At 74.8% G+C, this 54158-nt stretch carries 55 protein-coding genes and 1 pseudogene (1 of these 56 running past the window's edge); 28 read left to right on the plus strand and 28 right to left on the minus strand.

The annotated features are described in order from the left end of the window. Positions 1–210 precede the first annotated feature (210 nt). Both ACIOHG_RS33390 and ACIOHG_RS33395 read left to right on the plus strand, forming a co-directional pair. Complete coding sequence (locus tag ACIOHG_RS33390; RefSeq protein ID WP_400956217.1) at positions 211–1503, plus strand: alpha/beta hydrolase; 1293 nt, start codon at positions 211–213, stop codon at positions 1501–1503. 127 nt (positions 1504–1630) lie between these two features. Continuing rightward, a complete protein-coding gene (locus ACIOHG_RS33395) occupies positions 1631–2167 on the plus strand; it encodes a gamma carbonic anhydrase family protein (protein WP_400956218.1) in 537 nt (178 codons plus the stop codon). Between the two features lie 72 nt (positions 2168–2239). Here the strand turns inward: ACIOHG_RS33395 and ACIOHG_RS33400 are convergent, their stop codons facing one another. After that, positions 2240–2854, minus strand: a complete 615-nt coding sequence (locus ACIOHG_RS33400) for a hypothetical protein (RefSeq protein ID WP_400956219.1) — start codon at positions 2852–2854, stop codon at positions 2240–2242. Positions 2855–3048: 194 nt separating this feature from the next. Then, positions 3049–3588, minus strand: a complete 540-nt coding sequence (locus ACIOHG_RS33405) for a hypothetical protein (RefSeq protein WP_400956220.1) — start codon at positions 3586–3588, stop codon at positions 3049–3051. Positions 3589–4074: 486 nt separating this feature from the next. Here ACIOHG_RS33405 and ACIOHG_RS33410 point away from each other — a divergent pair, with 486 nt between their 5' ends. The 5 genes from ACIOHG_RS33410 (at position 4075) to ACIOHG_RS33430 (ending at position 10059) form a co-directional block, all read left to right on the plus strand. Then, positions 4075–4389 (plus strand): hypothetical protein, encoded by a 315-nt coding sequence (locus ACIOHG_RS33410; protein ID WP_400956222.1) that lies wholly within the window; start codon positions 4075–4077, stop codon positions 4387–4389. 222 nt (positions 4390–4611) lie between these two features. After that, on the plus strand, positions 4612–5253 hold the full coding sequence (locus ACIOHG_RS33415) for an HNH endonuclease family protein (RefSeq protein ID WP_400956224.1): 642 nt from the start codon (positions 4612–4614) through the stop codon (positions 5251–5253). 394 nt (positions 5254–5647) lie between these two features. Then, positions 5648–6940 carry an alpha/beta fold hydrolase gene (locus ACIOHG_RS33420; protein ID WP_400956226.1) on the plus strand — a complete coding sequence of 431 codons (1293 nt, stop codon included), beginning with the start codon at positions 5648–5650 and terminating at the stop codon, positions 6938–6940. Positions 6941–7222: 282 nt separating this feature from the next. After that, complete coding sequence (locus tag ACIOHG_RS33425; RefSeq protein WP_400956348.1) at positions 7223–8827, plus strand: alkaline phosphatase D family protein; 1605 nt, start codon at positions 7223–7225, stop codon at positions 8825–8827. Positions 8828–9015: 188 nt separating this feature from the next. Continuing rightward, positions 9016–10059, plus strand: coding sequence for a hypothetical protein (locus tag ACIOHG_RS33430; protein ID WP_400956227.1), 1044 nt, complete (start codon positions 9016–9018; stop codon positions 10057–10059). 7 nt (positions 10060–10066) lie between these two features. Here the strand turns inward: ACIOHG_RS33430 and ACIOHG_RS33435 are convergent, their stop codons facing one another. After that, positions 10067–10636 carry a hypothetical protein gene (locus tag ACIOHG_RS33435; protein ID WP_400956228.1) on the minus strand — a complete coding sequence of 190 codons (570 nt, stop codon included), beginning with the start codon at positions 10634–10636 and terminating at the stop codon, positions 10067–10069. Positions 10637–10779: 143 nt separating this feature from the next. Between ACIOHG_RS33435 and ACIOHG_RS33440 the strand changes: the two genes are divergently transcribed. From ACIOHG_RS33440 to ACIOHG_RS33455, 4 genes are all read left to right on the plus strand, one after another. Then, on the plus strand, positions 10780–11655 hold the full coding sequence (locus ACIOHG_RS33440; protein ID WP_400956230.1) for a tetratricopeptide repeat protein: 876 nt from the start codon (positions 10780–10782) through the stop codon (positions 11653–11655). Between the two features lie 144 nt (positions 11656–11799). Continuing rightward, positions 11800–12489 (plus strand): Type 1 glutamine amidotransferase-like domain-containing protein, encoded by a 690-nt coding sequence (locus ACIOHG_RS33445; RefSeq protein WP_400956232.1) that lies wholly within the window; start codon positions 11800–11802, stop codon positions 12487–12489. Positions 12490–12605: 116 nt separating this feature from the next. Next, positions 12606–13628: a hypothetical protein gene (locus ACIOHG_RS33450; RefSeq protein WP_400956234.1), complete on the plus strand. Its 1023-nt coding sequence runs from the start codon at positions 12606–12608 to the stop codon at positions 13626–13628. Continuing rightward, positions 13625–14383, plus strand: coding sequence for a hypothetical protein (locus ACIOHG_RS33455; protein ID WP_400956235.1), 759 nt, complete (start codon positions 13625–13627; stop codon positions 14381–14383). The genes ACIOHG_RS33450 and ACIOHG_RS33455 overlap by 4 nt, the downstream gene beginning before the upstream one ends. Here ACIOHG_RS33455 and ACIOHG_RS33460 read toward each other — a convergent pair. After that, complete coding sequence (locus tag ACIOHG_RS33460) at positions 14362–14688, minus strand: cupin domain-containing protein (RefSeq protein WP_400956237.1); 327 nt, start codon at positions 14686–14688, stop codon at positions 14362–14364. The genes ACIOHG_RS33455 and ACIOHG_RS33460 overlap by 22 nt on opposite strands. 97 nt (positions 14689–14785) lie before the next feature. On the opposite strand from ACIOHG_RS33460, the gene ACIOHG_RS33465 reads away from it, so the two are divergent. Next, the gene (locus ACIOHG_RS33465; RefSeq protein ID WP_400956238.1) at positions 14786–15433 is read left to right on the plus strand and encodes a GNAT family N-acetyltransferase; all 648 of its coding nucleotides are present in this window, start codon (positions 14786–14788) and stop codon (positions 15431–15433) included. A gap of 39 nt (positions 15434–15472) precedes the next feature. Here ACIOHG_RS33465 and lepB read toward each other — a convergent pair whose 3' ends face one another. Continuing rightward, on the minus strand, positions 15473–16210 hold the full coding sequence (gene lepB, locus ACIOHG_RS33470) for a signal peptidase I (RefSeq protein WP_400956240.1): 738 nt from the start codon (positions 16208–16210) through the stop codon (positions 15473–15475). Positions 16211–16418: 208 nt separating this feature from the next. Beyond that, the gene (locus ACIOHG_RS33475; RefSeq protein WP_400956242.1) at positions 16419–19613 is read right to left on the minus strand and encodes a M28 family peptidase; all 3195 of its coding nucleotides are present in this window, start codon (positions 19611–19613) and stop codon (positions 16419–16421) included. 319 nt (positions 19614–19932) lie between these two features. On the opposite strand from ACIOHG_RS33475, the gene ACIOHG_RS33480 reads away from it, so the two are divergent. From ACIOHG_RS33480 to ACIOHG_RS33495, 4 genes are all read left to right on the plus strand, one after another. Then, positions 19933–21435 (plus strand): helix-turn-helix domain-containing protein, encoded by a 1503-nt coding sequence (locus ACIOHG_RS33480; RefSeq protein ID WP_400956244.1) that lies wholly within the window; start codon positions 19933–19935, stop codon positions 21433–21435. Between the two features lie 202 nt (positions 21436–21637). After that, positions 21638–21883: a hypothetical protein gene (locus ACIOHG_RS33485; protein ID WP_400956246.1), complete on the plus strand. Its 246-nt coding sequence runs from the start codon at positions 21638–21640 to the stop codon at positions 21881–21883. Positions 21884–22016: 133 nt separating this feature from the next. Continuing rightward, a complete protein-coding gene (locus ACIOHG_RS33490; RefSeq protein WP_400956247.1) occupies positions 22017–22406 on the plus strand; it encodes a hypothetical protein in 390 nt (129 codons plus the stop codon). Positions 22407–22523: 117 nt separating this feature from the next. Continuing rightward, entirely contained in the window at positions 22524–23303 is a 780-nt protein-coding gene (locus ACIOHG_RS33495; RefSeq protein ID WP_400956249.1) for a class I SAM-dependent methyltransferase, read from the plus strand. 24 nt (positions 23304–23327) lie between these two features. Here the strand turns inward: ACIOHG_RS33495 and ACIOHG_RS33500 are convergent, their stop codons facing one another. The 4 genes from ACIOHG_RS33500 to ACIOHG_RS33515 all read right to left on the minus strand — a co-directional run bounded on the left by ACIOHG_RS33500 (position 23328) and on the right by ACIOHG_RS33515 (position 26363). Next, positions 23328–24617, minus strand: coding sequence for a DUF6348 family protein (locus ACIOHG_RS33500; protein ID WP_400956250.1), 1290 nt, complete (start codon positions 24615–24617; stop codon positions 23328–23330). Positions 24618–24721: 104 nt separating this feature from the next. Next, positions 24722–24940 (minus strand): hypothetical protein, encoded by a 219-nt coding sequence (locus tag ACIOHG_RS33505; protein ID WP_400956252.1) that lies wholly within the window; start codon positions 24938–24940, stop codon positions 24722–24724. Next, a complete protein-coding gene (locus tag ACIOHG_RS33510) occupies positions 24937–25866 on the minus strand; it encodes an RNA polymerase sigma-70 factor (protein ID WP_400956254.1) in 930 nt (309 codons plus the stop codon). Before ACIOHG_RS33510 ends, ACIOHG_RS33505 begins: the two co-directional genes overlap by 4 nt. A 62-nt stretch (positions 25867–25928) precedes the next feature. Beyond that, positions 25929–26363: a MarR family winged helix-turn-helix transcriptional regulator gene (locus ACIOHG_RS33515; protein WP_400956255.1), complete on the minus strand. Its 435-nt coding sequence runs from the start codon at positions 26361–26363 to the stop codon at positions 25929–25931. Between the two features lie 71 nt (positions 26364–26434). On the opposite strand from ACIOHG_RS33515, the gene ACIOHG_RS33520 reads away from it, so the two are divergent. Genes ACIOHG_RS33520 through ACIOHG_RS33535 form a run of 4 tightly spaced genes read left to right on the plus strand, consistent with a single transcriptional unit; the run spans position 26435 to position 30375 of the window. Continuing rightward, entirely contained in the window at positions 26435–27400 is a 966-nt protein-coding gene (locus ACIOHG_RS33520) for an SDR family oxidoreductase (protein ID WP_400956257.1), read from the plus strand. Then, positions 27397–28311, plus strand: coding sequence for an amidohydrolase family protein (locus ACIOHG_RS33525; protein WP_400956259.1), 915 nt, complete (start codon positions 27397–27399; stop codon positions 28309–28311). The genes ACIOHG_RS33520 and ACIOHG_RS33525 overlap by 4 nt, the downstream gene beginning before the upstream one ends. 9 nt (positions 28312–28320) lie before the next feature. Beyond that, complete coding sequence (locus ACIOHG_RS33530) at positions 28321–29868, plus strand: long-chain fatty acid--CoA ligase (protein ID WP_400956261.1); 1548 nt, start codon at positions 28321–28323, stop codon at positions 29866–29868. A gap of 51 nt (positions 29869–29919) precedes the next feature. Next, the gene (locus ACIOHG_RS33535; protein WP_400956263.1) at positions 29920–30375 is read left to right on the plus strand and encodes a MaoC family dehydratase; all 456 of its coding nucleotides are present in this window, start codon (positions 29920–29922) and stop codon (positions 30373–30375) included. 77 nt (positions 30376–30452) lie between these two features. On the opposite strand, the gene ACIOHG_RS33540 is transcribed toward ACIOHG_RS33535, so the two are convergent. The 13 genes from ACIOHG_RS33540 to ACIOHG_RS33600 form a co-directional block, all read right to left on the minus strand. Then, a complete protein-coding gene (locus ACIOHG_RS33540) occupies positions 30453–31232 on the minus strand; it encodes a class I SAM-dependent methyltransferase (RefSeq protein ID WP_400956349.1) in 780 nt (259 codons plus the stop codon). Positions 31233–31390: 158 nt separating this feature from the next. Continuing rightward, entirely contained in the window at positions 31391–32431 is a 1041-nt protein-coding gene (locus tag ACIOHG_RS33545) for an NAD(P)-dependent alcohol dehydrogenase (RefSeq protein ID WP_400956264.1), read from the minus strand. Between the two features lie 180 nt (positions 32432–32611). Then, positions 32612–33076, minus strand: a complete 465-nt coding sequence (locus ACIOHG_RS33550) for a hypothetical protein (RefSeq protein ID WP_400956266.1) — start codon at positions 33074–33076, stop codon at positions 32612–32614. A gap of 202 nt (positions 33077–33278) precedes the next feature. Continuing rightward, a complete protein-coding gene (locus tag ACIOHG_RS33555; RefSeq protein WP_400956267.1) occupies positions 33279–33824 on the minus strand; it encodes a hypothetical protein in 546 nt (181 codons plus the stop codon). A gap of 39 nt (positions 33825–33863) precedes the next feature. Then, positions 33864–34226, minus strand: coding sequence for a MauE/DoxX family redox-associated membrane protein (locus tag ACIOHG_RS33560; protein WP_400956269.1), 363 nt, complete (start codon positions 34224–34226; stop codon positions 33864–33866). Between the two features lie 132 nt (positions 34227–34358). Continuing rightward, complete coding sequence (locus ACIOHG_RS33565; RefSeq protein ID WP_400956271.1) at positions 34359–35384, minus strand: aldo/keto reductase; 1026 nt, start codon at positions 35382–35384, stop codon at positions 34359–34361. Then, positions 35381–36355 (minus strand): Gfo/Idh/MocA family oxidoreductase, encoded by a 975-nt coding sequence (locus tag ACIOHG_RS33570; RefSeq protein WP_400956273.1) that lies wholly within the window; start codon positions 36353–36355, stop codon positions 35381–35383. The genes ACIOHG_RS33565 and ACIOHG_RS33570 overlap by 4 nt, the downstream gene beginning before the upstream one ends. 1 nt (position 36356) lies before the next feature. After that, entirely contained in the window at positions 36357–37667 is a 1311-nt protein-coding gene (ligA, locus tag ACIOHG_RS33575; RefSeq protein ID WP_400956275.1) for a protocatechuate 4,5-dioxygenase subunit alpha, read from the minus strand. Positions 37668–37671: 4 nt separating this feature from the next. Beyond that, on the minus strand, positions 37672–38592 hold the full coding sequence (locus tag ACIOHG_RS33580) for an amidohydrolase family protein (RefSeq protein ID WP_400956277.1): 921 nt from the start codon (positions 38590–38592) through the stop codon (positions 37672–37674). Between the two features lie 5 nt (positions 38593–38597). Further along, complete coding sequence (ligK, locus tag ACIOHG_RS33585) at positions 38598–39284, minus strand: 4-carboxy-4-hydroxy-2-oxoadipate aldolase/oxaloacetate decarboxylase (protein WP_400956279.1); 687 nt, start codon at positions 39282–39284, stop codon at positions 38598–38600. A gap of 40 nt (positions 39285–39324) precedes the next feature. Next, positions 39325–40350 (minus strand): amidohydrolase family protein, encoded by a 1026-nt coding sequence (locus ACIOHG_RS33590; protein WP_400956281.1) that lies wholly within the window; start codon positions 40348–40350, stop codon positions 39325–39327. 445 nt (positions 40351–40795) lie between these two features. Next, on the minus strand, positions 40796–41998 hold the full coding sequence (locus tag ACIOHG_RS33595) for a 4-hydroxybenzoate 3-monooxygenase (protein ID WP_400956283.1): 1203 nt from the start codon (positions 41996–41998) through the stop codon (positions 40796–40798). A gap of 160 nt (positions 41999–42158) precedes the next feature. Then, complete coding sequence (locus ACIOHG_RS33600) at positions 42159–42959, minus strand: IclR family transcriptional regulator (protein WP_400956285.1); 801 nt, start codon at positions 42957–42959, stop codon at positions 42159–42161. A gap of 48 nt (positions 42960–43007) precedes the next feature. Between ACIOHG_RS33600 and ACIOHG_RS33605 the strand changes: the two genes are divergently transcribed. The 4 genes and pseudogenes from ACIOHG_RS33605 (at position 43008) to ACIOHG_RS33620 (ending at position 47603) form a co-directional block, all read left to right on the plus strand. Continuing rightward, entirely contained in the window at positions 43008–43691 is a 684-nt protein-coding gene (locus ACIOHG_RS33605; RefSeq protein WP_400956287.1) for a molybdate ABC transporter substrate-binding protein, read from the plus strand. A 286-nt stretch (positions 43692–43977) separates the two neighbouring features. Further along, positions 43978–45324: a discoidin domain-containing protein gene (locus ACIOHG_RS33610; protein ID WP_400956289.1), complete on the plus strand. Its 1347-nt coding sequence runs from the start codon at positions 43978–43980 to the stop codon at positions 45322–45324. Between the two features lie 2 nt (positions 45325–45326). Then, positions 45327–46587 (plus strand): annotated as a pseudogene (locus tag ACIOHG_RS33615) (MFS transporter). Beyond that, complete coding sequence (locus ACIOHG_RS33620; protein ID WP_400956290.1) at positions 46584–47603, plus strand: hypothetical protein; 1020 nt, start codon at positions 46584–46586, stop codon at positions 47601–47603. The pseudogene ACIOHG_RS33615 and the gene ACIOHG_RS33620 overlap by 4 nt, the downstream one beginning before the upstream one ends. A gap of 10 nt (positions 47604–47613) precedes the next feature. Here the strand turns inward: ACIOHG_RS33620 and ACIOHG_RS33625 are convergent, their stop codons facing one another. Then, positions 47614–49203: a multicopper oxidase family protein gene (locus ACIOHG_RS33625; protein WP_400956292.1), complete on the minus strand. Its 1590-nt coding sequence runs from the start codon at positions 49201–49203 to the stop codon at positions 47614–47616. A 125-nt stretch (positions 49204–49328) separates the two neighbouring features. Here ACIOHG_RS33625 and ACIOHG_RS33630 point away from each other — a divergent pair, with 125 nt between their 5' ends. The 3 genes from ACIOHG_RS33630 to glsA all read left to right on the plus strand — a co-directional run bounded on the left by ACIOHG_RS33630 (position 49329) and on the right by glsA (position 51756). Then, the gene (locus tag ACIOHG_RS33630) at positions 49329–49466 is read left to right on the plus strand and encodes a hypothetical protein (RefSeq protein WP_400956293.1); all 138 of its coding nucleotides are present in this window, start codon (positions 49329–49331) and stop codon (positions 49464–49466) included. 32 nt (positions 49467–49498) lie between these two features. Next, positions 49499–50554: a PhlD gene (locus tag ACIOHG_RS33635; RefSeq protein ID WP_400956294.1), complete on the plus strand. Its 1056-nt coding sequence runs from the start codon at positions 49499–49501 to the stop codon at positions 50552–50554. An 89-nt stretch (positions 50555–50643) separates the two neighbouring features. Further along, positions 50644–51756 (plus strand): glutaminase A, encoded by a 1113-nt coding sequence (gene glsA / locus ACIOHG_RS33640; RefSeq protein ID WP_400956296.1) that lies wholly within the window; start codon positions 50644–50646, stop codon positions 51754–51756. A 54-nt stretch (positions 51757–51810) separates the two neighbouring features. Here glsA and ACIOHG_RS33645 read toward each other — a convergent pair whose 3' ends face one another. Together ACIOHG_RS33645 and ACIOHG_RS33650 are read right to left on the minus strand one after the other, a co-directional pair. Then, entirely contained in the window at positions 51811–52335 is a 525-nt protein-coding gene (locus ACIOHG_RS33645; RefSeq protein ID WP_400956298.1) for a hypothetical protein, read from the minus strand. 36 nt (positions 52336–52371) lie between these two features. Continuing rightward, positions 52372–52698, minus strand: coding sequence for an ArsR/SmtB family transcription factor (locus tag ACIOHG_RS33650; protein ID WP_400956300.1), 327 nt, complete (start codon positions 52696–52698; stop codon positions 52372–52374). Between the two features lie 89 nt (positions 52699–52787). On the opposite strand from ACIOHG_RS33650, the gene ACIOHG_RS33655 reads away from it, so the two are divergent. Further along, complete coding sequence (locus tag ACIOHG_RS33655; protein ID WP_400956301.1) at positions 52788–53159, plus strand: hypothetical protein; 372 nt, start codon at positions 52788–52790, stop codon at positions 53157–53159. Between the two features lie 225 nt (positions 53160–53384). On the opposite strand, the gene ACIOHG_RS33660 is transcribed toward ACIOHG_RS33655, so the two are convergent. Both ACIOHG_RS33660 and ACIOHG_RS33665 read right to left on the minus strand, forming a co-directional pair. Next, positions 53385–53711, minus strand: a complete 327-nt coding sequence (locus tag ACIOHG_RS33660; RefSeq protein WP_400956303.1) for a hypothetical protein — start codon at positions 53709–53711, stop codon at positions 53385–53387. A 176-nt stretch (positions 53712–53887) separates the two neighbouring features. Beyond that, positions 53888–54158 carry the 3' portion of a hypothetical protein gene (locus ACIOHG_RS33665; RefSeq protein WP_400956304.1) on the minus strand. The gene runs 14 nt beyond the window's last position, so only the last 271 of its 285 coding nucleotides appear in the window; the start codon falls outside the window, past its right edge — the gene reads right to left on this strand; its stop codon occupies positions 53888–53890.

Below are 54158 nucleotides of genomic sequence, written 5' to 3' on the forward strand. Positions count from 1 at the left end.
AGCTACCTCGCCGGCCTCCACCTCCGGGCCTCGATGATATGGATCAAGGACCTCACCAAGCCCAATCCTTGATCACAATCAGATACACGCCCTAGCAGCCCGCAGCAGCAATTCGTAGGACCAGCTTCTTGTACCAACTTCGTCCCAGGACGCCCTTGGGCAGGTCAAGCCGGGGGAGTGGCCGGTGCGGCGGTCATTACGATCCCCGGCATGAACGTGCAGCTGCTGACGGGCTGGTTCCCGTGGACCGTGCAACTCGCGGCCGCCGCCGCGCTGCTGGCCGCGATCGGCTGGCGCGACCGCCGCTGGCGGCTGCGCCGGGCCCCGCTCGCGCTGGCGGCCGCCGCCGCGCTGACCGCCGTGCTCGGCCTGCTGGTCGTCACGCTGGGCGGCGTCACCGACCCGCTGCCGCCCGCGCTCTGGGGCTGGCTGGGCGCGGCGGTGGCGGCGCTCGCCGTGCTGGTGGCCGGGTGGCGCGGCGCGCGCTGGTGGCGCCGGGCGCTCGCCCCGCTGGCGGCGCTGCTCGCGCTGCTGGCCGGCGCCGACGCGCTCAACGCGTCCACGGGGTACTACCCGACCCTGGGCGACGCGATCGGCGAGATCGGCGGCGACCCGCTGCCGCAGCAGGTGACGCTGGACCAGCTCGGCTCGCTGACCGGCCGCACCGGCACCGGCCGGATCGTCCAGGTCGACATCCCGGACGCCAGTGGCGGGTTCACTCCCCGGCAGGAGCTGGTCTACCTGCCCCCGGCCTGGTTCCGCAGCAAGGCCCGGCCCAAGCTGCCGGTGCTGGAGATGATCGGCGGCGAGTTCTCCGCCCCCGACAACTGGGTGCGGGCCGGCAACGCGGTGCGGACCGCCGACGCGTACGCCGCCCAGCACGGCGGGTTCGCCCCGGTCCTGGTCTTCGCCGACGCCACCGGCGGCTTCCGGGTGGACACCGAATGCGTGAACGGCCCGAACGGGAAGGCCGAGGACCACCTGGTGAAGGACGTCCCGAAGTACGTGGAGAAGACCTTCGGCACCGCCACCGACCCGCACAAGTGGGGCGTGGTCGGCTGGTCGATGGGCGGCACCTGCGCGGTGGACCTGGTGGTCGAACACCCCGACGTGTTCAGCCACTTCGAGGACATCTCCGGGGACATCGGCCCCAACAGCGGCGACAAGCAGCAGACCATCGACAAGCTGTACGGCGGCGACGCCGCGGCCTGGGCGGCGCACGACCCGCTGACCGTGCTGGCGCACCACCCCGCCTACAAGAACGCCTCCGGCTGGTTCGAGATCGGCGACCAGGAGTCCCCGCACGTCGCCCAGGCCCGGCAGTTGGACGCGGCCGCCCGCAAGGCCGGCTTCAAGAGCCGGGTGGTGGTGCAACCGGGCCGGCACGTCTGGCAGTTCGCCTCCAGTGCGTTCGCCGAGGCGCTGCCCTGGCTGGCCCAGCAGCTCGGCACCCCCGGCCCCCACCAGGGCGCGGCCGCGCAGCCGCCCGCCAAGCAGGGGTAGCCGCCGCCGGCCGGGCCGGGGTGGCCGAGTCGCCGGGCCGGGGTGACCGCCGCCCGCCCACGGCCGGTGGGAGAGACTGGGGCGCGTCGTCCGGCAGTGGGCCGGGCGCGGAGCGGAGGAGCGGACTGTGCCCGAACCCTTGATCGCGGCGGTGGGCGGGCGGCACCCGCAGGTCGACCCGGACGCGTTCGTGGCCCCCGGGGCGGTGGTGGTCGGCGAGGTGCTGATCGGCCCCGGCGCGAGCGTCTGGTACGGCGCGGTGCTGCGCGGGGACGCCGAACGGATCGTGGTCGGCGCGCTGACGAACATCCAGGACAACTGCACCGTGCACGCCGACCCGTCCTTCCCCGCCGTGCTCGGCGAGCGGATCTCGGTCGGCCACAACGCCGTCCTGCACGGCTGCACCGTCGAGGACGACGTGCTGATCGGGATGAGCGCCACCGTCCTCAACGGGGCCCGGATCGGCGCGGGTTCGCTGGTCGCGGCCGGCGCGGTCGTCCCGCAGGGCATGCAGGTGCCGCCCGGCTCGCTGGTGGCCGGGGTGCCCGCCAAGGTCAAGCGCGAACTCACCGCGGAGGAGCGGGCCGGCATCCGGGCCAACGGCGAGGGCTACCAACTCCTCGCCGCGGCCCACGCCCAGGACGTGCCGGGGACCGGGCGCTGAGACGGTGCGGCGGACCCCGGCGGCGGTGCTTCAGCCGAGGACGGCCGGCGGTGCTTCAGCCGAGGACGGCGGTCAGGAGACGAAGCCGATGACGCCGAAGCCGGGGCGCTGCTCGACCTGGCGCAGCCAGCCGATCACGTCGGAGACCGCCTCGGCCACGTCGGGCTCCAACTCCGCTGCGCGGCCCTCGCGTTCGGCCTGCTCGAACTGGGCCAGCGCGGCCAGGCAGGCCCGGTTCGTCCACTCGCCGCCACCCGGGTAGTCGTGGCCCTGCGGCACGCCCTCGGGCAGGCCGAAACCGTAGCCGAACTCCGCCAGCGACACCTCGGTGACCCCCAGTGCCTTCAGCCCCTCGTCGACGGCGGCCAGCCAGGCGCCGCGGAACGGGGAGAAACTGGAGTTGTTCAGGAACCGACCGGTCAGCTCGCACAGGCGCATGTACGCGTAGCCGTACTGGAACGCGTGACTGCGGTCCGCCGCGTACGGCCCGCCGTGCACCACCGCGCGCAGCGCCTCGGCGGCGGTGGGCGCGCCGTTGCCGATCTCGTGCGAGAACCAGTCGTCCGACTCGGCCAGATCCCGGCCGAAGTGGTCGGTGAGCCGCCGGAGCAACTGCTCGTCACCGGAACCCACGAGCGCACGGGTGGCCAGGGGGTCGAGCAGGAAGACGCTGAGGGAAGAACTCATGCGCCCAGCCTAGGCGTCGGGACGGACAGCCCGGCCGACCGGACCGGCAGGGCGGACCGGATCGACAGGGTAGACCGGACCGACAGAGCCGACCGGATCGGTAGAGCCGGGGCGGGACGGCTGCGGGCCCGGACGGCTGCGGGCCCGGGCGGCGCGGTCACCGGTTCGGTGTCCTGGTGCGCTCCCGTGCCCGGTCAGGCATCCGCTCCCAGCGCGCTCCGGGCGGCCTGCTGAAACGCGGCCCCCGGCCGTCGCTTGGCAGCCACCGCCGCCATGTAGCGCTCGTCGAGGACCGGCAGGCCGCCCCGGCCCGCCGCCCGGGCGGCTTCGTGCCACGCCACCGCTGCCCGGTCCAACGCGAGCATGGAGCGCCGCAGTTCCTCGGCGGCCCGCGCCACCGACGCCGGACCCACCACCGTCACGGTGGCCACCGCCGCGCTGAACGGCGACCACGCCGCGTGCGCCTCGGCCGCCGCCGCATCCCACTGCTCCACCGTCGATCCGTCCATCCGCAGCACCGCCGCCACGCGCCACCAGCAGGCCGACACCTGCTTCGACGTACTGATGCACGCGCTGTACGCCTCCCGCCGCACCTCCTCCAACCTGCGCCGCCGGTCGAAGTCCTGCTGGCGCCCCTGCTGCCGGGCCTGACCGACCAGCACCATCCACCCGCTCGCGGCGCCACCGAGCACGCCCACGGCCGCACCGACCACCGCCGCCACCCCCGCATCCATGCCGAGTACGTGCCCCGCACCGCTGCGTCCAACCAAGCCCAGGTGGGGGGCAGCCGAGCCCGGCCCGGCCGGGGGTTCTGTGTCGGGGACGGCGCTCTCGTCCTGCACGTACCGCTTCGACCCCGGAAGGCCGTGGAGGGGTACCCAGGCGTCCCGGTACGGCTCGCGGAGCCGCTGTCCCACGAGGGACAGCCGGGCCAGCGCTGTCTTGTTGGTCCTGGACACCCGCTGTGCACGTCCTCCTGCTCGCCGGCGAAGGGCGAGCAGGTGCGGGTCGATCCGGGGGCGGAGCGGGGAAGCGGGATCGGGTTGGCGCGGTGGTGCCGGCCGACCCGCTCCCCGGGGAACGCCCGGCGTGCCCGTAGCACCGGGGGCGGCGCGCCCATAGCACCCGGGGCGGTGGGCCGGCCGGGGATGCGGGTGCGGTTCACCCGGGGGAGCGGGGCGGGGTGGAGGCGGCGCTCCGGGGTGGGCGACCGTGGTGGGGTGCGGAAGGGATTCGGGCCGAGCGGGTTCGCCGACGACGTGGTGCTGACGGCCGTCGCGTTGGTGCGGGCGCAGGCGGCCGGGGCGGACGGGGCAGCCGGACCCGGTGGCGTCGGGGGCGGGCCGGGCGGCGGGGCCGGGGCGCTGGACGGGTTCGTGGCCCGGCACGGCATCGAGGCCTGCCGGGCGCTGGTCGCGGCGCTCACCGAGCTGGTGGTGCACCAGACCGGGGACCGGACGGTGCTCGCGGAGCGCCTGGAGGAGTGCGAGTTCGAGATCCTCACCGGAACGTACTGGCGGCGCCCGCCCGGGTGACCCGCCCTCGCCCAGGTGACGCGTCCCGGCCGGGGTGACCGCCCCCGGCCGGTGCAGGCGACGAACCGTCAAGTCGTCGCCCGGCAAGGTCATGTGACGGTCATGGAATCTTCACGGCTTGGTATCTACCCGCATAGATCGAGGGCTGCCAGTCTGGCTCGCGCACCGCCACCGGACTTTCCTCCCTCCGACGCGTTTCTCCGCCGAGCCCAGGAGCGCCCCGTGCCGAATCGTTCCCTCCGCCGTTTCGCCGCCGTCGCGGCCACCTCCGTCCTCGCCCTCGGGGCCGTCACCGCGAGCACCGGCCCGGCCCGGGCCGCGCTGCCGACCCCGGTCTCCGCCGCCACCGCCCGGGGCTACCTGGCCCAGTTGACGGTCAAGGCCGAGAACCGCACCGGCTACGACCGGGCGCTGTTCCCGCACTGGATCACCGTCTCCGGCACCTGCAACACCCGTGAGACCGTGCTCAAGCGCGACGGCTCCGGCGTGGTCACCGAAGCCAACTGTGCTGCCATATCCGGAAGTTGGTTCTCCCCCTACGACGGCGCGACCTGGCACGCCGCCTCCGACCTGGACATCGACCACCTGGTCCCGCTCGCCGAGGCCTGGGACTCCGGCGCCTCCGCCTGGACCACCGCCCAGCGCCAGGCGTTCGCCAACGACCTGACCCGTCCCCAGCTGATCGCCGTCACCGACAGCGTCAACCAGGCCAAGGGCGACAAGGACCCGGCCGAGTGGCTGCCCCCGGTCACCGGCTACCGCTGCACCTACGTCCGCGCCTGGGTGCAGGTGAAGTACTCCTACAAGCTGTCGGTGGACAGCGCCGAGAAGGCCGCGCTCACCAATATCCTCAACGGCTGCTGAGCGAAAGGCCGTTCGGCCCGGACCGCCCGCACGGACCGCCCGCACGGACTGCCCGCACGGGCCCCCGAGCGGGGCTCCCGTGCGGGCGGTGGGCGGCAGGCCTGCGGCCGCCGCACCTGCGTTCGAGTCCGGGGGCGTGCTCGGGTGAAGTACGACAAGCTGTCCGCGGGGTGGTGTCGAGGGGTTGCGCTCGTTGACGCCCCAACGACCGCTGGGCGCAAGGTCGTTCGAGTCGGAGCACCCGTTCGGGGCGGCCGTGCGGGCAGTTTGGACCGTTTGAGTACATGTATGCCCGAAATGCCTGATCGGCGCGTCTTGATCCTGGCCAACGCCCTTCTGCGGCATCCTTGCTGACGGAACAGCGGACGGCTGGGCATGGGCGGAGGGCGGACGGATGGACAGGCGGAGCTTCCACTCGACGGGGGTCGCGGACCGGGCCGGGCTCTTCACGGCCACGGCGGGCGGGCGGGCCTACCAGGCCCAGGGCCACGCGGCGAACGGGCACGGGGTGAACGGCCACGCGCCGAACGGACACGCGGCGCCGGGCTACGCGGCCCAGGGCTACCCGGCCCCGGCCTACATGCTGCCCGCCTACGGAGCGCCCGCCTACGGCACCCAGGCGTACAGCGGCCAGACGTACGGCGGCCAGGCGTACGGCACCCAGCCCTACGCCGAACCGGCCTACATGCTGCCCGCCTACCCGGCCCAGGCCTACGCCCCGCCGGCGTACGTGGTCTCGCCGCGCGCGGCCTCCTACGGCGGGGTGCTCTCGGACGGCCTGGCGGTGCCGTGGACGCTGAAGCTGATCGCCGCCGGGGACTTGAACGTCTGCTACGCCGAGTGCGGCCCGTCCGACGGCCCCGTGGTGATCTGCCTGCACGGCTGGCCGTACGACATCCACAGCTTCGCCGAGGCGGCCCCGCTGCTGGCGGCGCGCGGCTACCGCGTCCTGGTGCCCTACCTGCGCGGCCACGGCCGCACCCGGTTCCGCTCCGAGCACACCCCCCGCAACGCCCAGCAGGCCGCCGTCGCCCAGGACCTGGTCGCCCTGCTGGACGCGCTCGGGATCAGCAGCGCCGTGCTGGCCGGCTTCGACTGGGGCGCCCGGACGGCCGCGATCGTCGCCGCGCTGCGCCCCGACCGGGTCAAGGCCCTGGTGGCCATCGGCGGCTACCTGATCACCGACGTCCAGGGGCAGGCCGACCCGCTGGACGCGGAGGCCGAGCACGCCCTGTGGTACCAGTACTACTTCGCCACCGAGCGCGGCCGCCGCGCGCTGCTCGACCGCCGGCTGCGCCGCGACCTGTGCCGAGTGGTCTGGCAGACGGTCTCGCCGACCTGGCAGTTCGAGGAGGAGGTCTTCGACCGCAGCGCCGCCGCCTTCGACAACCCCGACTACCCCGAGATCGTGGTGCAGCACTACCGCTGGCGGCTGGGCCTGGCCGGCGGCGAGCGCCGCTACGACGCCGACGAGCGGCGGCTGGCCGGCCGCCCCGTGATCACCGTGCCCACCGTGGTGCTCGAACCCGCCCTCGACCCGTTCACCGCGCCCGGCCGCGGTCGCGCCTACCGGGACCGCTTCGTCGGGCCGTACCTGCACCGCACCATCGACGGGATCGGCCACAACCTCCCGCAGGAGGCGCCCGGCGAGTTCGTCCGGGCGGTGCTCGACGCCGACCGGTACTGAAGCACGCCGACCGGGTACGGAAGCACGGGGTCGAAGGACGGCATGGGGCGGGGTTGGGGCCCGCTTTACCGGGTGAAGGGTTGACGAACAGTCAGGATGCCCTCTGGACAAGGCATTACCGATGGGTAAGTCTCCTGTGACGTGACCGAATCCGCGCGCACCACCGCATCCGCCGCCCCGTCCGTCACCGCCCAGGCCCCGGCCGCCGCTGCCCCGACCGGCGCGGTCCCCTCCGCCGAGGCCCCCTCCGGCGCCGTCGCCCGCCCGCCGCGCCGCCGGGTCATCCAGGCCGCCGCCCTCACCGCCGGCGCGCTCGCCCTGCCGCTGACCGGCGCGGCCGGGCGCGCCGCCGCCGCGAGCACCCCGCAGTTCCTGCACGGCGTGGCCTCCGGCGACCCGCTGCCCGACGGCATCCTGCTGTGGACCCGGGTCACCCCCGCCCCCGAGGCCGTGCCCGGCTCCGGCCTCGGCGCCGACACCGAGGTCCGGTGGCAGCTCGCCGCCGACCGCGACTTCAGCACGATCGCCGCCGGCGGCACCGTCACCACCACCGCCGCCACCGACCACACCCTGAAGGTCGACGTCCGCGGGCTGCGCCCCGACACCGCCTACTGGTACCGCTTCCTGGCCGACGGCGCCGTCTCGCCGGTCGGCCGCACCCGCACCGCCCCCGCCACCGATGCCGCCGTGGCCCGGCTCCGCCTCGGCGTCGCGTCCTGCGCCAACTGGGAGGCCGGCTACTTCGCCGCCTACCGCCACCTGGCCGCCCGCGGCGACCTGGACGCCTTCCTCTTCCTCGGCGACTACATCTACGAGTACGCCTCCGGCGCCTACGGCACCCGCGGCACCGTGGTCCGCCCGCACGCCCCTGCCCACGAGATCACCACGCTCGCCGACTACCGCACCCGGCACGGCCGCTACAAGACCGACCCGGACCTGACCGCCCTGCACGCCGCCGTCCCCACCGTCGCCATCTGGGACGACCACGAGTTCGCCAACGACGCCTGGTCCGGCGGCGCCGAGAACCACACCCCCGGCACCGAGGGCGCCTGGACGGACCGGGTCGCCGCCGCCAAGCAGGCCTACTTCGAGTGGATGCCGGTCCGCCCCTCGGTGGCCGGCACCACCTACCGGCGGCTGCGCTACGGCAAGCTCGCCGACCTGCACCTGCTCGACCTGCGCTCGTTCCGCTCCCAGCAGGCGAAGATCGGCGACGGCGCCGTCGACTCCGCCGACCGCACCCTCACCGGCCGGGCCCAACTCGACTGGCTGAAGGCCGGGTTGGCCGCCTCCGACACCACCTGGCGGCTGGTCGGCAACGAGGTGATGATCTCGCCCGTCGCCTTCCTCTCGGTGCCCGACTACCTGCTGCGCCCGCTCACCCAACTGCTCGGCCTGCCCGGCGAGGGCCTGGCCGTCAACGTCGACCAGTGGGACGGCTACACCCACGACCGGCGCGAACTGCTCGGCCACCTCAAGGACCACCGGATCACCAACACGGTCTTCCTCACCGGCGACATCCACTCCGCCTGGGCCTGCGACGTGCCCTTCGAGGCCGCCACCTACCCGGCCTCCGGCAGCGCCGCCACCGAGTTCGTGGTCACCTCGGTCACCTCCGACAACATCGACGACATCCTCAAGGTCGCCCCCGGCACCCTCTCGCTGCTCGCCGCCACCGCGATCCAGGCCGCCAACCGGCACGTCAAGTGGACCGACCTCGACTCGCACGGCTACGGCGTCCTCGACATCACCGCCGAACGCGCCCAGATGGACTACTACGTCCTCTCCGACCGCACCAGGCCCGACGCCACCACCAAGTGGGCCCGCTCCTACCGCACCAGGACCGGCACCCAGCAGGTCGAACGGGTCTGGTCCCCGGCCGGCTGACCGGGCCGGACGGTCGTTCCCCGGGCGGTCGTTCTCCGGGCGGTCGTGTCCCGTACGGCCGTGTCCTGTACGGCCGTGTCCTGTACGGCCGTGTCCCGAGCGGCCGTGTCCTGAGCGGCCGTACACGGAAAACCCTTTGCCCGTCGCCGACGGGTCGGGTGATACTCCGGCGGTTCCGAAGGAGTCGCTTGGAGATCTTCGAGTGCGCGCACTGCGCGACCGCCCTGACCCGGCCCGTCGCCCGGGCGCGCTTCCCGGCGCACGCCCACCACCAGGTGCGCGTCAACGGACGGCTGCCCGCGCTGATGGCGGCCGGCAGCTACGCCGTCGACCCCGAGCCGTCCGGGCCGCCGTGGCGCCCGTGGTCGCGGGTCGCGCCGGAGGAGGCCGAGCGGCGGGGCTACTGGGCGCCGGTGCGCGCCCTCTCCGAGGGGCTGCCCGGGCGGGTGGTCTGCGCGCCCGGCGACGTGCTCGGCACCGAGGTGGTCCCCGAGCGGGCCGCCGGGGGCTGCTGCGGCATCGGCGGCCCGAACCTGGCCTGCCGCGGCTGCCGGCGGATCGTCGGCAGCCTGGAGGACCTCTGCGACGTCTGGCACGCCGTCTGGCTGGAACCGGACGAGGTGCGGGCCCGGCCCGTCGGCCCGTCGCCGCCCCCGGCCGGTTGGGCGGAGCTGGTCCACGACCGCTCCGCGCCACCGCCGCTCGGACCGGACGGCCGCTGGAGTCCGCGCGCCGAGCAGGACGCGACCGTCGCGCTCGTCCAGCTCCTCGCCGCCGCCGACGGTGCGCTGGTGCGCTTCGAACACCGGTCCGCCGCAGCCCTGTTCGGGACCATGCCCGAGCAGCTCCGCCCCGGCGGGACCGGCCCCGCCAGGCGGTGCGCCCTGCACGGCCCCGGACTGCCGCTGTCCGACCCCCGCCCCGAGTTGGCGATCGTCCCGCTGCACCCGCAGACCGGCGAGAGCTGGCCCGTACCGCCGGGCGTCACCGCCGTCCCGCTCGACCTCGACCTCTGGCGCCACCTCGCGCACGGCCGCCACCGCCCCGCCGTCCGGGTCGGTGGCGCGCTGCGGGCCGCACTCGACCGGGACGAACCCGCCCCCGCGCCGCACCCGCCGCCCGCGTGGTTCGACGCCGGGCTGCTCGCCGACCTGCTGGCCCGTCGACCGGCCGTCCGCGGCCCCGCGCTGGGCTTCGCCCACTGTGCGGCCCGGACCCGGACGTGGTGGTGAGGCGGGGTCAGGGGGTGGGGGCGGCCAGGCCGCCCGCGAGGTCGATCTGCTTGGAGATCTCGGTCAACCAGTCCTGGAAGTGCGGGAGTTGCAGGGCGGGCGAGGCCGGGAAGTCCGGGCGCAGCGACCACGCCGGGAAGAACGCGACCCGGCAGTCCCGGCAGAGCCAGGCCGCCCGCCACACCTTGTGCACCAGCGTCCACTGCTCGTAGGACAGCGGCCAACCGCCCTGCGCGCGCCGGCGTTCGCGGGCCGCGTTCAGCACCAGGCGGCCGGCGACCGCGAAGCCGATCCCCAGCCCCAGCACGAACAGGGTGGCGATCAGCGAGAAGTTCCGCACCGTCGGGTCGGCGTCGCCGATCCCGCCCGCCACCATCAGCAGCGGCAGGAGCTGGAGCCCCGCCAGGACGAACAGCACCGTCGACCCCGGGCTGAGGCTCTTCGGCTCGCGCGGCACGTCCAGTTGGGCCCGCACCGCCGGGTCGAGCGGCGCGTCCCGGTCGAGCACCGCCACCGACACCGGCACGGTCCGGTCGCAGCTCGCGCAGGCGGGGCAGGGAATGTTGGTCGGACTCATCGGGCGGACTCCGGGGACGGGTACGGGGATGGTGCACCTCGGTGCGGCCACACTGTAGGGCTCGGCCGTACGGGTGTGCGAACCGTTCGGTGGCGGAGGGGACCGGGCCGGTCCTGTGGGTGGCCGCCGGTAGCGTGGTGCGCATGGACCCACGCGCTGCCGCTGCCACCGACCCCCGGACCGTCGACACCCTCGACAAGACCGCCGAACTCGACCGCCTCACGGCCGGAACCGACGCCGGGGCGCTCTGGGACGCCGTCGGCCGGGCCCGCACCGCCCTGGACTTCCGGGACGCCGACGCGGTGCTGGGCCTGCCGCCGGTCGACGGCCCGACGGTCCGTCAACTGGCCGACCGGGTCGAGCGGGCGGTCGCCCGGGCCGTCGAACTCCGGCTGCCCGCCGCGCTGGTCGACCGGGCCGAGACGCTCTACTTCGGCCCCGCCGCCGCCGACCCGGCCGCCGCTGCGGAGGCCGCCGCAGAAGCCTTCGCCTGTGCCGAGGCCGCGGGCGAACTGCCGCGCGCCGCCTACCTGCTGGGCCTCTTCCACGGCGCCGGGTACGGCTGCGCCGTGGACGAGGCGCGCAGCCGGGCCTGGCACGAGAGCGCGGCCCGCGCGGGCGACGCCGACGCCATGTTCGAGCTGTACGTGCTGTGCACCACCGGGGTCGGCGGCCCCGCGGACCCCGCCGCCGGCGTCGACTGGTGCCACCGCGCCGCCGAGGCCGGCAGCGTCCGGGCGATGGCCAACCTCGGCGGCTTCTACGCCACCGGCAACGGCGTGCCCGCCGACCTGCCGACCTCGCTGCGCTGGTACCGGCTCGCCGCCGAGTCCGGCCACGGCCGCGCCGCCGCCGTGCTCGGCGTCATGACGGCTGCCGGCGAGGGCGAGCAGCCCCCCGCCGAGGCGGGCCGCTGGCTCGAACTGGCCGACGAACTCGGCTTCGACTGGCGGCCGATGGCCCGGGCGTACGGGCTGGACCTGGAACCGGACCTGGACCTGGATCTGGATCGGGACTGACCGCGGCGGCCGGTGGTTGCCCGGTCAGGTGGCCCTCCGGTGCTCGGGCAGTGGTCGGTGCTCGGACAGTGGTCGGGCAGTGCTCGTCCGGTGGTCGGCGGCGCGGCCAGGGGCGTTGTCGGTGGCGGTGGCTACGGTGGTGCGATGAAACTCCTCCTCACCGACGCCGGTGTCCAGAACGAGAGCATCCGGGCCGCGCTGGTCGACCTGTTGGGCAAGCCGATCGCCGAGTCCACCGCGCTGTGCATCCCCACCGCCGGGTACGGCGGCCCGTACGCGAGCCCCGCCGGCCCCTGGCGGTTCGTCAGCGGGCAGTCGCAGAACCTGATGACCGGGCTCGGCTGGAAGTCGGTCGGCGTCCTGGAGCTGACCGCGCTGCCCAGCCTCGACCGGGAGCGCTGGGTCTCCTGGGTGCGCGAGGCGGACGTGCTGCTGGTGAACGGCGGCGACCCGATGTACCTGGCGCACTGGATGCGCGAGTCGGGGCTGGCCGAACTGTTCCCGACCCTCCCGGACACCGTCTACGTCGGGCTCAGCGCCGGCAGCATGGTCGTCACGCCCCGGGTCGGGGAGGCCTTCGTCGACTGGCGCCCGCACGGCGGCGAGCCCCGGGCGGACGACGACCTGGCGCTGGGCCTGGTCGACTTCTCGATCTTCCCGCACCTCGACCACCCGTCCTGCCCCGAGAACACCACCGCCGAGGCGCAGCGCTGGGCCGCCGGGATGCCGTACCGCGCCTACGCCACCGACGAGCACACCGCGATCAAGGTGGTCGACGGCGTGGTCGAGATCGTCTCCGAGGGGCGCTGGCTCCAGTTCGACCCGGCCGAGTAGGGGCGGCTCCGGGGGCCGGGGCGGGGCGGTCGGCCTGGAGGTGACGGGGCGTCGGAAAACCCTTTGCACTCGAACCTTGGTGCGCGTGATACTCCTGCTGCCGAAGGGAGCGCTGTTTGGAGATCCTCGTGTGCGCGCACTGCGAAGCCGCACTCACCCGGCCCGTCACCCGGGTCCGGTTCCCGCCCTACGCCCACCGGAAGATCGGGAACGGCACCCACCTGCCCGTCCTGATGGAGACCGGCACCTACGCCGTCGACCCCGAGCCCTCCGGCCCGCCCTGGCACCGCCGGGAGGACCTGGCCGAGGGCGAGGCCGAGGCCCGCGGCTACTACGGCCGGGTCTGGGCACTCTCGGACGGCCCGCCCGGCCGGGCGGTGCTCGCACCCGCCGACGCCCTCGGCACGGTACTGGCCCCCGAGCGGGTCCGGCTCGCCTGCTGCGGGATCACCGGCGAGAACCTCTCCTGCGCCGCCTGCGGGCACCCCGTCGGCGGGCAGGACGACATGTGCGAGTTCTGGCAGGCCGTCCGGCTCGACCCCCGCGCGACGCGCCCCGTCCCCGCCGGGCCCGACCTGCCGCCCGCCGACTGGGCGGAGCTGGTCCACGACCGGTCCGGGCCGCGGCCGATCGACGGCTGGGGGCGGTGGAGCGAACGCTGCGGGCAGGAGGCCACGCTCACCCTGGTCGACCTGCTGTTCGCCGCCGCCGGCTCGCCCGTCGCCTTCGAGCCCCCCGCCGCCGGTGCGCTCTTCGGCCGCGCCCTCGACCACCTGCTGTACGGACTTCCCGGCCCCGCCAAGCGCTGCGCCCTGCACGGCCCCGGCCGGCCGCTCGCCGACCCGCTCCCCGGACTCGCCCTCGTCCCCCGACACCCGCGGACCGACGCGGCGTGGCCCGTCCCGCCCGGCGTCCGGGCCGTCGAACTGGACGTCGAGATCTGGCGGGAACTGGCCTTCGCCGACGGCCGGCGCGCCCTCCGGGTGGGCGGGCGCCTGCGGGCCGAACTCGAACGGGACGACCCGCTGCCCCCGCACCACTGGAGCCCCGTGTACTTCGACGACCGGCTGATCACCGAGACCCTGGTCCGGACACCGCCCGCCCGCCGCCCCACCCTCGGCTCCCGGCGGCCCTGGTGACGGCCCGTCGGCCGACGGCCCGTCATCCCGACCGGGGCGCCGTCGCGGAACCGGCCTGCGGCACCCCGACCGGGCCGACCGGCGGTGCGGGCGGCGGCGGGGCGCATCCGCTGCTGGGGTGGTTCCTGGCCGCCGCCGAGGAGCGGTTCCCGCCTGCGGACGGGCGGGTGACGGTGCTGCCGCCGCTGCCCGGCGGGCTGGAGTGCTCGGTGGCCTTCACCGGGCACGCCGTGGTCGCCACCGCGCTCGACGGGGAACAGGTCGTGGCGGGCGGCGCCGACGGCTACGGGGGATCGCTCGACCCGCGCTTCCTGCTGCGCCTGGCCGGGCCCGGCGGCTGGATCGGCGTCACCGACGCCACCCTGACGGCCCGGGCCACCGGCGGTCCGCCCCGGCTCGGCGCCCTGCCCGGGCTCGACGACCACCCGCGGGTCCGCTTCGCCCGCGAGCTGCGCAGCGACGTCACCGTCCACGGCGACGAACGCGGCCTGGTCACCCTCGCCCGCGGCCTGGCCGGCCGCCACGAACTCGGCGTCGAACTGCACGACCCCCGCCCCGACGGCCGGGGCCACGGCCGCTCCCTGCTGCGCGACGCCCTGACCCTGCTCCCCGCCGGCACCCCGCTCTTCGCCGCCGTCGCCCCGGGCAACGCCCGCTCCCTGCGCGCCTTCCTCGCCGCCGGCTTCACCCCGATCGGCAGCGAGGCCCTGCTCCGCCCCGCCCGGGGCATCGCTCAGTCCGGGACGCCGCTGTAGGCCGGGGCGAAGAGGACCAGGGCGACCAGGTCCTCGGTGATGTCGTGGAAGCGGTGGCGCTCCAGGGCCGGGACGAAGAGGGAGGTGCCGGGGCCGACGTCCACGGTGCGGCCGCCGGAGGTGAAGCGGGCCCGGCCCCGGGTGACCACGTAGATCTCGTCCTCCCGGTGCGGGGACTGGTCGTCGGTGGAGCCCGCCGGCAGCGAGTAGGTGCCGAAGCTGAGGGCGGGCACCCGCAGGTGCTCGGCGTAGTCGGGGGAGCCGTCGGCGGCCGGGCGGAAGTGTCCGCTGTCGATGATGTCCATGGGGCGTGATCCTGACACGGCCGGCAACCGCCCGGGGAGGGGGCGGCGGTACGACCCCTGACGGTCCGTCGAGCGGCGGGGAAGATATGTTCGGGTGATGATCGACACCCCACCCCCCGACGCCCCACCCATCGGCGGTGCGTTCCCGGACGGTGCGTTCCCGGACGGTGCGCTCCCGGACGGTGCGTTCCCGGACGGTGCGCTCCCGGACGGGGCGCGCGAGACGGTGCGGGCGGCCCGCCGGGCGGACGCGGAACTGCTCGGCCCGCTGCACCTGGCCGTCTGGCTGGAGACCTACCCGAACGCGGAGGCGGGCATCGACGCGGCGTGGGTCCGGGAGCAGCGGGGCGAGGACGGGAGCGCGGCCGGGATCGACCGGTGGCGGGAGTTCATCGGGCGGACGGAGGCCGACCCCGCGCAGTGGTTCTGCCGGATCGTCAGCTCCCCGGCGGGGGACGGGGCGCGGCCGCTCGGCTTCGTCTGCGGACGGCGGGGCGCGGCGGAGGTCGTGCTCGGGCCGATGTACCTGCTGGCGGAGGCGCAGGGGCGCGGGCTGGGCGGCCGGCTGATGGCGGAGTTCCTGGCCTGGTCGGGGGCGGACCCGATCGGCCTGTGGGTGACCGAGTACAACGCCGGCGCCCTCGGCTTCTACCGCCGCCACGGGTTCCGCCCCACCGGCGAGCGGGAGCTGTGGCGCGGACGCCTGCCGAACCTGCGGATGGCCCGGCCGGGAGCCGCCGGCTGACAGCGCCGGACGACTCCCACCGGTGGCGTTGACGGGGCGTCAGCCCAGGGGGGTGAAGGCGGCGGGGACGGGCAGGGTGGTCCAGCGGGTGAGGGGCCAGGCGACGAGGCGGGCGCGGCCGATGACGTGGTCGACCGGGACGAAGCCGCCAGTGGGGTTGTGGAGCTGGTTGTAGCGGGAGTCCCGGGAGTCGTTGCGGTGGTCGCCCATCACCCAGAGGTGACCGGCCGGGACGGTCAGGGTGCCGACGGGGTAGTCGTCGCAGGGCGTCGCGCCCGGGTAGAGGTACGGCTCCGCCAGGACGGTGCCGTTGACCTTCAGGGGCCGGCCCGCGTCGCACTCCACGGTGTCGCCGCCGACCGCGATCACCCGCTTGATCAGGTCCTGTTCGCCGGCGGCCGGGGCCAGGCCGATCCGGCTCAGCACGTCCTGGACGGCGCCCCCGAAGCCCCCGGGCGGCCGCTCCTCGGGCAGCCAGCCGCCCGGGTCGCGGAAGACCACCACCTCGCCGCGGTGCGGCTGCTCACCGAACCAGGGGCTGAGCCTGTCCACCGCCACCCGGTCCCCCTGCTGCAGCGTCCCCATCATCGAGCCGGACGGGATCACGAACATCTGCACCAGGAAGGTCTTGATCAGGAAGGCCAGCAGCAGCGCGACCAGCACGACCGTGAGCAGTTCCCGGCCCCGCGAGCGTGCCCGTGAGCGGGCCCGGCGCGGGCGGCCCGCGGCCGCGCCCTCCGCGGCCCCGGCCGGCGTGGTGGTGGCTGAAGCGGACAACGGTTCCCCCCGACGGCCTGCCGGGGACGCGACCGCCCCCGGACCGGCAGTCATGGTACGGGCACCGAGCATGTGCACGGCGTAAGTTGACGGAGCACCAGGGAGAACGCCGGAGGGCGGGTGCGCGGGCGGCCTGTCCCCCAACCTGCCGCTGCGCACCCGCCCCGCGGGCTGTTCGGTCATGTGGTGCCGGTGGTGCTCCTGGCGGCTACAGGCGCTGCCAGAGGGCGGGGACCACGTCCGGCGTCCAGGTGCTCTGCGAGGTGTGGGCCTGCAGGCACTTGTAGCTGACGCCGTTGTAGGTGACCACGTCGCCGGTGTTGTAGGCGACGCCCGCGGCCCAGGTGGTGTTGCCGCCACCGCCGCCGTTCACGACCAGGCTGTAGCTGGTGGTGTGGGTGGCGGAGGCGCCGGTGCCGGTCACGGTGATGCTGTAGGTGCCGGCCGGGGTGGAGCTGGAGGTGGCGACCGTCAGGGTGGTGCTGCCGCCGCTGGTGGTGCTGGACGGGCTGAAGGAGACGGTGACGCCGGCGGGAGCGCCGCTCGCGGAGAACGAGACGGACTGCGCGCTGCCCGAGGTGGTTGCGGTGGACACCGTCGCGGTGGCCGAGTCGCCGGCCTGGACGGTGCCGGTGGCCGGGTTCACCGAGACGCTGAAGTCGTTGCTGGGAACCGTCGTGGTCACCGAGGTCTTCCAGATCGCGTACGCCACGCCGTCGGCGCTGCGGTTCAGGACCGTCGCGTCGATGTTGGAGGTGGTGTCGCACGCCGAGTGGTAGCAGGAGTCGTAGGAACGACCCGCCGTACCGCCCCACTTCGCCGCCTGGGAGGACGACTTGGTGTCACTGGCGCCCGCTGCGTAACCCGAGGTCGGGATGCCCGCCTGCTGGAAGGAGTAGTCGTCGGAACGGCCCTGGCCCTCGACGTTCTCCTCCGGCTGGAGGTTCAGCGAGTCCCAGTACGCCTTCAGCGGGGCGGAGGTGGCCGAGTTGACGTTGTTGATGAAGTAGCCGGCGTTGGTGGAGGCCACCATGTCGAAGTTGTAGTAGCCCTTGATCGCCGAGCGCTGCGCCGCGGAGAGCTGGCCCACGTAGTAGCTGGAGCCCTGCAGGCCCTGCTCCTCGCCGGCCCACCAGGCGAACCGGACGTGCCGGCTCATGGTCGGGTTCTGCTGCGCCAGGACGAGCGCGTTCTCCAGCAGGGTCGCCGAACCGGAGCCGTTGTCGTTGATGCCCGGGCCGGCCGAGACCGAGTCCAGGTGCGCGCCGAACATGGTGACCTGGTCGGCCGGGCCGCCCGGCCAGTCGGCGATCAGGTTGTTGGAGGTGTAGGTGCAGGAGGTGCAGGTCTGCTCGGAGACGGTGTAGCCCGCCGCCTGCAGCTTGCCCTTGACGTACGCCAGCGACTGGCTGTAACCGGCGGTGCCGGCCCGGCGGTTGCCGCCGTTCTGCTGGGCGATGGTGTACAGCTGGCTCAGGTGCGCCTGCACGTTGGCGACGTTGATGTCCGGGGCCGAGCCGCCCGGGTTGCCGCCGCCACCGGTCACCGTCAGCTGGTACTGCGCGGTGTGGGTGGCCGGGCCGGTGCCCGTCACGGTCAGGGTGTAGGTGCCCGCCGGGGTGTTCGCGCCGACGTTGACGTTCAGCGTGGCCGAGCCGCCGGACTGCACGCTCGACGGCGAGACCGTCGCGGTGGTGCCGGTCGGCGCGCCGCTCACGGACAGCGAGACGCTCGCCGCGGAGCCCGAGGTGACCGCGGTGGAGACGGTCGAGCTGGTCGAGCTGCCCGCCTGGACGCTGCCCGAGGACGGGCTCAGCGCCAGCGAGTAGTCGTTCGCCGGGGTGCCGGCGCAGGTCGGGTCACCGGCCTGGGCAGGCAGGCTGACCGCGTCCCAGGCCGCCTTGGTGCGGTTGAACAGGTTGCAGGTGGAGTCGAGGTTCTTGGCCGCGGTCAGGGTCGCGGTCCGGTACTTCTTGTACGTCATGCCGCTGGTCTTCAGCAGCATGCCGCCGTAGAAGATCCGGCCCGCGTCGCGGATGCCGACGCCCGTGACGGTGGAGGAGTTGCAGGTCGGGCTGGTCGGCTTGCCACCGCCCGGGTTGGAGCCCTCCGCCAGCAGGTAGAACCAGTGGTTCAGCGGGCCGGCCGCCGCGTGCACCTCGGTGCTGGGGATCGAGGAGGAGTAGCAGTTCGGGTTGCCGGACACCTGCGAGGGGTTGTACATCACCCGGATCGGACCGCTGCCGACCAGGTTGATCATCTCGCCGACGGTGTAGTCCGGGTTGTCGTACGGCGACGGCTCGTTGGCGTACGCCTCGGTCAGCGCGCCGAAGATGTCACCGGTGCCCTCGCCGAGACCCGCCTCGTTGTTGGCGCCGCCCGGGGTGTACTGGTCGATGCCGTGGCCGAACTCGTGGCCCACCACGTCGATCGAGGAGATCCACTCGTTCGCGTTGTTGTGGCCGATCGAGATGGACGAGCCGTCCCAGTACGCGTTGACGTCGCTCAGGCCGACCTTGATCGGCCAGCTGCCGCCGTTGCCGTTGTGCCCGTTGCGGCCCAGCCAGTCGCGGAGCATGTCCCATTCCTTCTGCGCCGCGAACATCGCGTCGGCGCAGCCGGTCTCCTTCGAGGACGGGCTGCCGGTACCCCAGGAGTCGGTGGACTTGGTGAAGACCTGGCCGGTCGAGTAGTCCGAACACTGCAGGCCCGGACGGGTGCTGTCGCGCAGCGAGTACGAGCCCGCCGAGCCGGAGGTGTTGATGGTCAGGCCCGCCGGGCCGTTCCACTTGCTGTTGATGGTGCCGGCCGCCACGTCGTCGTAGCTGTCGGCCACCTCGCCGGTGACCGCGTCCACGAACACGTGCAGGTGGCTCGGCGCCTTGTCGGTGGAGCCGGTCAGCACCGACTCCCAGGCCAGCCGCGAGGTGCCGTCCTTGACCCGGACCACCAGGCGCGGGGCCTCGGCCGAGTCGACCTTCGCCAGCTTCGCGCGGGCCGCCCGCTCGGCCGCCGACGCGCTCACCTTGGCCTTGGTCGGCACGCCGACCGGACCGGTCGCCGCGTTCTGCACGCCGCGCACCTTGCCCTGGCTGTCGGCGAGCACCACGGCGTCGCCGCCGACCACCGGCAGGCCCTTGTAACTGCGCTCGTAGGACACCGAGTACAGGCCGTTCAGGAAGGGCGTGACCGAGCGCCGCTCGTAGCTCTCGTCCGGTCCCTTCGCCAGCGCGTCGAGACCGGCCGAAGCGGCCAGGTCCGCGGCCGAGACCGCGGCCGCCAGGGGGGACGGTACGAGGGGGGACGGCGCGGCGGGCGCGGCGGCCGACTGGCCGGCGAAACCGCCGAGCATGCCGCCCAGCACGGCCAGGGTGGTGCCGGCGGTCAGCAATCTGCGTTTCATCAGAGCTCCTCAGCTCCTCGGATGTGGGGGTGCCCGGAACCCTCACACCGCCGCCATGGCCCGGTCAACGGAGCTGACGGCCCCCGGGGCCGAATGGCAAGTTCCGTCAAAGAGCCAGACCTCCAACGGAGTTGGCGGACCGTCAGGGAGGGGGAGAAACGGCCGGAGGAGGGGGCGGGAAGGGGTTCGGCAAGGGCCGGAGCAAGGGAGATGGCAAAGAAGAGGTACAGACCACCCCATGTACGGGGCGCACTTCGGTTGGGTACCGTCTCGATGCGGAGCGATGGACGGACCGGAGCCCCCCGGGGAGGTGTCGGCGATGCTTGGCGTGCCCGACCGGATCGCGGCCGAGGACGGCAGTTGGCAGGAGTTCGGCGCGCTGCTGCGCCGCTGGCGCCGGCACGCCGGCTGGACCCAGGCCCAACTCGGCGCCGCCGTCGGCTACGACCACACCGCCGTCAGCCGACTGGAGCACGGCGCCCGCCGCGCCACCCCCCGCCTGGTCCGCCACCTCGACGAAGTCCTCGGCACCAGCGGCGAGTTGACCCGCAGCTACGGCCGCGCCGAGAGCGCCGAGGGCGACCGCCCCGCCCTCCCCGCCCACCTGCTGCGCCCCCCGCTGCCGGCCGGCACCCGCCCCGCGCCGCCCGCCCCCGCCCCCGGCCGGGGCGCCCCCGACCGGCTGCCCGACCACGACCTGCAGTGCCCGCTGCACGCCGCCGCCGGCTGCCCGCTCCCGCCCCCCGAGGCCACCGCCGCCCTGCACGCCGCGTTCTGCGCCGACCCCGCCGCCCCGCTCGACGCCGACACCGTGCACGCCCTCGCCGCCGTCCTCGGGGCCCAACTGCACAGCGCGGAGAGCGCGGTGCGGGAGCGCGCGGGGCAGGCCGGCCACGGTCGGGCGGGGGAGAGCGGTCATGGTCGGGCGGGGGAAGGCGGTCATGGCCGGGCGGGGGAGGGCGACCGGCCCGAGCCCGGGGCCGTGCTCGAAGGGACGCTGCGCGCCGTCGTGGCCCGGCTCGCCGACGCCCCCGCCCGGCACCGCCGGGTGCTGGCCCGGCTCGCCGCCGAGTACGCGCACGCCGCCGGCAGCCTCCGCCTGCACGGCGGCCGCCCCGCGACCGCGATGGCCTGCCTGGACCGCGCCCTCGGCTGGGCCGCACTGGCCGGCGACCCCGCCACCCAGGTCGCCGCGCTCAGCGACATGGCCGTGCTCGGCCTGCTCGACGCCGACCCGGTCTCGGCCGGCGACTACGCCCGCGAGATCGCCCGGGCCGCCCCCGGCCGCCCCTGGGCCGACGCCCTCTCCCGGCTCGGCGAGGCCCGCGCCACCGGCCTGTCCGGCGACGTCCGCGCCACCGTCCGGCACATCGGCGCCGCCCGCGAGCACCTCGACCGCCCCGCGCCGCCCGCCCCCGAACGGGAGGCCGGCGTCCCCTGGCTGGCGCCCGCCGCACTGCGGCTGCGGGTCGAGTCCGGCTCCGCCGCCGCCCTGCGCGACCTCGCCGCCGCCACCGGCGACCCCCGCCTGGCCCGCCGCGCCCTGACCGCCGCCCGGGCCGCCCTCGACCTGCTCGGCGACGGCCAACTCCCGGCCGCCCGCGCCATGCTGACCGTCCGGGTGGCCGACTGCCACCTGTGCGCCGACGACCCGCAGGCCGCCCTCGCCGCCCTCGCCCCGCTGCTCGACACCGGCGGTGCCCCGCTGCCGGCCCTGGTCCGGCACGAACTGCGCGGCGTCCGCGCCCGCCTGGCCGCCGGCGCCGCCCGCTGGGGCACCCCCAGCGCCGAGGCCGCGGCCCGGCTCGGCCACGCGATCTGAGCGGACGCCCCGGTCCGGGGGAGCCGAAAGCGGGGGAATGCGGGAGATCGCGATCCGGTCTTGGTGAAGTCATTACCTTCGCATGGGTCCGGATATACGATCGTCCGGTCAACTCCACCCGCCCGTAAGATCATTGGCGGGATGTCGGTCGGGAACGGGCATCGGGTCGGGGACGACGGGGGAAGGACAGAGGGGAGCGGCCGTGGCCGCAGCACAGCACCGGGGCACCGGCACGCCCGGACCGGGCGACGGCCCGGCGGACGGCCCCGGCCCGCCGGTGGAGGTCGCCACCAACCCGCGGCAGGTCGCCGAACTCCGGCACGCCCTGCGGACCTTGGCGGCCAGCGACACCGTCGCCCCCGGCATCCGGCGGATGGCCCGGGACGTGCTCGACGGCGGGGTCGGCAGCGCCGCCGAGACCGGCGAGGAGCGCCGGGCCGCGGGCTGAAGGGGCGGCCGAGGGCTGAAGGGGGGCGGCCGAGGGGTGCGGGGTGGCCGTCCGCCGCCCTCCGTCTATGATCGCGCAAGGCGTACGGAAGTGTACGGACCGGTACCGGAACAGCGGAGCAGAGGGAGTGGCCATGGCCGCAGCGGACAACGACGATCTGGGCGGCCCCGAGATCGCCGACGAGGAACTGCTCGACGTCGCCGACAACCCCCGCCAGGCCGCGGAACTGCACAAGGCGCTGCGGACGCTGGCGAAGAACGACTCGGTCGGCCCCGAGCTCCAGCAGATGGCCCGGGACGTCCTCACCGGCCGGATCGGCATGCGCGACGTCGTCCAGTCCGACCGCTACCTGCACGCCCTCGGCGACCGGCTCGGCGAGATGCGCACCGCCGCGGAGAACCTCTCGCCCGAGGAGCGCGCCGCCTCCGACAAGCGCGCCGTCAAGCTCCGCGAGCAGACCGAGGCCGAATACGGCCCCGACGAGCCCGAGGACTGGGAGCGCCCCCGCGAGGACGGCCGCTGACCCCACGGGTGCCGGCCACCTCGCCGGTGGGGAACTGTCCCGGAGGAAACGGGAATTGATGGTGCACGACAGGTGAAAGGCAGCACGCGCAGCGGGCGGCCGGTTAGCGTTCCCGGTATGGAACAGCACGAACAGCAGCGCCACGCCTCGTCGTTCGGATCGGCCGCGGTGGCGTACGCCGAGCACCGGCCCGACTACGCGCCCGCCGCACTGGCCTGGGCACTGGAGGGGTCGCCCGGGCCGCGGGTGCTCGATCTCGGGGCCGGGACGGGCAAGTTGACGGCGGGGCTGGTTGCCGCCGGGGCGCAGGTGACAGCGGTCGAACCGGACCCGGAGATGCTGGCCGAACTGCGGCGGACCCTGCCCGGCGTGCGGGCGCTGGCGGGCAGCGCCGAGGAGATTCCGCTGCCCGACGGATCGGTCGACGCGGTGCTGGCCGGCAACGCCCTGCACTGGTTCGACCTGGACACCGCAGGCCCCGAGATCGCCCGGGTGCTCGCCCCCGGCGGCGTGCTGGCCGGACTGTGGAACACCCTGGACGACGGCGTCGACTGGGTCGCCGCGCTGGCCGCCGCCGGGGGAGACGCCGTGATCGGCCCCCGCGACACCCCCGCCCGCTGGCGCGCGGCGACCGCCACCGCCCACCTCCCGAAGCACGGCGGCCCCGCCCGCTTCGGCGAGGCCGCCCGGTCCGGCTTCCCGCACGGCCAACTCCGCACCGCCGAAACCCTGGTGGCCACCCTCGCCACCCGGGCCGGCGTCCTGGTCCTCCCGCCCGCCGAACGCGAAGCCCTGCTGGCCCGCCTCCGCGACTGCCTCGCCGCCCACCCCGCCACCGCCGAGGGCGAGTTCACCCTCCCGATGGTCACCTGCGTGCTGCGCACCCGCCGCAGCTGACCGGCCCCGAGGGCGTCGCGGAGCTCAGTGCAGCCGAGGGTCCCGGTCGCCCAACACCTCGGCGGCGGGCCAGCGTTCGGCGATCACCCGGGAGAGCAGCGGGTGCTCGGAGGCGACGATCTCGCACACGCCGACACCGCCGGGTTCCGTCGGGGGCTGTCCCGCCAGGACGGCGTGCGCGCCCAGCAGGTCCGGGCCCCAGGGCTGCGGGCCGTTGGCGAGCTCTCCCTCGAAGCGGTGCCCCGCGAGGGTGCCCGCCCGGGCCCGGTCGGAGACCTCGGCGATCACCTCGGAGGCCAGCTCGACCCAGAGCAGCTGATTCACCGTCCGGCCGTCGGCCAGCGGGATCGGCAGCCGCACCTTGAGGAAGTTGCCGATCCCGTCCGCGACCATCACCGCCCCGGTGTCGACCCGCACCCGCTCCGCCCGCTCCCCGGGCGGGAGTTCGGCGATCGGATGCGGCTCGGGCATCAGGAAGCCCGGCCGCTCGGGGTCGATCCGCCCGCCGCAGGAGCACGCCCCGCAGCAGCCGTCGCCGTCCTCCGCCGGCCCCGTACCGTCCTCCGCCAGCCCTGCCGTCCCTGCCGTTCCGGTGGTCGCGGGGAGCAGCAGGGCGAAGTACCGCACGGCCGCGAAGGCGGCGGGCTCGGGCAGGCCCAGGGCGGCCAGCGCGGCGGTGGCGGCCTCGTGGTGCTCGCCGTTGACCCGCACCTCGGCCTGCACCGCCCCGGGCCGCCCGCCGTAGAAGACCTTCACGCCGTTGAAGTACGGGGCCTCCAGGTCGGCGGCGAAGCTGTCCACGATCCGCGGCAGGACGTCCGCCGCCAGCACGGCGCGCTGCAGCCGCCGGTTCTCGGCAGGGTCGACGCCGAAGGCCACCACCCCGGAGACGATCGAGTCCCAGCCGGCCACGCCGTGCGCGTCCCCGGAGCCCGCCCGCTCGGCGAACCGGCCGTCGCCGTGGACGAGTTCGAGCAGGCAGGCGCCGCCGGTCTGCGCCCAGGAGGCCGCCGCGTCGCGGGGATCGGCGGACAGCCCCACCACGCAGTCGACGAAGCACGGCACGTCCGGCTGCAGGTGCACGTCCGGTACGGCGACCAGGTCGTAGTGCCGCCCGCCGCCGTGCTGCGGCGGCAGCACCCCGACCGCCCACCCCGCCGGGCTCATCAGCGAGTTGCCCTTCAGCCGGGCCCCCTCGGTCACACCGGGCGCGATCTCCTCCAGCGCGTCCCGCACCAGGGCGAGGAACTCCAGGTCGGGCAGCCGCCCGTCGTCCGGCGGTTTTTGGTTCGTACGGCGTCGTATCCAGGACATGCGGGGATCCTAGTGTTCCGCCCCCGCCCGCCCCGAGCGCTTTTCTCCGCTCCCGACGCTCCCGATGCTCCCGTTCTCCCCTCCCGACCCTCCCTCCCGGCCGGTCAGCCCTCCGCGGCCAAGGCGCGGTCGACCTGGGCGCGGTCGTAGCCGGTCCGGGCCAGGTCGAAGGCGGCCGGGCGGGGGCGCCGCTCGGGCGGGAGGGCGAGGTGGGCGTCGACCTGGGCGCGGTCGTAGCCGCGGCGGACCAGGTCGAAGGCCGGGGCTCCGGCGGTCGGCGCGAGGTCGGCCGGGCGGGGGCGGTGCTGCCACCAGGGGGTCATGCGGAGGTCCCCTCGGTCGGGTGCGGGTGCGGGTGCGGGTGCGGGTGCGGGTGCGGGTGTGGCTGCACGCCGCGGAGCTTGTCCGGGTTGACCTGGAAGCGGAGGTGCTGGATCAGGCCGTCGGCGAGGTCGAAGGTGAGCGCGCCGACGAGTCGGCCGGAGACGGTGAACAGGACGCCCTCCTCGCCGTTGATGGGGGCGATCCGCCAGGCCACCTCGCGGAGTTCGGGCTTGGCGAGGACGCCGAGCATCCAGCGGGCGACCGGGTCGGTGCCGTGCAGCGGGCGGCGGGCCGCGCTGACCTTGCCGCCGCCGTCGGACCAGGCGGTGACGTCCGGGGCGAGCAGTTCCAGCATCGCGTTCAGGTCGCCGCCGGCGCAGGCCGCCAGGAAGCGGTCGGTCACCTCGCGGCGCGCCTGCGGATCGCTGTCGAAACGGGTCCGGCGGGCCCGGACGTGTTCGCGGGCCCGGTGCGCGGTCTGACGCACCGTCGTCTCGCTGCGGTCCAGGAACCCGGCGATCTCCGCGTGGCTGAACCCGAATACCTCGCGCAGCACGAACACCGCCCGCTCCACCGGCCCGAGGCTTTCCAGCACCACCAGCAGCGCGGTCGACACCGAGTCCGCCAGCTCCGCCCCGTCCGCGACGTCCGGACCGGTGAGCACCGGTTCGGGCAGCCACGGCCCGACGTACGCCTCCCGGACGGCCCGGGCCGAAGTCAGCCGGTTCAGCGCCAGGTTGGTGACGGTGCGCACCAGGTAGGCGCGCGGGTTCTCGACGCCGTCCCGGTCCACCGCGGCCCACTTGATCCAGGCGTCCTGCAGGACGTCCTCCGCGTCGGCGACGCTGCCCAGCAGCCGGTAGGCGGTGCCGAACAGCAGCCCGCGGTGCGCGGTGAACTCGTCGGTGGCGGCGGAGTCGATCATGGGAACCACGGTGCCACCGGGAACGCCCGCACGGCAAGGGGGGAAACGCCCCTGACGGTGCGTCAGAGCGGGGCGATCCGCTGGAGCAGCCCGGTGAGGGTGGCGCGCTCGTCGGGGGAGAGCGGTTCGAGGAGCTGCTCGGTGACCCGGCGGCTGTCCCGGTCGGCGGTGCGCAGCAGCTCGCGGCCCGCCTCGGTGAGCACCACCAGGCGGCTGCGCCGGTCGGCCGGGTCGGGGCGGCGCTCGGCGATACCCAGGCGCTGGAGGTCGTCGAGCAGGCTGACGATCGCGCTCGGGTCGTAGCCGAGGCGTTCGGCGAGCTCGCGCTGGCGGGCGCCCTCGACGGTGGCGAGGTAGCGCAGGACCGCGTGGTGGCGCAGGCGCAGGCCGTGCCGTTCCAGGGCGGCGTTGAACAGGCTGCCCGAACGGAGGCCGAGTCGGTACAGCAGGTAGCCGGCGTCGGCGTGCATGCCGTGCATCCAGGGGGCGTCGCTCATGGGGACCATCATGCCAGAACGAAGATGTTCGGAACAATCATTGACATCAACAATGATTGTTCCTAGCTTCAATGTCCATGAGCAACGAAATCTCCTCCGGCTCCTCCGCCGAACGCCACCCCCTCGACCTGACCGGCAAGGTCGCCGTCGTCACCGGCTCCGGCCGCGGCCTCGGCCTGGCCTACGCCGCCGCGCTGGCCGCCGCCGGCGCCGCCGTCGTGGTCAACGACCTGGACGCCGAGGTCGCCGAGGCCGCCGCCGCGACCCTCACCGCCGCGGGCGGCCGGGCCGTCGCGCAGGCCGCCGCCGTCGGCACCGCCGAGGCCGCGCAGACCCTGGTCGACCGGGCCGTCGACGCCTTCGGACGGCTCGACGTGATGGTCACCAACGCCGGCATCCTGCGCGACAAGGTGCTGTGGAAGATGACCGACCAGGACTTCGACGACGTCCTCACCACCCACCTGCGCGGCACCTTCACCTGCGCCCGGGCCGCCGCCGTCCGGATGCGCGAGCAGGGCGACGGCGGCCGGCTGGTCCTGGTCGGCTCCCCGGCCGGCCAGCGCGGCAACTTCGGCCAGACCAACTACGCCGCCGCCAAGGCCGGCGTCGCCGCCATGGTCCGCACCTGGTCGATGGAGCTCGGCCGGGCCGGCATCACCGTCAACGCGATCGTCCCGATCGCCGCCACCGCGATGACCGAGACCGTCCCCGCCTTCGCCCCGTACATCGAGGCGATGAAGCAGGGCGCCCCGCTGCCCGACTTCCTGCGCAAGGGCGAGGGCTTCGGCACCGCCGAGGACTGCGCCGCACTCGTCCCCTTCCTCGCCTCCGACGCCGCGGCCGGCGTCACCGGCCAGTGCATCGGCATCGGCGGCGACAAGCTCGCCCTCTGGTCGCACCCGCAGGAGGTCGCCACCGCCTACGCCGACGGCGGCTGGACCCCGGAGACGATCGCCGCCGCCTGGCCCGGCTCGGTCGGCCGCGCGCCGCAGTCCGTCGGCATCCCCGCCCCGGTCGTCCCCGGGGGCGCGAAGTGAACCCCGACGAGCTGACCGCGATCGACGTCCACACCCACGCCGAGGTCTCCGCACACGGACACGCCTCGCTGGACCAGGAGTTGAACGACGCCTCCAGCGGCTACTTCAAGGTCGACGGCGCGCACCGCAGGCCCACCCTGCCCGAGCTGGCCGCGTACTACCGCGAACGCCGGATGGCCGCCGTGGTCTTCACGGTCGACGCCGAGCACGCCACCGGCCGGCCGCCCGTCCCCAACGAGGAGGTCGCCGAGGCGGCCGCCGCCAACCCGGACGTGCTGATCCCGTTCGCCTCGATCGACCCGTTCCGCGGGAAGGCCGGCGTCCGGCAGGCCCGGCGGCTGGTCGAGGAGCACGGGGTCAGGGGCTTCAAGTTCCACCCCAGCATCCAGGGCTTCTTCCCGAACGACCGGCTCGCCTACCCCCTGTACGAGCTGATCGAGGAGACCGGCACCGTCGCGCTCTTCCACACCGGCCAGACCGGCATCGGCGCGGGCGTCCCCGGCGGGGGCGGCATCCGGCTCAAGTACTCCAACCCGCTGCACGTCGACGACGTCGCCGCCGACTTCCCGCACCTGAAGATCATCCTGGCCCATCCGTCCTTCCCCTGGCAGGACGAGGCGCTCGCCGTCGCCACCCACAAGCCCGGCGTGCACATCGACCTCTCCGGCTGGTCCCCCAAGTACTTCCCGCCGCAGCTCGTCCAGTACGCCAACACCCTGCTCAAGGACAAGGTGCTGTTCGGCTCCGACTACCCCGTCCTGAGTCCCGACCGCTGGCTCGCCGACTTCGCGAAGCTCCCGATCAAGGACGAGGTCCGGCCGAAGATCCTCAAGGAGAACGCCGCCCGCCTGCTCGGCCTGGCCCGACCCGAGACGCCCCGCGCCCCGCACACCGCGCCCCCGAAAGGCTGACGCACCCTCATGCGCAACCAGGGAATCGGCTCCTGGCCCGCCCGCCGCGCCCGGAAGACCCCGCACCGCACCGCCCTCGTCCACCACGGCCGCCGCCACAGCTACGCGGACCTGCACGAACGCTCGACCCGGCTGGCGCACGCGCTGCGCACCGCAGGCGTCCGGCGCGGCGACCGGATCGCCCACCTCGGCCCCAACCACCCCGCCTTCCTGGAGACGCTGTTCGCCGCCGGCCTGCTCGGCGCGCTGTTCGTCCCGCTGAACACCCGCCTGGCCCGCCCCGAGATCGCCCACCAGCTCGACGACTGCGGGGCGAAGGCGCTCGTCCACGCCCCGGCCTGCGCCCCGCTGGTGCCGCCCGGCGCGGTACCGGTGACGGTGGAGACCGGCGAGGCGTACGAGTCCTGGCTGGCCGGGGCCGACAGCACCCCGATCGACGAGCCGGTCGGCCTCGACGACACCTGCCTGATCATGTACACCTCGGGCACCACCGGCCGTCCCAAGGGCGCGCTGCTCACCCACGGCAACCTCACCTGGAACGCCTACAACGTGCTGGTCGACACCGACCTGCTCGCCGACGAGGTCGCCCTGGTCTCCGCCCCGCTGTTCCACACCGGCGGCCTCAACATGCTCACCCTGCCCGTCCTGCTCAAGGGCGGCAGCTGCCTGCTCACCGAGTCCTTCGACCCGGCCGCCGCGCTGGAACTGATCGCCCGGGAGCGGATCAGCTACATGTTCGGCGTCCCCACCATGTACGACCTGATGGCCCGCCAGGACGGCTGGGCCGACGCCGACCTGAGCAGCCTGCGGATCCTCAACTGCGGCGGCGCGCCCGTCCCGCGCCCGCTGATCGACACCTACCTGCGCCGGGGCCTCTCCTTCCAGCAGGGCTACGGCATGACCGAGGCCGGCCCCGGCGTGCTCTTCCTGGACGCCGAACACGCCGTCGCCAAGGCCGGCAGCGCGGGCGTCCCGCACTTCTTCACCGACGTGCGCCTGACCGCCCCGGACGGGCGGGAGGCGGGCCTCGGCGGGACCGGTGCCGGCGGGACCGGTGCCGGTGGGGTCGGTCTCGGCGAGGTCGGTGTCGGCGAGGTCGGCGAGATCCTGGTCAGCGGCCCCCACGTCGGCCCCGGCTACTGGGGCCTGCCCGAGGCCACCGCCGCCGCCTTCCGGGACGGCTGGTTCCGCAGCGGCGACGCCGCCCGCGCCGACGCCGACGGCTACCTCACCGTCGCCGACCGGATCAAGGACATGTACATCTCCGGCGGCGAGAACGTGTACCCCGCCGAGGTCGAGGACGCCCTGCTCGCCCTCCCCGGCGTCGCCGAGTGCGCCGTCTTCGGCGTCCCCGACCCCAAGTGGGGCGAGGTCGGCCGGGCCGTCGTCGTCCCCGAACCCGGCGCCGCCCTCGACCCCGCCGCCCTGCTGGCCGCGCTGGCCGGCGTCCTCGCCAAGTACAAGCTCCCCCGCACGGTGCTGCTCGCGGACGAACTCCCGCGCACCGCCAGCGGAAAGATCCTCAAGCACCGGCTCCGTGCCCAGCACGGCGCCTGACCCCGACCCGACCCGACCCGACCCCGACCTGACCCCGCGAAAGGCACCACCATGACCCGCACCGTCAACGGACTCGACGCCCTCAAGGCCCTGGCCGGCACCGACCTCGGCGCCAGCGGCTGGCTCGACGTCACCCAGCAGCGCATCGACACCTTCGCCGACGCCACCGACGACCACCAATGGATCCACACCGACCCCGAGCGCGCCGCCGCCGGCCCGTTCGGCGCACCCATCGCGCACGGCTACCTGACGCTCTCGCTGTTCATTCCGCTGTTCACCGAACTGCTGGAGGTCGAGGGCGTCAGCACCAAGGTCAACTACGGCCTCAACAAGGTCCGCTTCCCCGCCCCGGTCAAGGCCGGCTCCCGGATCCGCCTGGTGGCCCGCCTCGCCGAGGTCGAGGACGTCCCCGGCGGCCTGCAGATCACCGTCGACGGCACCATCGAGGTCGAGGGCGGCGCCAAGCCCGCGGCCGTGCTGCAGAGCGTCTCGCGGTTCTACGCCTGACGGATCGTCAACTTCCGTGCCTCGGCCCAGGTTTCCCCTCTCCAGGGGTGGCCGGGGCCGACGTGCCGGAGGCGTGTTCAGGGGCGGGCGAGGAAGAGCTGCGCCGCCATCGGGGCGGTCACCGGGTCCGGGCCCAGCCGGGAGGTCAGCTCCGCCGTCACCAGGGCGTGCAGGGTCGGGGCGTCCGGGTCCGCGCCGCGGGCCTCGACGGCGGCGCGCAGCGGCGTCCCGGTGAGGAAGCCGGTGGCCAGGTCGGCGGCGGTGGCGGCGGTGCCGTCCAGCACCAACTCCCGCTCCCACTCCAGGTGCAGGCCGCCGGCTGCGAGATCGGCGGCGACCCGGACCGGGTCGTGGTAGCCGTGCGGCAGGGTGCGCAGGAAGTCCGGCGGATCGGCCGGGAACGCGCGGTCGGTGGCCGCCTGCAGCGCGACGTCGAAACCGTGCGCGCCGATCGGCCCCCAGGTGCTGAACAGGAACCGCCCCTCCGGCGCCAGCACCCGCCGCACCTCGGCGAACGCGCCCGGCCGGTCCGGGAAGAACATCGCCCCGAACTGGCAGACCACCAGGTCGAACCCGCCCTCGCCGCCGTCCGGGAAGGGCAGCCGCTGCGCGTCGGCCCGCCGCCAGGACGCACCCGGCACCCGGGCCGCGCCGAACTCCGCCATCGCCGCGTTCAGGTCCGTCGCCACCAGCTCCGCGCCCGGCAGTGCCGCCACCAGCTCGGACGTCAACGCACCCGTCCCGGCGGCCAGTTCGAGCACCCGGCGGGGCGCGAGCGCGGCGGCCCGGGCCGCCAGATCCACCGCGAACGGGCGGAACAGCACCGGCACCAGGTACCGCTCGTACGCCTCCGGCATCGCCGGCGACCAGCGCCGCTCGGCCGGGACGTCGGCAGGGTCGGGGGATTCGGGGGAGTCGGGGTCGGTCACCCCGCCGACGCTACCCCCGGCGGGGCGGCGCCGGGCTCTTCGACACGGGGCGCCGGGCGGTCCGGTGGCGCGGCCCGCCGGCCCGGTCAGACGAAGGTGGCGGCGTCGATCACGAAGCGGTGGCGGACGTCGGCGGCCAGGACGCGTTCGTAGGCCGTGTTGATGGAGGCGGCCGGGATCAGCTCGATGTCGGCGGTGATGCCGTGGGCGGCGCAGAACTCCAGCATCTCCCGGGTCTCGGCGACGCCGCCGATCATCGAGCCGGTCAGGACGCGGCGGCCGCTGCCCAGCCGGTGGCCGTCGACGAGCAGCGGGCCGGGGGCGGCGCCGACGTTGGCGAGGACGCCGTCGAGGGTGAGCAGGCCGAGGTGCGCGTTGATGTCCAGGTCGGCGCTGACGGTGTTGAGCAGCAGGTCGAAGCGGCCGGCCAGGGTGCTGAAGGTGGCCGGGTCGGCGGTGGCGGAGAAGTGGTCCGCGCCCAGCCGGCGGGCGTCCTCCTCCTTCTTCGGCGACCGGGAGAGCGCGGTGACCTCCGCCCCCAGTGCGTGCGCGATCTTCACCGCCAGGTGTCCGAGGCCGCCGAGGCCGACCACCGCGACCCGGCGGCCCGGGCCCGCGCCCCAGCGCCGCAGCGGGGCGTAGGTGGTGATGCCCGCGCACAGCAGGGGCGCGGCGGCGGCCGGGTCGAGCCCGGCCGGGACGGACAGCACGAAGCCCGCGTCCACCACCAGGTGGGTTGCGTAACCGCCCTGGGTGGTGGAGCCGTCCACATCGGTGGAGCCGTACGTGAACACCGGCCCGGCCGTGCAGTACTGCTGGTCGCCACCCGCACAAGGGGCGCACTGCCCACAGGAGTTGACCAGGCAGCCGACCCCGACCCGGTCGCCGACCCGGTGCGCCGTCACCCGCGCGCCGACCTCGGCGACCGTCCCGACGATCTCGTGCCCGGGCACGAGCGGGTACGGCCGGGGTCCCCACTCGCCGCGCACGGTGTGCAGGTCGGAGTGGCAGATGCCGCTGTACTCGACCGCGACCAGCACATCGGTGGGGCCGACGGGACGGCGCTCCACCGTGGTCGGGACGAGCGGCAGTCCTTCGGCGGGAGCGGCGTAGGCGTTCACGCGCATGCGCGGGTGTCCTCGTTCCGGGCGGGGACGGTTGCGGGGGCGGCCCGCAGCGTACTCCTCCCGGACCGGCCCTGCAGCAGAAGGGAACTGACGGCCCGTCGAAAAGCGGGGGCGGAGACGGAAACGCCGGAACGCCGCCCCCCCGAACCAGGGAACGGCGCTCCGGCGTCGGCGGGGAGGTCAGCCCGCCTGCGGGGCCTGCGGCTGCTGGTCCGCCGGAGCGGCGGGGGCGGCACCGTACGGCTGCACCTGGGGCTGGGCGGCCTGGCCCGGGTACGGCTGCTGCTGCGGGGCCTGGCCCGGGTAGGGCTGCTGGGCCGGGGCCTGGAACGCCGGGGCCGGCGGGTAGGCCGGCGTAGTCGTGGCCTTGCTGCGGTTCGCCAGGGAGCGGAAGAAGTTGACGATCATGATGACCGGCAGGATGAACGCCTTGAAGAAGATGATGTAGCTTCCGCCCTCGAAGATGAACCCGAGGTAGATCGCGTACCCGGCGAAGCCGACGCCCGCGATCGCGTTGAAGGCCCGCCAGCCGCCACTGAGCCCGGAGTTGTTCATGGCTCCGATGCCGACCATGGCGATGCCGCTGATCAGGAGCAGGACGACGTACCAGGAGAAAAGCGGATCGGCACTGAAGTCAATGTTCACAGAAATCCCAAACTGGACATAAGGTATGCATAAATAGCCGGGCGGCTGACGTACCGTATCGGACTCCAAGGCGGTTGTCGCCTTCTATTCCGCATCGCTTCCGGAGCGGCGAAACGGGGTCGGGGAATAACGGATCGAATGATCCGAAGCCGATCCAAAGCCAGCCCAAACGGGCCATTCGGGAAAACGTGCCGACCGGGCGTCAGGCGTCCGTCGGGGGCCAGGGGCCGAGGGCCGGGGCGCAGTGGTAGCAGTGGGCCAGGCCGTCGCGGTGGTGGTACCACTCGTGGCGGCCGCAGTCCTCCGAGCCCTTGGCGGCGAGGCCCAGGTCGAGGAGGAGGTGGGGGAGGCGGCGGCGCAGGGCGGTGCGGCGGCGGTAGCGGGGTTCCGGGTAGTCCAGGGCGTGGAGGGTGTCGAGGGCGGCGGCGAGCCGGGCCAGGTACTGGGCGGGGGAGTCGGCCGGTTCCGGGGCCAGGCCGCGGACCCAGCGTTCGAAGAAGCGCTCCACCTGCGCGCGCAGGCCGGCCAGGTCCGGGGCGCCCGCGACCCGGAGATGCAGCGCGCCGTCCTGCTCCGTGACGGCGAGCGGGCGGGCCGCGCCGTCGCACGCGAAGACCTCCGCGTCCGCGAACCCCGACTCGATCTCGGCGTGCAGCTCCGCGAGTCCGGTGTACAGCGCCAGCCAGCCCCCCTCGTCGACCAGGACGAAGGGCGGCACGGGTGCGGGGTGTACGGACTGTTCGGGCATCGGGCAAGGATCGCACGCCGGGGGCGGCGGACGCGCAGGTCAGGCGCGGGAGACCCGCAGGGCCCAGGCGATCAGCGGGGCCTGGAGCGGGAGCCGGGCCAGCGCGGCGGCGCGCAGCGGGGCCGGGCGGTGGCGCCAGTCGTAGGCCATCTTCACGTTGGCGGGGAAGACGGCCGCGAACAGGCCGGCGGCCGCGAGCGCACCGTGGCGGCGGGTCCGCGGGAGCAGGACGGCGGCGCCGACCGCGAGTTCGGCGACCCCGCTCGCCCGGGTCCACGTCCGGGGCGCACCGGGCAGGCTGCGCGGCACGATCGCGTCGAACGGCCCCGGCGCGACGAAGTGCGCGACCCCCGCGCCCAGCAGCAGCCCACCCAGCAGTCGGGCGGAACGTTCGGCGGTCATCGGCTCCCCCGGCGGGCTCGGCGGCACGGCATGTTACCGAACAGTAGCGTAGGGGAGGCCCGCAGGGAAGGACCACGCCCCGGCCCGCGATGACGCTCCCGCGGGCCGGCGGCAGGGGGGCGGCGGCAGGGCTCAGCCGGCGGGGCCGCAGCGTTCGGTGTCGATCTCCGGCAGGGTGGCTTCGGCGTAGCGGGAGCCGTGCACGGTCCCGGCGTTCAGGACACGGCCGGCGGCGGCCAGGACCTCGGCGGGGACCTCCGGGTCGAGGGCGGAGAGGTTCTCGCGCAGGTGGTCGACCGAGCGGGTGCCGGGGACGGCGAGGACGTGCTCGCCGCGGGAGAGCACCCAGGCCAGCGCCAGTTGGGCCACCGTCAGGCCCGCGTCGGCGGCCAGCGCGGCGAGCTGCCCGTGCAGCGCCAGGTTCGCCGGGTAGTGGGCGTCGGTGAAGCGCGGCATGGCGTGCCGGATGTCACCGGGCGGCAGGTCGGCCGGCCGCGGCGGGGCGCCGGTCAGGAAGCCGCGCCCGAGGGGGCTGAACGCGACCAGGGCGACGCCCAGTTCGCGGGTGGCCGCCAGGGTGCCGCGCTCCGGGTTGCGGGTCCACAGGCTGTACTCGTTCTGCAGCGCCGCGACCGGGTGCACCGCGTGCGCCCGGCGCAGGGTGGCCGCCGACACCTCGGACAGCCCGATCGCGCGGACCTTGCCCGCCGCGACCAGCTCGGCCAGCGCGCCGACGCTCTCCTCGACCGGGACGGCCGGGTCGAGGCGGTGCAGGTAGTACAGGTCGATGACGTCGGTGCGCAGCCGGGCCAGCGACTCCTCGGCGGTGCGCCGGATCGTCTCCGGGCGGCCGTCGATGACGCGCCGTCCGTCCACCCCGGTCATGCCGCACTTGGAGGCCAGCACGAGCTGCTCGCGGTGCGGGCCCAGGACCCGGCCGACCAGCTCCTCGTTGGCGCCGAAGCCGTACAGCGCGGCCGTGTCGAACAGGGTGACGCCCGCGTCCAGGGCGGCGAGCAGCAGCTTCGCGCCGTCCTCGGGGGAGGGCGCGGTGCCGTAGGCGTGGCTCAGGTTCATGCAGCCGAGGCCGACGGCCGGGACCTCGAACGGTCCGATGCGACGACGGCCGTTCGGGCGGCCGTTCAGGAGGCCGCTCATGCGCCCACCGGCTCGGCGAGCTGCCGTTCCAGGTCGGCCAGGGTGCGGTAGCAGGGCAGCACCTGGGCGAGCGAGGCGTTGGGCTCGCGGCCCTCGCGGATCGCCGCCACGAACTCGCGGTCCTGCAGCTCGATGCCGTCCAGCGAGACGTCGACGCCGCTGACGTCGATCGGTTCCTCTTCTCCGGTCATCAGGTCATCGTAACGAGCCAGGTAGGTGCCGGTGTCGCCGATGTAGCGGAAGAAGGTGCCGAGCGGGCCGTTGTTGTTGAAGGAGAGCGAGAGGGTGCAGATCGCCCCGGTCGCGGCCCGCAACTGGATCGACATGTCCATCGCGATGCCCAGCTCCGGGTGGATCGGGCCCTGGATCGCGTGGGCCCGCACGATCGGCGCGCCGGTCTGGTACGCGAACAGGTCGACAGTGTGCGCGGCGTGGTGCCACAGCAGGTGGTCGGTCCAACTGCGCCGCTGGCCCAGCGCGTTGAGATTGGAGCGGCGGAAGAAGTAGGTCTGCACGTCGAGCTGCTGGAGCGCGAACTCCCCGGCCCGGACCCGCCGGTGCACCCACTGGTGGCTGGGGTTGAAGCGCCGGGTGTGCCCGGCCATGGCGACCAGGCCGGTCCGCTCGGCGTCCGCGACGCACGCCTCGGCGTCCGGCAGCGAGGCCGCGACCGGGATCTCCACCTGCACGTGCTTGCCCGCGGCCAGGCAGGCCCGGGTCTGCGCGGCGTGCAGCGGCGTCGGCGTCGCCAGGATCACCGCGTCCACGTCGTCCATCGCCAGCACCTCGTCCAGGTCGGCGGCGGCCCGCGCGACCTGCTGCTCGGTGGCGAACCGGCGCGAACTCTCCAGCGAGGAGGAGACCACGGCGGCCAGCTCCACGCCCTCGATCCGGCGCAGCGCGGCGGCGTGCTTGGCGCCGAACGCGCCGCCGCCCGCCAGGGCGATCCGCAGGGGCTGCTGCTTCGTCATGTCAGTTCTCCTCGGCCGGGCGACGGTTGTGGTTGTTGTTCAGGATCAGGTGGCCGACGGCCGTGTTGGACGCCGGGACGTGGTAGAAGCGGTGCTCGACGTCCACGCTGCCGTCGTCGTCGACGTCGCTCAGCGCGCCGCGCGCGATCAGCCACATCACCAGCTCGATGCCCTCCGAGCCGGCCTCCTCGACGTACTCCAGGTGCGGCACCCGGGCCAGGCCGGCCGGGTCGGTGACCAGCCGGTCCAGGAAGGCGCCGTCCCACTCCCGGTTGATCAACCCGGCGCGCGGGCCCTGGAGTTGGTGGCTCATCCCGCCGGTGCCCCAGACCTGCACGTCCAGCGGCCGCGGGTAGGACTCGATCGCCCGGCGCAGCGCCCGCCCCAGCTCGAAGCAGCGCGCGCCCGAGGGCACCGGGTACTGCACCACGTTGACGTGCAGCGGGATCACCTTGCACGGCCAGCGCTCCACCTCGCCGAACAGCAGCGACAGCGGCACCGTCAGGCCGTGGTCGACCGGCATCTCGTTGGCCAGGGTGAGGTCGAAGTCCTCCCGGATCAGGCAGTGCGCCAGGTGCGCGGCGAACTCCGGGTCGCCCTCGACGCCGGGGACGGGGCGCGGCCCGTAGCCCTCGTCGGCGACCGGGTAGGCGGCGCCGGTGCCGAGCACGAAGGTCGGCACCAGCGACTGGTCGAAGGCGCTGGCGTGGTCGTTGTAGACCAGGATCACCACGTCGGGGGTGTGCGCGGCGACCCACCGGCGGGAGTGCTCGTACCCGGCGAACACCGGTCGCCAGTACGGCTCTTCGGTCTTCCCGTGGTCCAGCGCGGCGCCGATCGCCGGGACGTGCGAGGTGAACACGGCGGCCGAGACGCCCGCGTGCTCGGCGGGCGGCGCCTGGTCGGCGTGCGCGGCCTCCAGCACGGCGTGGTCGATCCGGTTGCCGGGCGCGGCGGCCGAGCGGCCCCCGGCGACCATCATGTCCCGGTACTCCTGCTCGGTCATGCCGGTCATCGAGCCCGCCATCCGCTGGAACGAGAACCCCAGCGTGGCACCCCACTTGGCGAGGAAGTAGATGTTCCCGCCCTCGTGCATCGCCGCGTTCAGGTCGCGGTCCAGCAGCGCCCGCTTCTGCTCCTCGCGCAGCGGCCAGGCGTCCAGGTAGGCCCGCTCGTCGGCCAGGTACGCGGCCCGGTTCTCCGCCGTCATCAGCGACATGCAGAACTGGTTGAGGTGGTAGCCGCGGGCCGACTGCTCGGCGTCGAAGATCGTGGTGCCGGGGACGAGCCGGTACGTGCGGTCGATCGTCACGGCGTCAACTCCCTTCCGGGGCGGGCCAGTAGAGGCGGTTCGGGTTGTCGACCAGCAGCCGCCGGCGCAGCTCGGCGGTCGGTGCGACGTGCGGCAGGAAGTCGACCAGCAGGCCGTCGTCCGGCATGTGGTCCTTCAGGTTGGGGTGCGGCCAGTCGGTGCCCCAGAGCACCCGGTCCGGGAACTCCTCGACCACCCGGCGGGCGAACGGCACCACGTCCCGGTAGGCGGCGCGCTCGCCGTCCAGCGCGGCCGGGCCGGTCAGCGACAGCCGCTCCGGGCAGCTGACCTTGCACCAGATGTCCTCCCGGGCCCGCAGGAAGTCCAGGAACGCGCCGAACTCCGGCCCGTCCACGTCCTTCGACACGTCCGGGCGGCCCAGGTGGTCGATCACCAGCGGCACCGGGACGGAGAGGAAGAACTCGCGCAGCTCGGCGAGGTCGGCGGCCTCGAAGTACAGCACCACGTGCCAGCCCAGCGGGGCGATCCGCGCCACCACGTCCCGCAGGTCCTCGGGCGGCGTCACGTCGACCAGGCGGCGGACGAAGTTGAACCGCACCCCGCGCACCCCCGCCTCGTGCAGCTCCCGCAGCTCGGCGTCGCCCACGCCCGGGCGGACGGTCGCCACGCCCCGGGCCCGGCCGCCGGAGCGGCGCAGCGCGTCCACCAGGGCCCGGTTGTCGGCGCCGTGGCAGGTCGCCTGGACGATCACGTTGCGGTCGAAGCCCAGGTGGTCGCGGAGCGCGAACAGCTGCTCGGCGGAGGCGTCGCACGGCGTGTACTTGCGCTCCGGCGCGTACGGGAACGCGGCGGCCGGGCCGAACACGTGGCAGTGCGCGTCCACCGCGCCCGCGGGGAGCGCCAGTTCGGGGCGGCCGGGGGAGGGGTGCCAGTCCAGCCAGCCCGGGGTCTTCTGCTGTTCCATCGCGGTCAGTCCTCGTAGCGCAGGCCGAGCGCGGCCAGCGGGCCGCGCATCTCGTACATGTCCAGGCCGAGTTCGCCCGCGCGCAGCCGCTCGCGCTTGCCCGCCTCGTTCGCCTCGCGCCGCGCCGACGCCCCGGCCACCTCGGCGGCCCGCTCGCGCGGCACCACCACCACGCCGTCCGCGTCCGCGAGCACCACGTCGCCCGGCCGGACCAGCGCGTTCGCGCACACCACGGGCACGTTGACCGACCCCAGGGTCGCCTTCACCGTGCCACGGGCGTTGACGGCCCGGGAGAACACCGGGAAGTCCATCGCCGCCAGCTCCGCGACGTCGCGCACCCCGCCGTCGATCACCAGCCCCGCGCAGCCCCGGGCCCGCAGCGAGGTGGCCAGCAGCTCGCCGAAGAACCCGTCCTCGCTCTCCGTCGTGCACGCCGCCACCACCACGTCGCCCGGCCGGACCTGCTCCGCCGCGACGTGCAGCATCCAGTTGTCGCCCGGCTGCAGCAGCACCGTCACCGCCGTCCCGCACAGCCGGGCCCCCGGGTACACCGGCCGCAGGTACGGCCGGGTCAGCCCGGTGCGGCCCATCGCCTCGTGGACGGTGGCCGTGCCGAACGCCGCGAGCGCGGCGACCGCGGACTCCTCGGCCCGCTCGATCTTCGTGTGGACGACACCGAGTTCGGTGTGCATGGATCTGCTCCTGGGGTGCGGGGACGGGGGTGGTTCGGGTTCAGCGGGCGGTGGCGAGGCGGGCGGCCAGGCGGGGGTGGACGCGCAGGGCGTTGCCCGCGTACACGGCCGCGCGCTGCTCGACGGAGAAGTGGGGCGTGGCGTCGACGTAGCGGCGGGTGTCGTCGAAGTGGTGGCCCGTGTGCGGGTCCACGCCCCGGACGGCGCCGATCATCTCGCTGGCGAACAGCACGCCCTCGGCGGGCACCACCTGCGCCAGCAGGTCGATCCCCGGCCGGTGGTACACGCAGGTGTCGAAGAAGACGTTCCGGCCGACCAGCTCCGCCGGCTCCGGCCGCCCCAGCGCCTGCGCGAGCCCGCGGAAGCGCCCCCAGTGGTACGGCACCGCGCCGCCGCCGTGCGGGACCACCAGCCGCAGCGTCGGGAAGTCCGCGAACAGGTCGCCCTGGAGCAACTGCATGAACGCGGTGGTGTCGGCGTTCAGGTAGTGCGCGCCGGTGGTGTGGAACGCCGGGTTGCAGGACGTCGACACGTGCACCATCGCCGGGACGTCGTACTCCACCAGCGCCTCGTACAGCGGGTACCAGCTGCGGTCCGTCAGCGGCGGAGCCGTCCAACTCCCGCCCGAGGGGTCGGGGTTGAGGTTCACCGAGACGGCGCCCAGCTCCTCCACGGCCCGCCGCAGCTCCGGCAGGCAGCTCGCCGGATCGACCCCCGGCGACTGCGGCAGCATCGCGCCCATCGCGAAGCGCGCCGGGAAGAGCGTGCTGACCCGGTGCACCAGGTCGTTGCAGATCCGGGCCCAGACGGAGGAGACCGCGAAGTCGCCGACGTGGTGGGCCATGAAGCTGGCGCGCGGCGAGAAGATCGTCAGGTCGGTGCCGCGCTCGTCCATCAACCGCAACTGGTTCGCCTCCACCGCCGCCCGCAACTCCTCGTCGGAGATCACCAGTTCGGCCGGGTCCGGCGCCCCGAGGGAGGAGCCGGCCGCGGCGACCTGCCGCGAGCGCCAGGCGGCGAGCTGCGGGGGAGCGGTGGTGAAGTGGCCGTGACAGTCGATGATCATGGGGTGCTGGTCTCCTGGGGGATCGTCGGGGTCGAGGCCCCGCGCTGCGCGCGGCCCACGAGGCGCCGGAGGCCCGGGAACCGCGCTGCGCGCGGCGCGGGAGGACGGGGGAGGTTCGCGCTGCGCGCGACCGGGGCGACGGGGCGGGGCTGTCGGCGAACTGCTTGAGCAACTCGCGGACGGAGGCGTTCTGTTCGCGCTGCGTGCGGGCCGAGGGGGCGGGGGAGGTTCGCGCTGCGCGCGGCCGGGGTGGTGGGTGAGGGGTGGTCGGTGAAGTGCTGAAGCAACTCGTGGGCGGGAGCGGATCCGTTCGCGCTGCGCGCGGCACGGGAGGACGGGGGGAGGTTCGCGCTGCGCGCGGTCGGGGCGGTGGGGGTCGCGGGGAAGTGCTCGGGCGACTCGTGGGCGAGGGAGGTCGGTTCGCGCTGCGCGGCTGCAGGCGGGGTCAGGGGGTGGGCCAGCCGGTGTACTGCTCGGCGAGGTAGGTGCGGCCGGCGCGGGTGTTGACCAGGGAGTCGAGTTCGCCGAGTTGGCGGTGGCGGTCGAAGGGGGTGGCGTCCGGGGCGGTGTGCAGGAGGCGGGTCAGCCAGGAGGAGAAGTGCTGGGCGCGCCAGACCCGGCGCAGGGCCAGGGGCTGGTAGTCGGCGAGGGCGGCGTCGCCCTCGGGGCCGAGGGCGCGGAGCAGGACGGGGGCGAGGACCTTGACGTCGTGCAGGGCGAGGTTGAGGCCGCGGGCGCCGGTCGGGGGGACGGTGTGGGCGGCGTCGCCGGCCAGCAGGAGGGAGCCCCAGCGCATCGGCTCCTGGACGAAGGAGCGGAACCGCAGCACCGCCCGCTCCAGGATCGGGCCCTCGGTGAGGCGGAAGCCGTCCTCCCCGGCGACCCGAGCCTGCAGGGTCTCCCAGATCCGTTCGTCCGACCAGTCCTCGGTCCGCTCGTGCGGGTCGCACTGGAAGTACATCCGCTGCACGTCGGCGGTTCGTTGGCTGATCAGCGCGAAGCCGTGCGCGGAGTGCGCGTACACCAACTCGGGTGCGCTGGCCGGGGCCTGGGCCATCACCCCGAACCAGGCGAACGGGTACTCGGTGCCATAGCGGGTGCGCAGCCGCTCCGGGACCAGGCCCCGGCAGGTGCTGCGCGAGCCGTCCGCGCCGACCACGTAGCGGGCCCGGAGCTCGTGCCGGGTCCCGTCCGCGGCGGTGTACCGGACCCGGGGCGCGGCGGTGTCGACGTCCAGCACCTCGGTGTCGCGGACGCCGAAGTGCACCGTCCCGCCGTCCCGTTCGCGGGCGTTCGCCAGGTCGACGAAGACCTCGGTCTGCGGGTACAGCCACACCGAGGCGCCGACCAGCGCCCGGAAGTCGATCCGGTGCGGGCGGCCGCCGAAGCGCAGTTCGGTGCCCTCGTGCTCGTGGCCCTCGCGCAGGACGCGGTCGCCCACCCCGGTCTCCACCAGGTCCCGGACCGCGCCGGCCTCCAGGATGCCGGCCCGGTGGGTGGTCTCGATCTCCGCCCGGGTGCGCAGGTCCAGCGCCACCGCCTCGACCCCGGCCCGGCCCAGCAGGTGGGCCAGCATCAGCCCGGCCGGTCCCGCGCCGACCACCGCGACGGGCACCTCGGTGACGGTATCGACAACGGATTCGGGCATGACGGCTCCAGGGCACGGCGGGGGAGGGTTTCCGCACCCGGGGCGGCAGGCCGACCGGGCACGCCCCGAACGTTGACAGCCCGCCGCACCCGCCGTCCGCACCCTTTCCGCCTGGCGGAAAGCCGCCGTCGGCGGGGACGCCCGTGCCGCAGACTCCGGACTACAGCGCCGTCCGGGCCCGCCGCCCCAGTTCCTCGGAGATCCCGTGCACCGCCCGCAGCAGCGGCTCCCGCAGCCCCCGCGCCCGCTCCGCGCCGCGCGCCGCCACCACGATGCCGAGCGCCGCGCCCACCGGCCCGGTCCGCCCGATCCGGACCGGCGCGGCCACCGCGACCGTGCTGTCGGAGAGCTGACGGTCGCTCACGAAGACCTGCTCGCGCCGGATCAGGTCCAGCTGCGCCCGCAGCACCCGCGGGTCGGTGACGGTGTGCCCGGTCCAGGCGCGCAGCGGCTCCGCCAGCACCTCCTCCTGGAACTCGCGCGGCGCGTACGCCAGCAGCACCCGGCCCATCCCGGTCGAGGCGACCGGGAACCGGGTGCCCACCATGGTCAGCAGCTCCACCGAGCGGTGCCCGGCGATCCGCTCCACGAAGACCAGCTCGGTGCCCTCGCGGACCGCCAGCTGGATGTTCTCGTGGGTGGCCTCGTACAGGTCCTGCATGAACGGCAGCGCCGCGTCCCGCAGGATCTGGGTGCGCGGGCAGCCCGAGGCGATCTCCCACAGCCGCAGCCCGACGTGCCAGGCCCCGTCCTCGGCCCGCTCCAGCGCGCCCCAGGCGGCGAGTTCGGCCACCACCCGGTGCGCGGTGCTGACCGCCAGGCCGGCGCACCGGGCGATCTCCGACAGCGTCCGGGACGGGTGCTCGCGGTCGAACGCCGCCAGCACCCGCAGCACCTTCCCGGCGGCCGAGACCCGCTCCGCACCGGTGCCCACCGCGTCCGTTCCGCCCGCTCCGTCCATCCCGCCAGTCTCGCAGACCACCCCTGACCAGTACCGGAGGAGTTCCCGATGGCCCTGCTCGCCCTCACCTCGATGGCCGTCCGACCCGCCCTGGACGCGCTCGCCCCGCTGCTGGGCCGGCGCGGCGCGCCCGTCCGGATCGAGGCCGGCGGCGGTGTCGAGGTGGCCCGCCGGATCCGGGCGGGGGCCCGGGCCGACCTCGCGGTGCTCGCCGCCGACGCGCTGGCCGCGCTGCACGCCGAAGGGCTGGCGGAGCGGCCCCGGGTGCTCTGGGAGTCGCAGACGGTCGCCGCCGTCGCCGCCGACGCGCCGCCGGTCGCCCTCGCCGACACCGCCGACCTGCGGGCCCTGCTGCGCACCGCCGACGGCGTCGCCCACTCCACCGGCCCGAGCGGCACCGCCCTGCGCGCCCTGGTCGAACGGCTCGGCCTGGCGGACGGGATCCGCCTGGTGCAGGCCCCGCCCGGCGTCCCGGCCGGCCACCTGCTCCGGGACGGCACCGCCACGGTGGCCTTCCAGCAGCACAGCGAACTCGCCACCCTCCCGGACGTCCGCGTCCTCGGCCCGCTCCCCGGCGACACCGCCATCACCTCCCGCTTCGCCGCCGCCGTCCTCACCACCGCCCCCGCCCCCGGCCCGGCCCGCACCCTGCTCGCCCTCCTCGCCTCCCCGGAGGCCGGTACCGTCGCCGCGCGGCGCGGCATGCACCCGTGCGAGGACGGGCGGAGCTGACGTCCCGTCGGGCCGGTCGGCGTCACCCGGAGTGACGAACACCCCTGTGCCGCACGAAAGTTCGATTATTGCCAGTACTGGAAGGAAACTTTACTTTCTACTACTCTCACTCCCGGCGGCTCGGCGCGGCGCCCGCACCGGATGGGGCGTGACGCGCTCAGTGAGAGCTCTGACCCGGCCGCCGCGGTGGTGTGCGGTCACCGCTCCTCCGGTGCGGCCGCTTCACGGCGTGCGCCGGCGTCCAGCTCTCTCCGTTCCAGGTCAGGGAGTTCAGATGCACCAGGGAATGACGGCCCGACGAGCCCGGATCGGCGTGTACGCCGCCGTGCTCGCGCTACTCGGAGGACTGCTGCTCGGCTGGTCCCAGCGCGCGGGAGCCGCGGCCGACCCGCTGCTCTCCAAGGGCAAGGCCGCCACGGCCTCCTCCACCGAGAGCTCCTCGTACGCCGCCGGGAAGGCGTTCGACGGCAGCACCAGCACCCGGTGGGCCAGCGCCGAGGGCAAGGACCCGCAGTGGCTGCAGGTCGACCTCGGGGCCAGTGCCAACGTCTCGCGGATCAAGCTCAGTTGGGAGGCCGCCTACGCCAAGGGCTACCGGCTGGAGGTCTCCGCCGACGCGGTCGCCTGGACCGCCGTCGCCACCGAGAAGGCCGGCAACGGCGGCACCGACGAGTTCACCGGCCTGACCGGCAAGGGCCGCTACGTCCGGATGTACGGCACCGCCCGCGGCACCTCGTACGGCTACTCGCTGTACGAGATGGAGGTCTACGGCACCCCCGACGGCGGCACCACCCCGAGCCCGTCGCCCAGCGGCAGCACCCCGCCGCCCACCGGCGCGTTCACCGTCGTCGCGGCCGGCGACATCGCCGCCCAGTGCACCGCCGCCGACAGCGGCTGCGCCCACCCGAAGACCGCCAAGCTCGCCCAGCAGATCAACCCGGCGTTCTACATCACCATGGGCGACAACCAGTACGACGACGCCCGCCTTTCGGACTTCAAGAACTACTACGACAAGACCTGGGGCGCCTTCAAGGCGAAGACCCACCCGATCCCCGGCAACCACGAGACCTACGACCCGGCCGGCTCGCTGTCCGGCTACAAGTCGTACTTCGGCTCGATCGCCTACCCGCAGGGCAAGAGCTACTACAGCTACGACCAGGGCAACTGGCACTTCCTCGCCCTGGACTCCAACTCCTTCGACCAGAGCGCCCAGATCGACTGGCTGAAGGCCGACCTCGCCGCCAACAGCAAGAAGTGCATCGCCGCCTACTGGCACCACCCGCTCTACTCCTCCGGCGGCCACGGCAACGACCCGGTCTCCAAGCCGGTCTGGAAGATCCTCTACGCCGCCAAGGCCGACCTGGTCCTGAACGGCCACGACCACCACTACGAGCGCTTCGCCCCGCAGGACCCGGACGGCAAGGCCACCGCCGACGGCCTGGTCGAGATCGTCGGCGGCATGGGCGGCGCCGAGCCCTACCCGATCGAGCAGGTCCAGCCCAACAGCCAGAAGCGGATCAGCGGCGACTACGGCGTCCTGAAGCTCGACTTCACCGACAACGGCTACAGCTGGACCTACGTCGGCACCGACGGCCAGGTCAAGGACACCAGCCCGAACTACACCTGCCACTGATGATGTACCTGGCCACCACCGGCCGCCGCACGGACGCGCCGTCCCGCCCCGCCACCGGGGCGGGGCGGCGGGTCCCCGGCACCGTCCTCGCGCTCGGGGCGGTCAGCCTGGTCACCGACGTCTCCTCCGAGATGGTCACCGCCGTGCTGCCGCTCTACCTGGTGCTGGGCCTCGGCCTGTCGCCCCTCCAATTCGGCTTCCTCGACGGCATGTTCAACGGCGCCACCGCCCTGGTGCGGCTGCTCGGCGGGCGGCTCGCCGACCGCGGCGGCGGCCGGCACAAGCACGTCGCCGGCGCCGGCTACCTGCTCTCCGCGCTCTCCCGGCTCGGCCTGCTGCTGGCCGGCGGCGCCGCCACCGGCATCGCCGCCGCGCTCGCCGCCGACCGCCTCGGCAAGGGCGTCCGCACCGCCCCCCCGGGACGCGATGATCTCGCTCAGCACACCCCCCGAGCACCTCGGCCGGGCCTTCGGCGTGCACCGCGCCATGGACACCACCGGCGCCCTGCTCGGCCCGCTGGTCGCCTTCGCCGTGCTCTGGGCCACCGCCGACGCCTACGACGCCGTCTTCGTGGTCTCCTTCGCCACCGGCCTGCTCGGCGTGCTGGTGCTGGCGCTGTTCGTCCGCGACGGCGCCCACGACCCGGCCGCGCCCGCCCGGACCACCCCTGCACGGCCCGCCGACCGGCCGACGGTCCGTCAGCTGCTCGCCGACCCCGCGCTGCGCCGGATCACCGCCGCCGCCGCGCTGCTCGGCGCCGCCACCGTCGGCGACTCCTTCCTCTACCTGCTGCTGCAGCGCGTCCTCGACCTGCCCGCCGAACTCTTCCCGCTGCTGCCGCTCGGCTCCGCCGCCTGCTACCTGCTGCTCGCCGTCCCCGCCGGACGGCTCGCCGACCGCACCGGCCGGCGCGCCCCGTTCCTGGCCGGGCACCTCGCCCTACTGGCCGGCTACCTGGTGCTGCTCGCCCCCGCCGGCTGGGCCACCCTGCTCCTGGTGCTCGTCCTGCTCGGCGTGTTCTACGCCGCCACCGACGGCGTCCTGATGGCGCTGGCCGGGCCCGTCCTGCCCGCCGCCGGCCGGGCCGGCGGACTCGCCGTCGTCCAGACCGGACAGGCCCTGGCCCGCCTGGTCGGCGCCGCCGGCTTCGGCGCCGCCTGGACCTGGTGGGGCACCCGCCCCGCCCTCGCCGCCGCCGCGCTCGCCCTGGCCGCCGCCCTGGTCGCCGCCCGGCGCGTCCTGCCCGAAGGGAAGACCCCATGACCACGGTCGACACGCCCGAAGCGGCGGTCCAGGAGGAGCCGACGGGCCGTCAGGTCCCGCTGCTGCGCCTGGTGGTGCTCGGCGTCGCCGTGCTCGCCCTGCTCGGCGGCTCGCTCGGCTACGTGCTGCACGCCCGCGCCCGCGGCGGCCCGCACCGCGCCGTCGCCGCCGACGCCTCCTTCACCCTCGACCGGCCCGGCCTCTACTACCGGGACGCCGCCACCGGACGGGTCGCCCGCGAGGGCGGCCCCGCCGCCGGCCCGTCCTGCGAACGCTTCTACGCCGGCGGCGACCGCGCCCTGTGCCTGCGCGCCCTGCCCGGCACCCCCGCCCGCACCGAAGCCGTCGTCTACGACCGGACGTTCACCCAGCTGCAGAGCATCACCGTCCCCGGCATCCCGAACCGGGCCCGGGTCTCCGCCTCCGGCCACCTGCTCTCCTGGACGGCCTTCGCGGTCGGCGACTCCTACGCCGTCAGCGGCTTCTCCACCCGCACCTCGGTGCTCGACCTGCGCACCGGCTACCTGATCAAGTCGATCGAGAACATCCCGCTGACCATGGACGGCACCCGCTACCACGCCGCCGACGTCAACTACTGGGGCGTGAGCTTCGCGGCCGACGACAACCGCTTCTACGCCACCGTCTCCACCGGCGGCCGCACCCACCTGATCGAGGGCGACCTCGCCGCCTGGTCCGCGCACACCCTGCGGGAGAACGTCGAGTGCCCGTCGCTCTCCCCGGACGGCACCCGGATCGCCTTCAAGAAGAAGGTCTCCGACGACCCCGCCGCCCCCTGGCGGCTGTACGTCCTCGACCTCGCCGACCTGCGCGAACACCCCGTCGCCGAGACCCGCAGCGTCGACGACCAGGCCGCCTGGCTGGACGGCGCCACCCTCGGCTACGCCCTCCCCAACGGCAACGGGCGCGGCACCGACCTCTGGACCGTCCCCGCCGACGGCTCCGGCGCCCCCGCCCTGCGCGTCCCCGGCGCCTCCTCCCCGGACGCCGTGTCGTAACCCCGGGGGCTCAGCGGTCGACGTACTCGACGGTCTGCATCATGCCGAGGTCCCCGTGGTGGAGCTGGTGGCAGTGGGCGGCCGTCCGGCCGGTGAAGTCCTCGTACCGGACCAGGAAGGTCACCGACTCCCCGGGGCGGCCCCCCGCCAGGCCGACCGTGTCGTGCCAGACCGGCGGGTCGAGCCGCCGCCCGTCCCGGTGGGTCACCAGCACCGGGTTGGTGTGCAGGTGGAAGGGGTGGTGGAAGGCGGGCAGCGACTCGCCGCTGCGCACCGTCCAGCGCTCCACCGCGCCCAGCCGCAGTGTGTGGTTGGTGAAGCCGGGGTCGAACAGCCCGTACGCCGGGTCGCGGGCCGGGTCCCCGGCCGGGTCGGCGGCGGGCGTCGCCCCGCTGCCCAGCATCCGGAAGGCGTTCGGGAACGGCTCCGGGAACACCCCCGGGTCGGCGTGGAACACCACTTCGCGGCAGGCGCCCGGGTCGGTGACGTCCCGCTCGTCGAGGAACGGCCGCCCCGGCGGCAGCGCGGCCGGCAGCCCCATCGGCGGCCGCACCGCCGGACCGGCCACCTCCACCGTCAGCAGCGGCCCCGGCACCCCGTCCGCCCGCAGCTCGTACCGGCCCGGCGCGCCGCCGCGCACCAGCACGTCGGCCCGGTTGCCCATCGACAGCTCCACCGCGTCCACCGCCACCGGCCGGGCGAACGCGATGCCGTCCTGGGCGATCTGGTGCACCGTCGGGGCCGCACCGTCCCCGACCAGCCGCAGCCGCAGGCCAGTGAAGCCGGTCGCGGCGACCAGCCGCCAGCGCTGCACCTCGTCCGGGCGCAGCCGCAGCGCCGGGTTCACCGCCCCGTTGACGGTGAACACCGACGGGACGCCGTTCAGCCAGCCGCCCGAGCTGAACGCCGGCACCCGGCCGCCCTTGAGCTTGAGCTCGTTGACGCACACCACCAGGTCGGCGGCGGCCGCGATCTCCGGCACCTCGTCCACGTCGCCCGCCACCACGATCACCCCGGCCATGCCGCCCGCCAGCTGCTCGGCCGTGGAGCCGTGCAGGTGCGGGTGGTACCAGTACGTCCCGGCGGGATGGTCGGCCGGGACGTGCACCACCGAGGCGTAGCGCGGCTCCGGGGCGCCGGCCGCGACCTGCTCCGCCGTGCGCGGGGCGAACACCCGCAGCACGTTGTCGGCGCACCCCGCGGGGGAGACGTGCATCCCGTGGGTGTGCAGGTTGAAGCTGTTCGGCCGGTGCGGAGTGTTGCAGCCCCCGGTGTGCGGCGGGTCCGGCGGCAGCCCGTTGACGTGCGTCAGGACCAGCGTGTCGCCGCCGCGCACCCGCAGCGTCGGCCCCGGCAGCGTCCCGCCGTACGCCCGGGTGACCACCGTGCCCAGGCCCGGCACCCGGACCTCCGCGAACCGGACGTCCAGGGTGTGCTCCAACCGCCCCGAGCGCCCCGCCGACACCACCGCCGGCTGCGGAAAACCACCCCCGGCCGCCACCGCCCGCCGCCCGGCCCACAGCCCCTCGGCCGCCACCAGACCGACCGCCGCAGCGGCCCGCAACACCGACCGGCGGCCGACACCGCCATGCTCTCCCATGCCCGGGAATCTATGCCGCCGCCCCGCGAGCGCGGGGCGGCGCGCGGCACCGCCCCGCGATCACCCCGTTCGGCGCAGCGCCCCGCCCCCGCTCCGCCACGACCGCCGTGCTGCGGGGCGGCGCGGTGCCCGGCAGCATGGTGGTGGCCCGGGTCGTCGGGGTCGACCTGGTCCGCGAACACGTCCTGCTCGACCCCGAGGCCGGCTCCGCCGACGTCCTCCGCCGGGGCTGCCGGGGCCGGTCGGAGCCGGGGCCCGCCTGACGACCCGTCACACCCGAGACGAGGAACCGCCGATGAGCTGCGCACCCGTGTACATCACCCGCCCCGCGCTGGTGCCCGGACCGCACGTGGTGGACGCCGCCCGGATCCGCGAGGACATCCTGGCCCGCAACCCCGACCACCCGCAGCGCGAGACCATCCGCAAGGCGCTCGGCAACCTGCCCGGCACTCGCCGCTACCTCGCCCCCTACGAGGAGATCGTCGGCGAGCGCAGCACCCGGCGGCGCAAGGACGACACCTTCGACACCGTCCGCCGCGCCGCCGCCGGGGCCGCCCGCGCCGTCCTCGCCGACACCGGACTCGCCCCCGCCGACCTCGACTGCGTGATCGTCTCCAGCGCCACCGCCGACAAGGTCCCCGGCCTCGGCGTCCACCTGCTCAACGACCTGGGCCTGCGCCCCGACACCCGCATCCGCAGCACCACCCAGGCCGCCTGCGCGGGCGGCGCGCTCGCCCTGGTGATGGCCGAGGAGCACCTCGCCCGGCACCCCGGGCACACCGTGCTGGTGCTGGTCGGCGAATTCCTCTCCGCGCTCTACCAGGACAGCGCCCGCACCCTGGAGGACCAGATCTACAAGGCGCTCTGGGGCGACCTGGTCTCCGCCACCCTGGTCGCCGCCCGCCCGCTCGGCCCCGGCCCCACCCTGCGGGTCGACCACACCTGGGAGTACACCCTCCCCGGCACCGTCGAGCGCTACCGCAAGGTCACCGACGAGCGCGGCGACCACTTCTCCTCCACCCGCGACTCGCTGCGCTCCGTCACCGACCTCGCCCCCGCGCTGCGCGACTGGCTCGACCGGAACACCGAGGGGCCGCTCGACTTCGGCGTCCTGCACCCCGGCGGCCCCGCCATCCTCACCCGGCTCGGCAAGGTGCTCGGCGTCGACGAGGAGTTCGTCCGGCACTCCCGCGACGTCCTCGCCGAGGAGGGCAACCTCGGCGGCGCCACCCTCTTCTCCGTCCTCGACCGCACCCACCGCACCCCGCCCCGCCCCGGCGACCACGGCCTGGTCTTCGGCCTCGGCCCCGGCGTCACCGCCGCCGCCCTGCTCACCACCTGGACGGCCTGACGCCCGGGGCGGGCCCGCCCCGGCACCGGCAGGATGGGGACGACGGGGCAGGGCCCGGGCGACCGGGACGGACGAACGGACGGTGCCCGATGGAGCGCACGACCCACGACCCGCAGGCGCCCGGTGCACCGAGCCTCGGCGTCATCCACGACCCGCAGGACGTGGTCGACACCCGCACCGCGCAGGCCGCGGTCTCCACCGGGACGCTCCCGCCCCGCGCGGCCGTCGAGGCGGCGCTCACCGCGGTGCTGCGGCGGTTCCGCGACGACCGGCGCGGGCAGGTCGCCGACTACATCCCCGTGCTGGCCGCCGCCGACCCCGACCTGTTCGGCGTCGCCGTCGCGCACGTCGGCGGCACCGTGCACGCCGCGGGCGACGCCGACCACCGGTTCTCGATCCAGTCGATCTCCAAGGCCTTCGTCTTCGCCCTGGTCGACCAGGAACTCGGCCACGAGACCGTCCGCCGCCGGATCGGCGTCAACAGCACCGGGCTGCCGTTCAACTCGGTGCTGGCCGTCGAACTCAACCACGGCCGCCCGATGAACCCGCTGGTCAACGCCGGGGCCCTGGCCACCACCGCGCTGGTGCCCGGCGAGACGCCCGAGCAGCGCTGGGAGTTCGTCCGGCGCGGCCTGTCCCGGTTCGCCGGCCGCGAACTGGCCCTCGACGCCGAGGTGTACGCCTCCGAGTCCGCCACCAACCAGCGCAACGAGTCGATCGCCCGGCTGCTCGACAGCTACGGCGCGCTGGCCCGCGACCCCGTCACCACCACCGACCTCTACACCCGGCAGTGCTCGCTCGCCGTCTCCACCCGGGACCTCGCCGTGATGGGCGCCACCCTGGCCGGCGGCGGCGTCAACCCGCTCACCGGCGAGAGCGTCGTCTCCCCGGAGGTCTGCCGCGACACCCTCGCCGCCCTGGCCACCGCGGGCCTCTACGAACACAGCGGCGACTGGCTCTACGAGGTCGGCATGCCCGGCAAGAGCGGCGTCTCCGGCGGCATCGTCACCGTCGCCCCCGGCAAGGGCGGCATCGCCGTCTTCTCCCCCCGCCTCGACGACGCCGGCAACAGCGTCCGCGGCCAACGCGTCACCCACCACCTCTCCGGCGCCCTCGGCCTCAACCTCTTCGCCTCCACCCCGCACCCGGCCGCCCCGGGGCAAGCCGCCGCGGGCCCGGTTCCCAGCGGCCCGGCGGAGTGACCCGGAGCCGGCCCGCGCCCGTCCGCCCTCGACCCGCCCGGGCCCCCGGCGGGGTCAGAACTCGCTGGCCACGCCCAGGTCGTGGCGCATCGCGTGGCGCATCGCCTTGATCAGCTCCCACAGTTCGCGCTGCGCCGCGGCGGCCGAGTCCGGGGTCTCGCCGGGCAGGGCGCGGCCCTGCTCCAGGCGCTTGACGGTGGCGTAGACCTCGGTCAGGGCGTGGTTGGCGGCGTCGCCCGCGACGATCACCCGGTCCGGGGCCACCATCAGGGTCTCCGACCAGTGGTTGCGGTGCGCGTCCTTGGCCTCCTCCAGGGCCCGGAGGTCCGGCTCCGCCGGGTCCCGCTCGCGCAGCACGTGCAGGTGCCGGTTGAGGGCGGTGGCGAACTGCCGGGCGTCCCGGTACAGCCGGGTGTAGCAGTCCCGGCGCAGCGCCACGCTCTCCCTGGACTCCTGGAAGGCGCGGGCGAGTTCGAGCTCGCGCCGCTTGTTGCGCTCCGCGCCCCACTGGGTCAGCAGCGCGGCCCCCAGCGTCCCCGCCACGCCCGTCACCGCGATGGCCACCGTCCCGATGCTCATCGCGCCACCCTAGCCGCGCGGCCCGCGGTCCGTACTTCAGTTCGGGGATCGTCCTGATGCGTCATCAGACCGGGGCCGCCCGGGGCCGGTTTCCCCCAGCACCGCGGCCAGCAGGCCCGGGAAGCGGGCGTCCAGTTCGCTCCGGCGCAGCGCCATGATGCGGTTCTTGCCCTCCGGCCGGGTGGTCGTCAGGCCGGCCTCGCGCAGGATGCGCCAGTGGTTGGAGAGGGTGGAGCGCGGCACGGCCAGGCCGTCCGGGCTGCACGCGCTCTCGCCGAGTTCGGCCATCCGCCGCACCAGCGCCAGCCGCACCGGGTCGCCCAACGCGTGCAGCACCGCGGCCAGTTCCATGTCCTCCGCCATACCCCGTAGTATGCCGATCGTTTCGACGTTTCGGGAAAGTCGAAATGATCAGTCCGACGCCGACCACTACTCCCCCCGGAGGTCCCGCCATGCCCGCGCTCGCCACCCTGGCCCGCATCTACGTGGACGACCTGGACACCGCCCTGCCGACCTTCACCGCCCTCGCCGGGGAGCCCGCCCGGCTGCGCTTCCCCTACCGCGACCTGGAACTGGCCCGGGTCGGCGGCTTCCTGCTGATTGCCGGCACCCCCGAAGCCCTCGCCCCGTACCGGGAGACCCAGGCGACCGTCCTGGTCGACGACCTGGAGGCCGTCCTCCCCACCGGCACCGTGCTGGACGGCCCCAACGCCGTGCCCACCGGCCGCAACGCGACCCTCCGCCACCCGGGCGGCGCCGTCGTCGAGTACGTGCAGTTCGGCACCCCTGCGCAGACGGACGCGACGGCCGGGGAAGGGGCCTGAACACCTGTTCCTGACCTCCGGAGCAGTGGGCCGACCAACCACCGCCCGGAACGCGAAGTCTGCGGGAGCGTTCGCCGAACGGTCACCGTGACCGTTCGGCGAACGGAACTGCCGGGGTGCGCGGGACGCGCGGGGCGCTCCTCGGGGGAGACCTTCACCTCGGCTCTCGGCCCACCTGGTACTGGGCCACCGCCCCCGCAGGGTCCGAGGGCGCAGGAACAGCACTCAGCAGTACGTCCGGGCCTTCTTGATGGCCGGGTCGGCCCTTTGGGGGTCGGAGGTCACGTTGAACAGGTCGTGCGCCTCCTTCAGGGCGTCGGCGAGCGGCTGGAACTTGGCGTCCGCCAGGGCCGCCGCCTTGGCCAGCACCTCGGCGCCGTAGAGGCGGGCCAGCGCGATGTCGAATTCCTTCCCGCCGTCGGCGGTGGGCATCCGTTCCGGCAGCCGGCTCACGGCCGCACAGGCCAACTCGGCGTCGGTGCCCCGGACCTTGCCGGACGCCGCCCCCGACTGGCAGGCCGTCAGAGCCAGCAGCAGACCGACCACGGCCACGGCAGTTGTCGGACGCCTCATCAGTTCCCCCCGCTCGAAGACTTCCGGCCATCGTCGGGGGCCGCGCCCGGGAGACATAAGTCCAATCCCGGCCAGCTTGCCCGGCTGCCGGCCCTGCAGGCTCCGAGGCCCCAGAAACAGGTATCGAGCGCTCCGGCGCGCACGGTGACGCCCCGTCAGGTCCGGTGGAACCGCCGGTGCCGCCGGAGCGCGGCGAGCGCGCGGCCGGCCGTCTCCCCGGGGTCGTCGACGGCGTCGACCCCGACGAGGAGCCCCTGCCCCGCGTAGTGCCGGGCGACGGCCTCCCTCCGCGCCCCGTCACGGCGGCGTACGAGTCCGGGCAGGCGCTGGTGCAGGTGCTGGTGCAGGTGCAGCACGCCGTCCAGGGGCGGCCCGGGCCCCAGGGCGGTGTCCCGGCGCAGGTGGTCGCGGACCAGAGCGCCGACA

It is taken from the genome of Kitasatospora sp. NPDC088134, from assembly GCF_044741705.1.
Taxonomy (GTDB): Bacteria; Actinomycetota; Actinomycetes; order Streptomycetales; family Streptomycetaceae; genus Kitasatospora.

Bases quoted from the DNA above. Each gene is read 5' to 3' on its own strand.
- ACIOHG_RS33390 (WP_400956217.1), top strand. From the start codon at position 211: ATGAACGTGCAGCTGCTGACGGGCTGGTTCCCGTGGACCGTGCAACTC.
- ACIOHG_RS33400 (WP_400956219.1), bottom strand. From the start codon at position 2,854: ATGAGTTCTTCCCTCAGCGTCTTCCTGCTCGACCCCCTGGCCACCCGT.
- ACIOHG_RS33405 (WP_400956220.1), bottom strand. From the start codon at position 3,588: ATGGATGCGGGGGTGGCGGCGGTGGTCGGTGCGGCCGTGGGCGTGCTC.
- ACIOHG_RS33420 (WP_400956226.1), top strand. From the start codon at position 5,648: ATGGACAGGCGGAGCTTCCACTCGACGGGGGTCGCGGACCGGGCCGGG.
- ACIOHG_RS33435 (WP_400956228.1), bottom strand. From the start codon at position 10,636: ATGAGTCCGACCAACATTCCCTGCCCCGCCTGCGCGAGCTGCGACCGG.
- ACIOHG_RS33440 (WP_400956230.1), top strand. From the start codon at position 10,780: ATGGACCCACGCGCTGCCGCTGCCACCGACCCCCGGACCGTCGACACC.
- ACIOHG_RS33445 (WP_400956232.1), top strand. From the start codon at position 11,800: ATGAAACTCCTCCTCACCGACGCCGGTGTCCAGAACGAGAGCATCCGG.
- ACIOHG_RS33460 (WP_400956237.1), bottom strand. From the start codon at position 14,688: ATGGACATCATCGACAGCGGACACTTCCGCCCGGCCGCCGACGGCTCC.
- ACIOHG_RS33465 (WP_400956238.1), top strand. From the start codon at position 14,786: ATGATCGACACCCCACCCCCCGACGCCCCACCCATCGGCGGTGCGTTC.
- ACIOHG_RS33475 (WP_400956242.1), bottom strand. From the start codon at position 19,613: ATGAAACGCAGATTGCTGACCGCCGGCACCACCCTGGCCGTGCTGGGC.
- ACIOHG_RS33480 (WP_400956244.1), top strand. From the start codon at position 19,933: ATGCTTGGCGTGCCCGACCGGATCGCGGCCGAGGACGGCAGTTGGCAG.
- ACIOHG_RS33490 (WP_400956247.1), top strand. From the start codon at position 22,017: ATGGCCGCAGCGGACAACGACGATCTGGGCGGCCCCGAGATCGCCGAC.
- ACIOHG_RS33495 (WP_400956249.1), top strand. From the start codon at position 22,524: ATGGAACAGCACGAACAGCAGCGCCACGCCTCGTCGTTCGGATCGGCC.
- ACIOHG_RS33500 (WP_400956250.1), bottom strand. From the start codon at position 24,617: ATGTCCTGGATACGACGCCGTACGAACCAAAAACCGCCGGACGACGGG.
- ACIOHG_RS33505 (WP_400956252.1), bottom strand. From the start codon at position 24,940: ATGACCCCCTGGTGGCAGCACCGCCCCCGCCCGGCCGACCTCGCGCCG.
- ACIOHG_RS33510 (WP_400956254.1), bottom strand. From the start codon at position 25,866: ATGATCGACTCCGCCGCCACCGACGAGTTCACCGCGCACCGCGGGCTG.
- ACIOHG_RS33515 (WP_400956255.1), bottom strand. From the start codon at position 26,363: ATGAGCGACGCCCCCTGGATGCACGGCATGCACGCCGACGCCGGCTAC.
- ACIOHG_RS33520 (WP_400956257.1), top strand. From the start codon at position 26,435: ATGTCCATGAGCAACGAAATCTCCTCCGGCTCCTCCGCCGAACGCCAC.
- ACIOHG_RS33530 (WP_400956261.1), top strand. From the start codon at position 28,321: ATGCGCAACCAGGGAATCGGCTCCTGGCCCGCCCGCCGCGCCCGGAAG.
- ACIOHG_RS33535 (WP_400956263.1), top strand. From the start codon at position 29,920: ATGACCCGCACCGTCAACGGACTCGACGCCCTCAAGGCCCTGGCCGGC.
- ACIOHG_RS33540 (WP_400956349.1), bottom strand. From the start codon at position 31,232: ATGCCGGAGGCGTACGAGCGGTACCTGGTGCCGGTGCTGTTCCGCCCG.
- ACIOHG_RS33545 (WP_400956264.1), bottom strand. From the start codon at position 32,431: ATGCGCGTGAACGCCTACGCCGCTCCCGCCGAAGGACTGCCGCTCGTC.
- ACIOHG_RS33555 (WP_400956267.1), bottom strand. From the start codon at position 33,824: ATGCCCGAACAGTCCGTACACCCCGCACCCGTGCCGCCCTTCGTCCTG.
- ACIOHG_RS33560 (WP_400956269.1), bottom strand. From the start codon at position 34,226: ATGACCGCCGAACGTTCCGCCCGACTGCTGGGTGGGCTGCTGCTGGGC.
- ACIOHG_RS33565 (WP_400956271.1), bottom strand. From the start codon at position 35,384: ATGAGCGGCCTCCTGAACGGCCGCCCGAACGGCCGTCGTCGCATCGGA.
- ACIOHG_RS33570 (WP_400956273.1), bottom strand. From the start codon at position 36,355: ATGACGAAGCAGCAGCCCCTGCGGATCGCCCTGGCGGGCGGCGGCGCG.
- ACIOHG_RS33580 (WP_400956277.1), bottom strand. From the start codon at position 38,592: ATGGAACAGCAGAAGACCCCGGGCTGGCTGGACTGGCACCCCTCCCCC.
- ligK (WP_400956279.1), bottom strand. From the start codon at position 39,284: ATGCACACCGAACTCGGTGTCGTCCACACGAAGATCGAGCGGGCCGAG.
- ACIOHG_RS33590 (WP_400956281.1), bottom strand. From the start codon at position 40,350: ATGATCATCGACTGTCACGGCCACTTCACCACCGCTCCCCCGCAGCTC.
- ACIOHG_RS33595 (WP_400956283.1), bottom strand. From the start codon at position 41,998: ATGCCCGAATCCGTTGTCGATACCGTCACCGAGGTGCCCGTCGCGGTG.
- ACIOHG_RS33600 (WP_400956285.1), bottom strand. From the start codon at position 42,959: ATGGACGGAGCGGGCGGAACGGACGCGGTGGGCACCGGTGCGGAGCGG.
- ACIOHG_RS33605 (WP_400956287.1), top strand. From the start codon at position 43,008: ATGGCCCTGCTCGCCCTCACCTCGATGGCCGTCCGACCCGCCCTGGAC.
- ACIOHG_RS33610 (WP_400956289.1), top strand. From the start codon at position 43,978: ATGACGGCCCGACGAGCCCGGATCGGCGTGTACGCCGCCGTGCTCGCG.
- ACIOHG_RS33620 (WP_400956290.1), top strand. From the start codon at position 46,584: ATGACCACGGTCGACACGCCCGAAGCGGCGGTCCAGGAGGAGCCGACG.
- ACIOHG_RS33625 (WP_400956292.1), bottom strand. From the start codon at position 49,203: ATGGGAGAGCATGGCGGTGTCGGCCGCCGGTCGGTGTTGCGGGCCGCT.
- ACIOHG_RS33635 (WP_400956294.1), top strand. From the start codon at position 49,499: ATGAGCTGCGCACCCGTGTACATCACCCGCCCCGCGCTGGTGCCCGGA.
- glsA (WP_400956296.1), top strand. From the start codon at position 50,644: ATGGAGCGCACGACCCACGACCCGCAGGCGCCCGGTGCACCGAGCCTC.
- ACIOHG_RS33645 (WP_400956298.1), bottom strand. From the start codon at position 52,335: ATGAGCATCGGGACGGTGGCCATCGCGGTGACGGGCGTGGCGGGGACG.
- ACIOHG_RS33650 (WP_400956300.1), bottom strand. From the start codon at position 52,698: ATGGCGGAGGACATGGAACTGGCCGCGGTGCTGCACGCGTTGGGCGAC.
- ACIOHG_RS33655 (WP_400956301.1), top strand. From the start codon at position 52,788: ATGCCCGCGCTCGCCACCCTGGCCCGCATCTACGTGGACGACCTGGAC.